General features: G+C 67.0%; 54 protein-coding genes and 1 tRNA gene. 26 read left to right on the top strand and 29 right to left on the bottom strand.

From position 1 onward, the window contains the following. The first annotated feature begins 14 nt into the window (after window positions 1-14). Together lpdA and QX128_RS22100 are read left to right on the top strand one after the other, a co-directional pair. Complete coding sequence (gene lpdA, locus QX128_RS22105; RefSeq protein ID WP_316238524.1) at window positions 15-1418, top strand: dihydrolipoyl dehydrogenase; 1404 nt, start codon at window positions 15-17, stop codon at window positions 1416-1418. Between the two features lie 130 nt (window positions 1419-1548). Next, the gene (locus QX128_RS22100) at window positions 1549-2088 is read left to right on the top strand and encodes a hypothetical protein (RefSeq protein WP_316180326.1); all 540 of its coding nucleotides are present in this window, start codon (window positions 1549-1551) and stop codon (window positions 2086-2088) included. 201 nt (window positions 2089-2289) lie between these two features. Here the strand turns inward: QX128_RS22100 and QX128_RS22095 are convergent, their stop codons facing one another. Next, window positions 2290-2880 (bottom strand): DUF4337 domain-containing protein, encoded by a 591-nt coding sequence (locus QX128_RS22095; protein WP_315800696.1) that lies wholly within the window; start codon window positions 2878-2880, stop codon window positions 2290-2292. Window positions 2881-2962: 82 nt separating this feature from the next. Next, window positions 2963-3865 carry a tyrosine recombinase XerC gene (locus tag QX128_RS22090; protein WP_410053174.1) on the bottom strand — a complete coding sequence of 301 codons (903 nt, stop codon included), beginning with the start codon at window positions 3863-3865 and terminating at the stop codon, window positions 2963-2965. A gap of 433 nt (window positions 3866-4298) precedes the next feature. On the opposite strand from QX128_RS22090, the gene QX128_RS22085 reads away from it, so the two are divergent. Then, window positions 4299-6509 carry a primosomal protein N' gene (locus tag QX128_RS22085; RefSeq protein WP_316238522.1) on the top strand — a complete coding sequence of 737 codons (2211 nt, stop codon included), beginning with the start codon at window positions 4299-4301 and terminating at the stop codon, window positions 6507-6509. 120 nt (window positions 6510-6629) lie between these two features. Here the strand turns inward: QX128_RS22085 and QX128_RS22080 are convergent, their stop codons facing one another. Together QX128_RS22080 and QX128_RS22075 are read right to left on the bottom strand one after the other, a co-directional pair. Further along, window positions 6630-7175, bottom strand: a complete 546-nt coding sequence (locus QX128_RS22080; RefSeq protein WP_316215523.1) for a septal ring lytic transglycosylase RlpA family protein — start codon at window positions 7173-7175, stop codon at window positions 6630-6632. Window positions 7176-7410: 235 nt separating this feature from the next. Continuing rightward, window positions 7411-7752, bottom strand: a complete 342-nt coding sequence (locus QX128_RS22075; RefSeq protein WP_316215524.1) for a hypothetical protein — start codon at window positions 7750-7752, stop codon at window positions 7411-7413. 77 nt (window positions 7753-7829) lie between these two features. On the opposite strand from QX128_RS22075, the gene QX128_RS22070 reads away from it, so the two are divergent. The 6 genes from QX128_RS22070 (at window position 7830) to QX128_RS22045 (ending at window position 14854) form a co-directional block, all read left to right on the top strand. Continuing rightward, entirely contained in the window at window positions 7830-8390 is a 561-nt protein-coding gene (locus QX128_RS22070; RefSeq protein ID WP_315800691.1) for a F0F1 ATP synthase subunit delta, read from the top strand. Further along, complete coding sequence (atpA, locus tag QX128_RS22065) at window positions 8390-9922, top strand: F0F1 ATP synthase subunit alpha (RefSeq protein ID WP_316238521.1); 1533 nt, start codon at window positions 8390-8392, stop codon at window positions 9920-9922. Before QX128_RS22070 ends, atpA begins: the two co-directional genes overlap by 1 nt. 155 nt (window positions 9923-10077) lie before the next feature. Further along, on the top strand, window positions 10078-10956 hold the full coding sequence (locus QX128_RS22060) for a F0F1 ATP synthase subunit gamma (protein WP_315800690.1): 879 nt from the start codon (window positions 10078-10080) through the stop codon (window positions 10954-10956). 96 nt (window positions 10957-11052) lie between these two features. After that, complete coding sequence (gene atpD, locus QX128_RS22055) at window positions 11053-12495, top strand: F0F1 ATP synthase subunit beta (protein WP_172112903.1); 1443 nt, start codon at window positions 11053-11055, stop codon at window positions 12493-12495. Between the two features lie 98 nt (window positions 12496-12593). Beyond that, a complete protein-coding gene (locus QX128_RS22050; RefSeq protein ID WP_315715938.1) occupies window positions 12594-13001 on the top strand; it encodes a F0F1 ATP synthase subunit epsilon in 408 nt (135 codons plus the stop codon). A 164-nt stretch (window positions 13002-13165) separates the two neighbouring features. Further along, the gene (locus tag QX128_RS22045; RefSeq protein WP_316180336.1) at window positions 13166-14854 is read left to right on the top strand and encodes an adenylate/guanylate cyclase domain-containing protein; all 1689 of its coding nucleotides are present in this window, start codon (window positions 13166-13168) and stop codon (window positions 14852-14854) included. A gap of 85 nt (window positions 14855-14939) precedes the next feature. Here QX128_RS22045 and QX128_RS22040 read toward each other — a convergent pair whose 3' ends face one another. From QX128_RS22040 to obgE, 11 genes are all read right to left on the bottom strand, one after another. Then, window positions 14940-15446: an RNA pyrophosphohydrolase gene (locus QX128_RS22040; RefSeq protein ID WP_316238520.1), complete on the bottom strand. Its 507-nt coding sequence runs from the start codon at window positions 15444-15446 to the stop codon at window positions 14940-14942. Window positions 15447-15587: 141 nt separating this feature from the next. Next, window positions 15588-16094, bottom strand: a complete 507-nt coding sequence (locus QX128_RS22035) for an RNA pyrophosphohydrolase (protein ID WP_316180339.1) — start codon at window positions 16092-16094, stop codon at window positions 15588-15590. Between the two features lie 88 nt (window positions 16095-16182). Next, a complete protein-coding gene (locus QX128_RS22030) occupies window positions 16183-17403 on the bottom strand; it encodes a divergent polysaccharide deacetylase family protein (RefSeq protein WP_316238519.1) in 1221 nt (406 codons plus the stop codon). A 182-nt stretch (window positions 17404-17585) separates the two neighbouring features. Beyond that, window positions 17586-18938: a S41 family peptidase gene (locus QX128_RS22025; RefSeq protein ID WP_315715943.1), complete on the bottom strand. Its 1353-nt coding sequence runs from the start codon at window positions 18936-18938 to the stop codon at window positions 17586-17588. Next, window positions 18935-20305, bottom strand: a complete 1371-nt coding sequence (locus QX128_RS22020; protein ID WP_316238518.1) for a murein hydrolase activator EnvC family protein — start codon at window positions 20303-20305, stop codon at window positions 18935-18937. The genes QX128_RS22025 and QX128_RS22020 overlap by 4 nt, the downstream gene beginning before the upstream one ends. Before the next feature lie 33 nt (window positions 20306-20338). Next, window positions 20339-20821, bottom strand: coding sequence for a 23S rRNA (pseudouridine(1915)-N(3))-methyltransferase RlmH (gene rlmH, locus QX128_RS22015; protein ID WP_315800684.1), 483 nt, complete (start codon window positions 20819-20821; stop codon window positions 20339-20341). Between the two features lie 56 nt (window positions 20822-20877). Next, window positions 20878-21234: a ribosome silencing factor gene (gene rsfS, locus QX128_RS22010; RefSeq protein WP_316180344.1), complete on the bottom strand. Its 357-nt coding sequence runs from the start codon at window positions 21232-21234 to the stop codon at window positions 20878-20880. A gap of 308 nt (window positions 21235-21542) precedes the next feature. Beyond that, a complete protein-coding gene (locus QX128_RS22005; RefSeq protein WP_315800924.1) occupies window positions 21543-22166 on the bottom strand; it encodes a nicotinate-nucleotide adenylyltransferase in 624 nt (207 codons plus the stop codon). 63 nt (window positions 22167-22229) lie between these two features. Beyond that, window positions 22230-23519 carry a glutamate-5-semialdehyde dehydrogenase gene (locus QX128_RS22000; protein ID WP_316238517.1) on the bottom strand — a complete coding sequence of 430 codons (1290 nt, stop codon included), beginning with the start codon at window positions 23517-23519 and terminating at the stop codon, window positions 22230-22232. A gap of 74 nt (window positions 23520-23593) precedes the next feature. Next, on the bottom strand, window positions 23594-24730 hold the full coding sequence (gene proB, locus QX128_RS21995) for a glutamate 5-kinase (RefSeq protein WP_316238615.1): 1137 nt from the start codon (window positions 24728-24730) through the stop codon (window positions 23594-23596). A gap of 317 nt (window positions 24731-25047) precedes the next feature. Further along, window positions 25048-26118, bottom strand: coding sequence for a GTPase ObgE (gene obgE, locus QX128_RS21990; RefSeq protein WP_315800681.1), 1071 nt, complete (start codon window positions 26116-26118; stop codon window positions 25048-25050). 201 nt (window positions 26119-26319) lie between these two features. Between obgE and QX128_RS21985 the strand changes: the two genes are divergently transcribed. Further along, a complete protein-coding gene (locus QX128_RS21985) occupies window positions 26320-27237 on the top strand; it encodes a DMT family transporter (protein WP_316180349.1) in 918 nt (305 codons plus the stop codon). Between the two features lie 162 nt (window positions 27238-27399). Here the strand turns inward: QX128_RS21985 and QX128_RS21980 are convergent, their stop codons facing one another. The 3 genes from QX128_RS21980 to rplU form a co-directional block, all read right to left on the bottom strand. Next, on the bottom strand, window positions 27400-27990 hold the full coding sequence (locus QX128_RS21980) for a GNAT family N-acetyltransferase (protein ID WP_316238516.1): 591 nt from the start codon (window positions 27988-27990) through the stop codon (window positions 27400-27402). Between the two features lie 142 nt (window positions 27991-28132). Continuing rightward, a complete protein-coding gene (rpmA, locus tag QX128_RS21975) occupies window positions 28133-28402 on the bottom strand; it encodes a 50S ribosomal protein L27 (RefSeq protein WP_315715952.1) in 270 nt (89 codons plus the stop codon). Between the two features lie 139 nt (window positions 28403-28541). Continuing rightward, window positions 28542-28925: a 50S ribosomal protein L21 gene (gene rplU / locus QX128_RS21970; RefSeq protein WP_035648644.1), complete on the bottom strand. Its 384-nt coding sequence runs from the start codon at window positions 28923-28925 to the stop codon at window positions 28542-28544. Between the two features lie 354 nt (window positions 28926-29279). On the opposite strand from rplU, the gene QX128_RS21965 reads away from it, so the two are divergent. The 3 genes from QX128_RS21965 to QX128_RS21955 all read left to right on the top strand — a co-directional run bounded on the left by QX128_RS21965 (window position 29280) and on the right by QX128_RS21955 (window position 31869). Then, entirely contained in the window at window positions 29280-30419 is a 1140-nt protein-coding gene (locus tag QX128_RS21965; RefSeq protein ID WP_316238515.1) for an ROK family protein, read from the top strand. Between the two features lie 473 nt (window positions 30420-30892). Then, entirely contained in the window at window positions 30893-31549 is a 657-nt protein-coding gene (locus QX128_RS21960) for an outer membrane protein (RefSeq protein WP_410053173.1), read from the top strand. A gap of 230 nt (window positions 31550-31779) precedes the next feature. Beyond that, window positions 31780-31869 (top strand) — tRNA-Ser (locus tag QX128_RS21955). Window positions 31870-31956: 87 nt separating this feature from the next. Here QX128_RS21955 and QX128_RS21950 read toward each other — a convergent pair. Both QX128_RS21950 and QX128_RS21945 read right to left on the bottom strand, forming a co-directional pair. Further along, window positions 31957-33132 carry a Gfo/Idh/MocA family oxidoreductase gene (locus QX128_RS21950; protein ID WP_316238513.1) on the bottom strand — a complete coding sequence of 392 codons (1176 nt, stop codon included), beginning with the start codon at window positions 33130-33132 and terminating at the stop codon, window positions 31957-31959. A gap of 11 nt (window positions 33133-33143) precedes the next feature. Next, window positions 33144-34199 (bottom strand): sugar phosphate isomerase/epimerase, encoded by a 1056-nt coding sequence (locus tag QX128_RS21945; RefSeq protein ID WP_315800675.1) that lies wholly within the window; start codon window positions 34197-34199, stop codon window positions 33144-33146. Between the two features lie 461 nt (window positions 34200-34660). On the opposite strand from QX128_RS21945, the gene QX128_RS21940 reads away from it, so the two are divergent. Further along, entirely contained in the window at window positions 34661-35419 is a 759-nt protein-coding gene (locus QX128_RS21940; protein ID WP_316180360.1) for a DUF2786 domain-containing protein, read from the top strand. Between the two features lie 47 nt (window positions 35420-35466). Here QX128_RS21940 and QX128_RS21935 read toward each other — a convergent pair whose 3' ends face one another. Next, window positions 35467-36075: a hypothetical protein gene (locus QX128_RS21935; RefSeq protein WP_316180363.1), complete on the bottom strand. Its 609-nt coding sequence runs from the start codon at window positions 36073-36075 to the stop codon at window positions 35467-35469. 191 nt (window positions 36076-36266) lie between these two features. Between QX128_RS21935 and QX128_RS21930 the strand changes: the two genes are divergently transcribed. Then, entirely contained in the window at window positions 36267-36602 is a 336-nt protein-coding gene (locus tag QX128_RS21930) for an MmcQ/YjbR family DNA-binding protein (RefSeq protein WP_316180365.1), read from the top strand. Window positions 36603-36643: 41 nt separating this feature from the next. On the opposite strand, the gene QX128_RS21925 is transcribed toward QX128_RS21930, so the two are convergent. Beyond that, window positions 36644-37678, bottom strand: coding sequence for a hypothetical protein (locus tag QX128_RS21925; RefSeq protein WP_316238512.1), 1035 nt, complete (start codon window positions 37676-37678; stop codon window positions 36644-36646). 523 nt (window positions 37679-38201) lie between these two features. Beyond that, window positions 38202-39188 (bottom strand): hypothetical protein, encoded by a 987-nt coding sequence (locus QX128_RS21920; protein ID WP_316238511.1) that lies wholly within the window; start codon window positions 39186-39188, stop codon window positions 38202-38204. Between QX128_RS21920 and QX128_RS21915 the strand changes: the two genes are divergently transcribed. From QX128_RS21915 to QX128_RS21900, 4 genes are all read left to right on the top strand, one after another. Further along, window positions 39159-39500 carry a hypothetical protein gene (locus QX128_RS21915; protein ID WP_316238510.1) on the top strand — a complete coding sequence of 114 codons (342 nt, stop codon included), beginning with the start codon at window positions 39159-39161 and terminating at the stop codon, window positions 39498-39500. The genes QX128_RS21920 and QX128_RS21915 overlap by 30 nt on opposite strands. A 105-nt stretch (window positions 39501-39605) precedes the next feature. After that, the gene (locus QX128_RS21910) at window positions 39606-40103 is read left to right on the top strand and encodes a YchJ family protein (RefSeq protein ID WP_315800671.1); all 498 of its coding nucleotides are present in this window, start codon (window positions 39606-39608) and stop codon (window positions 40101-40103) included. 398 nt (window positions 40104-40501) lie between these two features. Next, window positions 40502-42010 (top strand): bifunctional class I SAM-dependent methyltransferase/glycosyltransferase family 2 protein, encoded by a 1509-nt coding sequence (locus QX128_RS21905; RefSeq protein ID WP_315800670.1) that lies wholly within the window; start codon window positions 40502-40504, stop codon window positions 42008-42010. Window positions 42011-42143: 133 nt separating this feature from the next. Further along, window positions 42144-43733, top strand: a complete 1590-nt coding sequence (locus QX128_RS21900; RefSeq protein ID WP_316238509.1) for a hypothetical protein — start codon at window positions 42144-42146, stop codon at window positions 43731-43733. Here QX128_RS21900 and QX128_RS21895 read toward each other — a convergent pair. From QX128_RS21895 to QX128_RS21880, 4 genes are read right to left on the bottom strand one after another with little or no spacing between them, the layout of a single operon-like run. Further along, window positions 43673-44203, bottom strand: a complete 531-nt coding sequence (locus QX128_RS21895) for a DoxX family protein (RefSeq protein WP_409997873.1) — start codon at window positions 44201-44203, stop codon at window positions 43673-43675. The two genes, QX128_RS21900 and QX128_RS21895, sit on opposite strands and share 61 nt — an antisense overlap. Next, window positions 44203-44985, bottom strand: coding sequence for a DNA-binding domain-containing protein (locus tag QX128_RS21890; RefSeq protein WP_316238508.1), 783 nt, complete (start codon window positions 44983-44985; stop codon window positions 44203-44205). The genes QX128_RS21895 and QX128_RS21890 overlap by 1 nt, the downstream gene beginning before the upstream one ends. Continuing rightward, window positions 44972-45892, bottom strand: coding sequence for a DUF692 domain-containing protein (locus tag QX128_RS21885; RefSeq protein ID WP_316238507.1), 921 nt, complete (start codon window positions 45890-45892; stop codon window positions 44972-44974). Before QX128_RS21885 ends, QX128_RS21890 begins: the two co-directional genes overlap by 14 nt. 39 nt (window positions 45893-45931) lie before the next feature. Continuing rightward, a complete protein-coding gene (locus QX128_RS21880; RefSeq protein WP_315715966.1) occupies window positions 45932-46237 on the bottom strand; it encodes a DUF2282 domain-containing protein in 306 nt (101 codons plus the stop codon). 293 nt (window positions 46238-46530) lie between these two features. Here QX128_RS21880 and QX128_RS21875 point away from each other — a divergent pair, with 293 nt between their 5' ends. Next, entirely contained in the window at window positions 46531-48624 is a 2094-nt protein-coding gene (locus tag QX128_RS21875; protein ID WP_316238614.1) for an adenylate/guanylate cyclase domain-containing protein, read from the top strand. 15 nt (window positions 48625-48639) lie between these two features. On the opposite strand, the gene QX128_RS21870 is transcribed toward QX128_RS21875, so the two are convergent. After that, window positions 48640-49377: a GntR family transcriptional regulator gene (locus QX128_RS21870; protein WP_316238506.1), complete on the bottom strand. Its 738-nt coding sequence runs from the start codon at window positions 49375-49377 to the stop codon at window positions 48640-48642. Between the two features lie 197 nt (window positions 49378-49574). On the opposite strand from QX128_RS21870, the gene QX128_RS21865 reads away from it, so the two are divergent. The 5 genes from QX128_RS21865 to QX128_RS21845 are packed head-to-tail and all read left to right on the top strand — an operon-like array spanning window position 49575 to window position 54252. After that, window positions 49575-50609: an extracellular solute-binding protein gene (locus tag QX128_RS21865; RefSeq protein WP_316238505.1), complete on the top strand. Its 1035-nt coding sequence runs from the start codon at window positions 49575-49577 to the stop codon at window positions 50607-50609. Further along, window positions 50606-51676: an ABC transporter ATP-binding protein gene (locus QX128_RS21860; RefSeq protein ID WP_315800662.1), complete on the top strand. Its 1071-nt coding sequence runs from the start codon at window positions 50606-50608 to the stop codon at window positions 51674-51676. The genes QX128_RS21865 and QX128_RS21860 overlap by 4 nt, the downstream gene beginning before the upstream one ends. 2 nt (window positions 51677-51678) lie before the next feature. Continuing rightward, entirely contained in the window at window positions 51679-52545 is an 867-nt protein-coding gene (locus tag QX128_RS21855; protein WP_316238504.1) for an ABC transporter permease, read from the top strand. Beyond that, window positions 52542-53342, top strand: coding sequence for an ABC transporter permease (locus QX128_RS21850; RefSeq protein WP_316215541.1), 801 nt, complete (start codon window positions 52542-52544; stop codon window positions 53340-53342). Before QX128_RS21855 ends, QX128_RS21850 begins: the two co-directional genes overlap by 4 nt. 4 nt (window positions 53343-53346) lie before the next feature. Next, entirely contained in the window at window positions 53347-54252 is a 906-nt protein-coding gene (locus QX128_RS21845; protein WP_316238503.1) for a polysaccharide deacetylase family protein, read from the top strand. Between the two features lie 6 nt (window positions 54253-54258). Here the strand turns inward: QX128_RS21845 and QX128_RS21840 are convergent, their stop codons facing one another. Next, window positions 54259-54411 (bottom strand): hypothetical protein, encoded by a 153-nt coding sequence (locus QX128_RS21840; RefSeq protein WP_316238502.1) that lies wholly within the window; start codon window positions 54409-54411, stop codon window positions 54259-54261. Window positions 54412-54521: 110 nt separating this feature from the next. Between QX128_RS21840 and QX128_RS21835 the strand changes: the two genes are divergently transcribed. Further along, a complete protein-coding gene (locus QX128_RS21835) occupies window positions 54522-55337 on the top strand; it encodes an NAD-dependent protein deacetylase (protein WP_316238501.1) in 816 nt (271 codons plus the stop codon). Window positions 55338-55450 lie beyond the last annotated feature (113 nt).

Raw genomic sequence — 55450 nt, 5'->3', positions numbered from 1 at the left:
CGGAACATTCGACCATGGCTAACTACGATCTCGTCGTCATCGGCACCGGACCCGGTGGTTATGTCTGCGCCATCCGCGCGGCGCAGCTCGGCTTGAAGGTGGCCGTGGTCGAGAAGAACGCGACCCTCGGCGGCACCTGCCTCAATGTCGGCTGCATGCCATCGAAGGCGCTCCTGCACGCGTCTGAATTGTTCGAGGAGGCCGGGCACTCCTTCGCCAAGATGGGCATCAAGGTGCCGGCGCCGGAGATCGATCTGCCGGCGATGATGAACTTCAAGCAGCAGGGCATCGACGGCAACGTCAAGGGCGTCGAGTTCCTGATGAAGAAGAACAAGATCGACGTGCTCGTCGGCAAGGGCAAGATCCTCGGCACCGGCAAGCTGCAGGTCACCGGCAATGACGGTGCCGTGCAGACCGTCGAGACCAAGAACATCGTCATCGCCACCGGCTCGGACATCGCGCGGCTCAAGGGCATCGAGATCGACGAGAAGCGCATCGTGTCCTCGACCGGCGCGCTGTCGCTGGACAAGGTGCCGTCGAGCCTGCTCGTCGTCGGCGCCGGCGTGATCGGGCTCGAGCTTGGCTCGGTGTGGCGCCGGCTTGGCGCCAAGGTCACCGTGGTCGAATTCCTCGACCGCATCCTGCCCGGCATGGACGGCGAGATCGCAAAACAATTTCAGCGCATCCTCGAGAAGCAGGGCTTTGCGTTCAAGCTCGGCGCCAAGGTCACCGGCGTCGACACGTCGGGCGCGACGCTGTCGGCGACCATCGAGCCCGCAGCGGGCGGAGCCGCTGAAAAGATCGAAGCCGATGTCGTGCTGGTGGCGATCGGCCGCGTGCCCTACACCGAGGGACTCGGTCTGCAGGAAGCGGGCGTCATCATCGATAATCGCGGCCGCGTCCAGATCGATCATCATTTCGCGACCAGCGTGCCCGGCGTCTACGCCATCGGCGACGTCGTCGCGGGCCCGATGCTCGCGCACAAGGCCGAAGACGAGGGCGTCGCTGTCGCGGAGATTCTCGCGGGCCAGGCCGGCCACGTGAACTACGACGTCATTCCGGGCGTGGTCTACACCACGCCCGAAGTGGCCTCCGTCGGCAAGACCGAGGACGAGCTGAAGCAGGCCGGCGTCGCCTATACCGTCGGCAAGTTTCCGTTTACCGCGAACGGCCGTTCCAAGGTCAACCAGACCACTGACGGTTTCGTGAAGATCCTCGCCGATGCGAAGACCGATCGCGTGCTTGGCGCCCATATCATCGGCCGCGAGGCCGGGGAAATAATTCACGAGGCCGCCGTATTGATGGAGTTCGGTGGCTCTGCCGAGGATCTTGCGCGCACCTGCCACGCGCATCCAACGCGCTCGGAGGCCGTCAAGGAAGCCGCGCTTGCGGTGGGTAAGCGGGCCATCCATATGTGATGGACGCCCGGAGGCGCCTTAGGTGGGTGCGACAAAACGCCCCGCTTATGACGCTGAACCGAACGGCAAGGCGCGAGGTCCTATCGTCATAGCGGCCTCAACCCTCGGGGCCCGGCGGAGATGGAGTCCGATGCTGCGCCGCCTGCTTCAGCCGTTCTGGGTTCTGCTTGCGATCATCTTCCTGATCGAAGCTTGGTTGTGGGACCATCTCGAGCCGGTCGTGGCGCGCATCGTCGCCGCGATTCCGCTGCGGAGCTTGAAGCACTGGCTTGCCGCGCGGATCGAGACGCTGTCTCCGGCGCTGACCTTGATCGTCTTCGTCGTGCCGGTCGTGCTGCTGTTTCCGCTCAAGCTGCTCGGCATGTGGCTGCTGATGCACCATCAGTGGAAGCTCGCGCTGGCCACGATCGTGTCCGGCAAGATCGTCGGTGTCGGTGTCACCGCATTCATCTTCGACGTCACGCGCAGCAAGCTGCTGCAGATGGGCTGGTTCGCCTGGCTGTATGAGGCCGTGCTCACGCTGCGCAGCAAAGCCTCGGCCCTCGTCGAGCCGATCAAGCAGCGTGTCCGTGAGGTCGTCGGCGAGTTGCTTCGGGGCAATACCCGCGGCTGGTCGGCCCGCGTGGTTCGCCAGATCCTGCGCTTCCGCCGCAGCGTGCAGGCGCGCTGATCAAGAAGAGCCATTGGGCGGCATCATTCGCCTGCTCACCACCCGCGTCATTCCGGGGCAATCCTCCGTGTGCAGCCGCAAAGCGGCAGCGTGCCGGCGATTGAGCCCGGAATCTCGAGATTGTTGAGAATGAACGCAAGCCAAGCTCGAGATTCCGGGTTCAAGGCCTGTGGCCTTGCCCCGGAATGACGGCTTTCGTGGCTAATGCAGATGCAAGAGATGCGGCTGAAACAGGCCGAGCAGCGTCATGGCGATCCCGATCAGCGCGAGCCCACCGGAGGCCCAGGCCAGAACGATCATTCCCGTGATGATCGTCGCCGACGCCAGCACGATGCCGATCTGGAAAGCGGCTGACGCCAATTCGTAGTGGTGATATTTCGCCGTCGCCTCGTCGCGCTCGTGCTCGGCATGCTTGGCGCGCTCGGCCAATTGTTCGCTGCCTTCGCCGGTCTCCGGCTCCGAACGATAGCGCGCGGCATTCTTCTGCCAGTCATCGATCTGCTTCTGCAACGCCGCCTTGGCCGCCTCGTCCGGCAGCGCCGGCAGGTTCAGCTTGCCCTGCTCGGCCGCGGTCTGCACCACGGTGCGGCGCACGGTCTTGGCCTGGAAGAAGGCCCAGAGGTTGGATGCCTCGACGTTCTTGCTGATCGATTCGGTCTGCGCGCCCTTGCCGAGCGTTTCCGACAGCGCCAGGAACAGCGCGATGACGGCGATCAGCAGCGCGATCTTCTTGTTCTCGCCGGACGCATGCTCGGCGTGCTCCGCATGCTCCATGCTCTCATGTGCGCTCATCTGTTCCCCTCCGGATCAAGCGAGGGAGACGATTGCCGGAACCACGGTGGTCGCGCAAGGGAAACGATGTGACGGAACGGTGTCAGCGCCGCGGATGCGCCGACGCGTAGACCTGCAGCAGCCGTTCAGAATCGATGCCGGTATAGATCTGCGTGGTCGACAGCGAGGCGTGGCCGAGCAGCTCCTGGATCGCGCGCAGATCGCCGCCGCGCGACAGCAGGTGCGTGGCGAAGGAGTGGCGCAGCGCGTGCGGCGTGGCGCTGTCGGGCAGGCCGAGCGCGCCGCGCAGCCGCTCCATCGCGAGCTGAATGATGCGCGGGCTCAACGGACCGCCCTTGGCGCCGACGAACATCGGCCGAGCTCCCGGAAGCGGGTAGGGGCAGAGCCTGGCGTACTCGTCGATCAGCTGCAGCACGTTCTGCAGCACCGGCACCATGCGCGTCTTGTTGCCCTTGCCGGTCACGACCAGCACGTCGCCTTCGCCCGGCCGCGGCACCTCGCGGCGTTTCAATCCGAGCGCCTCTGAGATGCGCAGGCCGGAGCCATACAGCAGCGCCATGACCGCGGCGTCGCGCGCCAGAACCCAGGTCTCGCGGGTCTCGCCGGCACGCTCGTCGGCATCGGCGAGGCGCTTGGCGGCGTCCATCGGCAGCGGCTTCGGCAGGCTCTTGGCGATCTTTGGCGCGCGGATTCCCGAGAGGGCGCCGACCTTGCCTTTGCCCTCGCGCTCCAGGAAACGACCGAACGAGCGCAAGCCTGCCAGCGTCCGCATCAGGGAGCGTCCGGCGATGTCGTCGGCGCGCCGCATCGCCATGAAGGCCCGGATGTCGGCGGCTTCCAGCACCGCAAAGCGCGCCAATGTCACCGGCTCACCCCAATGGGTGCAGAGGAATTGCAGGCATTGCCGCAGGTCGCGGGCATAAGCCTCGACCGTCTTCGGGGACAGCCGGCGCTCGCTGCGCAGATGCGCCAGCCACTGCATCATCGCGCGCACCACGCCGTCATCGGCGCCGATCAGGTCGGAGAACTCCGGCGCATCGTCGGCATCCGTTTCAGGTGGTCGCGTCTGCTTTGCCATGCGTGCGTGCCCAGCGATGGGACGAGGTCCTGCGAGCTTGTCGGCCGCTGCGAATGCGGTCTGCGCCTCTCCCCGCCTGCGGGGGGAGGTCGGATTGCATCGTCAGATGCAATCCGGGTGAGGGGGTACAGGTCTCACGGCGAACACGTCCCGTGCGTCTGCCCCTCACCCCAGCCCTCTCCCCGCAAGAGTGGGGCGAGGGAGCGCAGCGGCGCTCGCGGCGAGAAGCTCGGTCTCAACCCGTCGGTTCATCTATATATATCGCATCCTCGTCCTTTACCGTTCGCTAACTTTGCCGGGCGGCTTTCGCTTCAGCCCGAGCAAGGCTATCTCCGCCCTCATGGACCGCCCGACCGATCTCTTTCCAGGTGCAGTCAGCACGGCCGGCGTGGTCGACGTGCTGGTTCCGGTCGCGCTCGACCACACTTATTCCTACCGCGTGCCGCGCGGCATGGCGCTGAAGCCCGGCGATGTCGTCGGCGTGCCGCTGGGGCCGCGCGAGGTGCTGGCGGTGGTGTGGGCGGAGAACGCCAATCCCGATCCGCGACTGCACAACAGGCTGAAGGACGTCAGCGAGAAGCTCGACGTGCCGCCGCTCAAGCCGGAGCTGCGGTCGCTGGTCGACTGGGTCGCCAATTACACGCTGTCGCCGCGCGGCATGGTGCTGCGGATGTGCCTTCGCATGGGCGAGCATCTCGGGCCGGAGCGCGTTCGCCTCGGCGTCCGGCTGGTCGGCGAGCCGCCAAAGCGGCTGACGCCAGCGCGGCGGCGGGTGATCGAGGCGGTGTCGGATGGCCTGCTGCACGGAAAGTCCGACCTCGTCCGCGAGATCGGCGTCTCCGGCAGCGTGATCGACGGCCTGGTCGACGAGGGGACGCTGACGGTCGAGGCGATGCCGCGGGCCTTGCCGCCGCCGACGCCGGACCCGTCCTTCGCCCAGCCCGAGTTCTTCGATGCACAGCTGGCCGGCGTCGAGGCGATGCGGGCGCTGGCTGCCAATGGCGGCTTTCAGGTCGCGCTGCTCGATGGCGTCACCGGCTCCGGCAAGACCGAGGTGTATTTCGAGGCGGTGGCCGAGACCGTCCGCCGCGGCCGGCAGTCGCTGATCCTGATGCCGGAGATCGCGCTGACCGGGCAGTTCCTCGACCGCTTCTCGCGCCGTTTCGGCGTGCGCCCGCTGGAATGGCATTCCGAGCTGACGCCGCGCACGCGCCAGCGCAATTGGGCGGCGATCGCCGCCGGCGAGGCGCCGGTCGTGGTCGGCGCGCGCTCGGCGCTGTTTCTGCCCTACGCCGATCTCGGCCTGATCGTCGTCGATGAGGAGCACGACCAGGCCTACAAGCAGGACGAGGGCGCGCACTACCACGCCCGCGACATGGCGGTGGTGCGCGGCCACATCGCCAAATTCCCGGTCGTGCTGGCGTCAGCGACGCCCTCGGTCGAGACCGAGGTCAATGCGCGCAAGGGCCGCTACCAGCGCGTCGCGCTGCCGTCGCGCTTCGGCGGCCAGCACATGCCGCACATCGAGGCGATCGATCTCAGGCGCGAGCCGCCGCCGCGCGGCCGCTACATCTCGCCGCGGCTGGCGGGCGAGATCCGCGCCGCGATCGAGCGCGGCGAGCAGGCGCTGCTGTTTCTCAATCGCCGCGGCTATGCGCCGCTGACCTTGTGCCGCGCCTGCGGCCACCGTTTTGCTTGCACCATCTGCGACGCTTGGCTGGTCGACCATCGTTTTCGCCAGCGCCTGGTCTGCCACCATTGCGGGTTCTCGATGGCCCGGCCGCCGGCCTGTCCGCATTGCGCCGCCGAGGAATCGTTGGTCGCGGTCGGCCCGGGCGTCGAGCGGCTGCAGGAGGAGGCGGCCGCGCTGTTTCCCGACGCGCGCAGCATGGTGCTGTCGAGCGACCTGATCACCTCGATCGAGACCATGCGCGCCGAACTCACGGAGATCGCGGAAGGCCGCGTCGACCTCATCATCGGCACCCAGCTCGTGGCCAAGGGCCACAACTTCCCTCGGCTCAATCTGGTCGGCGTGGTCGACGCCGATCTCGGCCTCGGCAACGGCGATCCGCGCGCCGCCGAGCGCACCTGGCAGCTCCTCAACCAGGTGATCGGCCGTGCCGGCCGCGAGCAGGGCAGGGGGAGGGGCTATCTGCAGACGCACCAGCCCGAGCATCCCGTCATGAAGGCGCTGATCGCCTGCGACCGCGAGGCCTTCTACACCAGCGAAATCGACGTTCGCGAGCGCACGGGTTACCCGCCGTTCGGCCGGCTGGCGAGCCTGATCATTTCGGCAGGGGACAGGCCGACCGCGGAGGGCTTCGCGCGCCGGCTGGTGGCGTCAGCGCCTTCAGAGGAGGGCGTGCTGCTGCTCGGACCGGCCGAGGCGCCGCTCGCCGTCATCAAGGGCCGCTACCGCTTCCGGCTGCTGCTCAAGTCGGCGCGCAATTTCGATCTGTCGGATTATCTGCGCCACTGGCTGGCGCATGCGGAGAAGCCCAGGGGCAATCTCAAGCTCGAGGTCGACGTCGACCCGCAGAGCTTCTTGTAGCACAAGGCACGCCATCACCGCCGTCATTGCGAGGAGCGAAGCGACGAAGCAATCCAGAGTCCCAAAGGAGCCCTGGATTGCTTCGCTGCGCTCGCAATGACGCGCGGATAGATCGGTGACTTACGACACCACCTCGGCCGTGACGCGGCCGACGCCGGCGCGGGTCAGGCCGATGGCGCGGGCGGCGCCCGTCGAAAGGTCGAGCACACGGCCGCGGATGAATGGGCCACGGTCGTTGACAGTGACGATGACGCTCTGGCCGCCATGAGTGACGCGCAGCTTGGTGCCGAACGGCAGCGAGCGGTGGGCGCAGGTCATGGCATTGGCGTTCATGCGCTGGCCGGATGCGGTGCGGCTGCCGGACTCGTTGCCGTAGTACGATGCCATGCCGGAGAAGGTGCGGCCCGTTCCGGACGACGGCGCGACCGATGCGTTGGCGTTCATCCAGGACGAGTTGTTCGACCAGCCGTTCGAAAACGAGTCTGCCGCGGGCTGGGCGGCCTGGCGCGCCATATGATGATGGTGGTGGCGCGCGTGGTGATGGTGGTGCCTGGACCGGGCCGAGGCTTCGGTGGCGCTGCCGCCGACGATCAGCGTCACGGCAACAGCGAGCGCGGTGCGCGAGCCGGCGATCTTGCCAGCCGAGAGGTTCTTCAGTTTCAGCATCTGGATCTGTCCCTCGAAACAGTATTGCTGCGTTCTGCAGCCAGTGGACCCCCGTCAGGTGTTGAGGCGCGCGCCGTTTGATGTCGCAATGAGGCACGAATGCGGCAGTAGAAATTGTTCCGCTCGGATCGGAATATCTTGGGACTGGTGATCTTCATCACCGAAAATTCCGTAATCCGCCCGTTTAACGCTTCATTAACTAATTAATACTTTCAAGTACTGTCGTGTTAAGTCGTCATTGAGGTTGTGAAGATGTTGCCAAGTAATTGATATCGATCCGGCCGATCGCCGCTGGAGCCGCCAAGGCGGCAGTCAAGGCCAAACGGACATAGCGGCCATGCAGCAACAGGCGGAACGAATACGCGGATCGTCGGTACTGGGTTCGGGGTGCACCGCCGGCGGCGATCGCGCCGCTTCCGGGTCCGTCCCGGGCTCCGACCGCAGCGCGGCAACAAGGTGCCGAATAGCGGGCCACCGCTTGTTGCGGCTGCGCGTACGCTATGTTAGCAAAGCGCCGCTTTTCGTGATCAAGCTGCTCTTGCGGCGATCGAAAATCAAAGTCCTGCTTGAATTCCAAGGGCTTAACTGGTTTGCGCCGCAGCGGCGCGCCGGTGTCCCTCTTGTGGGTTGGGCGCATATAAAAAGAGCACGTCTGTGGCTGCTGAAGATCCCTCCGTATCCGGTGTGTCCGGTCGTTACGCGACGGCCCTGTTTGAACTGGCCCGTGACGAAAAGTCCGTCGATGCGGTCAAGGCCGATCTCGACAAGTTCAATGCCCTTCTCGATGAGAGCGCCGACCTCAAGCGCCTGGTCCGCAGCCCGGTGTTCGGCGCGGACGTGCAGCTCAAGGCGCTCAATGCGGTGCTGGACAAGGCCGGCATCGCCGGCGTCGCCGCCAACGTGCTGCGTGTGCTGACCACCAACCGCCGCCTGTTCGCGGTCGCCGACGTGATCCGCGCCTTCAACGCGCTGGTCGCCAAGTATAAGGGAGAGGCCACGGCCGACGTCGTCGTCGCCGAGCCGCTCTCGGACAAGAATCTCGACGCCTTGAAGGCCTCACTGAAGACGGTGACCGGCAAGGACGTCGCGCTCAACGTGAAAGTCGATCCAGCGATTATCGGCGGGCTCGTCGTCAAGCTCGGCAGCCGCATGATCGATAGTTCGCTTCGCACCAAACTCAACTCGATCAAGCACGCGATGAAAGAGGCAGGCTGATGGACATCCGCGCCGCGGAAATTTCCGCGATCCTCAAAGACCAGATCAAGAATTTCGGGCAGGAAGCCGAAGTCACCGAAGTCGGACAGGTGCTGTCCGTCGGTGACGGTATCGCCCGCGTCTACGGTCTCGACAACGTCCAGGCCGGTGAGATGGTCGAGTTCGAGAACGGCACCCGCGGCATGGCGCTGAACCTCGAAACCGACAACGTCGGTATCGTCATCTTCGGCGCCGACCGCGAGATCAAGGAAGGCCAGACCGTCAAGCGCACCCGCGCCATCGTGGACGCGCCGGTCGGCAAGGGCCTGCTCGGCCGCGTCGTCGACGCGCTCGGCAACCCGATCGACGGCAAGGGCCCGATCCAGGCGACCGAGCGTAAGCGCGTCGACGTCAAGGCTCCGGGCATCATTCCGCGCAAGTCGGTCAACGAGCCGATGGCCACCGGCCTGAAGGCGATCGACGCCCTGATCCCGGTCGGCCGCGGCCAGCGCGAGCTGATCATCGGCGACCGCCAGACCGGCAAGACCGCGATCGCGCTCGACACCATCCTGAACCAGAAGCCGCTGAACGTCGCTGGTGCTCCCGAGGGCCAGAAGCTGTACTGCGTCTACGTCGCCATCGGACAGAAGCGCTCGACCGTCGCCCAGTTCGTCAAGGTGCTCGAAGAGCAGGGCGCGCTGGAATACTCGATCGTCGTTGCCGCGACCGCCTCCGATCCGGCCCCGATGCAGTATCTCGCGCCGTTCACCGGCTGCACGATGGGCGAGTACTTCCGCGACAACGGCATGCACGCCGTCATCATCTATGACGATCTGTCCAAGCAGGCCGTCGCCTATCGCCAGATGTCGCTGCTGCTGCGCCGCCCGCCGGGCCGCGAAGCCTATCCGGGCGACGTGTTCTACCTGCACTCCCGCCTGCTGGAGCGCGCTGCGAAGCTCGGCAAGGACCATGGTCTGGGCTCGCTGACCGCGCTGCCGGTCATCGAGACGCAGGCCAACGACGTGTCGGCCTACATTCCGACCAACGTCATCTCGATCACCGACGGCCAGATCTTCCTGGAGACCGATTTGTTCTTCCAGGGCATTCGTCCTGCGGTGAACGTCGGTCTGTCGGTGTCGCGCGTCGGCTCCTCGGCGCAGACCAAGGCGATGAAGAAGGTCGCCGGCAAGATCAAGGGCGAGCTGGCGCAGTACCGCGAGATGGCCGCGTTCGCGCAGTTCGGCTCCGACCTCGACGCCTCGACCCAGCGCCTGCTGAACCGTGGTTCGCGCCTGACCGAGCTCCTGAAGCAGCCGCAGTTCTCGCCGCTGAAGATGGAAGAGCAGGTCTGCGTGATCTGGGCCGGCACCAACGGCTATCTCGACGCGCTTCCGCTCGGCAAGGTGCGCGCCTTCGAGGACGGCCTCCTGTCGCTGCTGCGCGGCAAGAATGCCGACCTCCTGAACGCGATCCGCGACAGCAAGGATCTGTCCGACGACAGCGCCGCCAAGCTGAAGGCGGTGGTCGAAGGCTTCGCCAAGACCTTCGCCTGATCGCTAGAGGTCGTGGCCGGCTCCGGCCGGCCATCCACGCCTTCGGGGTGGACAACGTGACATCTCATGCCCAGCATCAGGCCGGGCATGACCAATCTCAGGGTTGAGCGGTCGGGTCTCCAGGGGATCGGCCGCCGGGGTGAGCTAGACGAACAATGGCGTCACTGAAAGACATGCGGGTCCGCATCGCCTCGACCAAGGCGACGCAGAAGATCACCAAGGCCATGCAGATGGTCGCCGCCTCCAAGCTGCGCCGCGCGCAGCAGGCGGCCGAAGCGGCGCGTCCCTATGCCGAGAAGATGGACGCCGTGATCTCCAACATCGCGAGCGCCACCATCGCCTCCGCCGGCGGCCCGAGCCTGCTCGCGGGCACCGGGCGCGACCAGGTGCATCTGCTGCTGGTCTGCACCGGCGAGCGCGGCCTGTCCGGCGCGTTCAACTCCTCGATCGTGCGTCTGGCGCGCGAGCGTGCGCTAGCCCTGATGAACCAGGGCAAGGAAGTGAAATTCTTCTGCGTCGGCCGCAAGGGCTACGAGCAACTGCGCCGTCAGTTCGACAAGCAGATCGTCGAGCACATGGATCTGCGCTCGGTTCGCCAGATCGGTTTTGCCAATGCCGACGAGATCGCCAAGAAGGTGATCGCCCGCTTCGAGGCCGGCGAGTTCGACGTCTGCACGCTGTTCTATTCGCGCTTCCGCTCGGTGATCGCGCAGATCCCGACGGCACAGCAGATCATTCCGCTGGTGGTCGAGGCGCGGCCTGCCAATGCTGCGCCGCTGGCGCCTTACGAATACGAGCCGGAGGAGGACGAGATCCTCGCCGGGCTGCTGCCGCGCAATCTCGCCGTGCAGATCTTCCGCGCGCTGCTCGAAAACAACGCCTCGTTCTACGGTGCGCAGATGTCGGCGATGGACAATGCCACGCGCAACGCCGGCGAGATGATCCGCAAGCAGACGCTGATCTACAACCGCACGCGTCAGGCGATGATCACCAAGGAACTGATCGAAATCATTTCGGGCGCCGAGGCGGTCTAGCCAGATCGCGTCGCGCCTCTTTGAAGCGCAACCCAGGAACATATCCCGGTCGAGCCGACCGTGGTTTCGTATACGGATCGTAAGGAGAGACACTCAATGGCTACCGCAGCCAACCAGATCGGTCGCATCACCCAGGTCATCGGCGCCGTCGTCGACGTGCAGTTCGAAGGTCACCTGCCGGCCATTCTCAATTCGCTCGAAACCAAGAACGCCGGCAACCGCCTTGTGCTCGAGGTCGCCCAGCATCTCGGTGAATCCACCGTCCGCACGATCGCGATGGACACCACCGAAGGTCTGGTGCGCGGCCAGGAGGTGACCGACACCGGCTCGCCGATCCGGGTGCCGGTCGGCGAGGGCACGCTCGGCCGCATCATGAACGTGATCGGCGAGCCGATCGACGAAGCCGGCCCCGTCAAGGCGGAAGGCCTGCGCCCGATCCACGCGGACGCGCCGAGCTACACCGACCAGTCGACGGAAGCTGAAATTCTCGTCACCGGCATCAAGGTCGTCGACCTCCTGGCGCCCTATGCCAAGGGCGGCAAGATCGGCCTGTTCGGCGGCGCCGGCGTCGGCAAGACCGTGCTGATCCAGGAGCTGATCAACAACGTCGCCAAGGCGCACGGCGGTTACTCGGTGTTCGCCGGCGTCGGCGAGCGTACGCGAGAGGGCAACGACCTCTATCACGAGTTCATCGAGTCCAAGGTCAACGCCGATCCGCACAATCCGGATCCGAGCGTCAAGTCGAAGTGCGCGCTGGTGTTCGGTCAGATGAACGAGCCGCCCGGCGCCCGCGCCCGCGTCGGCCTGACCGGCCTCACCGTCGCCGAGCACTTCCGCGACCAGGGCCAGGACGTGCTGTTCTTCGTCGACAACATCTTCCGCTTCACGCAGGCGGGCTCGGAAGTGTCGGCGCTGCTCGGCCGTATCCCGTCGGCGGTGGGTTATCAGCCGACGCTCGCCACCGACATGGGCGCGCTGCAGGAGCGTATCACCACCACCAACAAGGGCTCGATCACCTCGGTGCAGGCGATCTACGTGCCGGCCGACGACTTGACCGACCCGGCGCCGGCGACGTCGTTCGCGCACTTGGACGCGACCACCGTGCTCAACCGCGCGATCTCGGAAAAGGGCATCTACCCGGCGGTGGACCCGCTCGACTCCACGTCGCGCATGCTGTCCCCGCTGGTCGTCGGCGAGGAGCACTATCAAACCGCGCGCATGGTCCAGCAGATCCTCCAGCGCTACAAGTCGCTGCAGGACATCATCGCCATCCTGGGCATGGACGAGCTCTCGGAAGAGGACAAGCTGACGGTGGCCCGCGCCCGCAAGATCGAGCGCTTCCTGTCGCAGCCGTTCCACGTCGCCGAAATCTTCACGGGATCGCCGGGCAAGTTCGTCGACCTCGCCGACACCATCAAGGGCTTCAAGGGCCTGTGTGAAGGCAAGTACGACCACCTGCCGGAGGCCGCCTTCTACATGGTCGGCAACATCGACGAGGCGGTCGAGAAGGGCAAGAAGCTGGCGGCGGAAGCCGCCTAAGGGCGAATGGCGAATAGGGAGTAGCGAATAGGGTTATCCGCTGCTCCCTTCTCCATTCACTACTCGCCATTCGCTATTCGCTACTCGCAGGTTTCCTCATGGCTACTTTCCATTTCGATCTCGTCTCGCCGGAAAAGATCGCCTTCTCGGGTGAGGTCGACCAGGTCGACGTTCCCGGCCAGGAGGGTGATTTCGGCGTGCTCGCGGGCCACGCGCCGTTCGTGGCGACGCTGCGGCCGGGCATCCTGACAGTGACATCAGGCGGATCGCAGCAGAAGATCATCGTGCTCGGCGGTCTTGCCGAGATCTCGGACAAAGGTCTGACGGTTCTCGCCGACGTCGCCACGTCGCTGAAGGAGCTCGACCAGACCGCCTTCGCGGCCGAGATCGCCGGCATGGAATCCAAGCTGAACGAGAAGCAGGGCAACGAGCTCGATCGCGCGATCGAGCGGCTCGATCACTTCAAGACGATCCAGCAGCAGCTCAATACGACCGCGCTGCATTGATCCAACCGCACGACGTATGAATGAACGTTCATGGCCGGGCTCTGCCCGGCCATTTTCGTTTGGGGCTCGAACGTCGTGCGCCGGTCGATGACTACTTCAAGGGGCCGGTTGCATGCTCACCGATCTGACGGCATGCTCCCGGCCGATCCAGCGGGCGCGGTGACATGGCAGGACAGATCGTCTTGAAACGCAAGATCGCGGCGATTTTCGCCGCCGATATCGCCGGCTATTCGCGCCTGGTCGCGGAGGATGAAGAAGAAACGCTACGGCGACTGGCGGCCTATCGCGAGGTCGTTGACGACTTCATCGCGCGCGCCGGCGGCCGCATCTTCAACACCGCCGGCGATGCGGTGCTCGCGGAATTCCCCAGCGCGGTCGAAGCGGTGCGTTGCGCGATCGACATCCAGGAGAGCCTGCGCACGCGCAACATGGCCTATCCGCCGAGCCGGCAGATGAGCTATCGCATCGGCATCACCATCGGCGACGTCGTCGAGCGCGACGGCGATCTGCTCGGCGACGGCGTCAACATTGCAGCGCGCCTCGAGGGCCTCGCCGACGTCGGCGGCATCTGCATCTCGCGCGCCGTCCATGAGCAGGTTGCCAACAAGCTGTCGGTGCAGTTCGCCGACATGGGCGCGCGGGAGGTCAAGAACATCCCCACCCCGGTGCACGCCTTTCGCGTGGCGATGCGCCGCGAGGACGGCACCTACGCGCCGCCGGAAGAAAAGAAAGCCGCCCGCGGCGGCGGGCTCCGCATGATCTGGCGAATTACGGCCGCCCTGGTTGCGCTCGGCGCGGTCGGGGTCGGGACCGAGCTCTACCTGGATTATCGCGATCCGCATCCCGCGCAGCGCGATGCCGCCAAGGCGGCGGCGGAAGCGTTGGCCCGGCTGTCGGCCACGCCGGCTTCGCCGTCCTCGGTCCCGTCTTCATCTCCATCCCCCGCGCCGACGCAGTCATCCGTCGCCATGCAGCCGGCCGACTCGCCGCAGCCGCAACAGTCGCCCTCGCCTTCATCCTCTGTCGCTGCCGAGAAGTTTGCACCTGAAGCCGTGCCGTTCGTGAGCGAGCGGACTCGCATTGCGCTGGCGCGCGACTACGTGCCGGCGCCCGAGCACAAGGCGTTCGCGACCACGATCAACGGCGTCAGCGCCTACGTCACCGGGCAGGCGAGCGACGACGCGGCGAAGTCGGCCGCGCTGGAGCAGTGCCAGCAGCGCGCGGACAACGCGAACGGACCGCGCAAATGCGAGCTCTACGCCGTTGGTGACAATGTCGTCTACGTGCACAGCAAGCCGCCGTTGCCGCCGCAGCCCTGGGTGCGCCACGACCCGCTGACCGAACGCGCCTTCAGCGCGGCCGAGATGCCGCTGGTGCGTGATACCGGCCGCGCCCGGCTCGAAGCGAACTACGGGACGGCGCGACGGACCAAGGCGATCGCGCTCGGGCCCGGTGGCCAGTTCTTCTACAGCGTCGGCGGCGACCTCGTCGACGACGTGGTTCGGCGCAATCTGGAAGCCTGCGGCGCTCAGGCGGGAACCGCCTGCATCATCGTTGCGCTCGACGATGCCTTCGTGGTGCCGATACCGACCGTGATGAAAGCCACCGGCTTCTTCCACGCGGCCATCCATCAGGCGATCGCCCCGGAGGCGCGCGAGGAGGTGGCGCGGCGCCTTGAGGCCGCGACGTCGGGCTGGAATGCAGTCGCGGTCGGAACGGCCGGCCACCCCGGCTTCAGCCTCAATGGCGACCGTGAGGAGACGGCGATCGGCGGCGCGCTGGCCGACTGCGCCACGCGCGACAGCGACTGCCGGGTGATTGCGATCGGGCCGTTCACGGTCGAGGACAATTGAGCCGGCGAACTCTCTCGACATCTCTGTTCCGAGGCGCGCTGAGCGCGAGATCGGAATGACGCAGAGCCTCACTCTTCGACGTGGATCAGTCGCCAGCTTCGGTGAGATGCGCAAAGGCCTCCGCCACCGCACGATAGACCTCGCGGCGGAACGGCACCACCAAGTCCGGCACGCGCGCGAGCTGCTCCCAGCGCCAGGCGTCGAACTCGGCCGGCTGGCCGTTGCGCGGCGTCACCGGATCGATGTCGGCCTCCCGGCCGGTGAAGCGCATCGCGAACCACTTCTGGCGCTGGCCGCGAAAGCGCGCGAGCCGGTGGTTGGGATCCTCGAACGGCGGAAATTCGTAGGTCAGCCAGTCGCTCTCGCCGAGAATATCAGCGTCCCGAATCCCGGTCTCCTCCCACAGCTCGCGCCGCGCCGCCGCCTGCAGATCCTCGCCGGGATCGACGCCGCCCTGCGGCATTTGCCATTCGAGGCCGGGAAGGACGATCTCCGGTCCGTCGTCGCGGAATCGGCGCCCCAGGAACACGAGCCCTTCGGCATTGAGCAGGGCGATCCCGACGTTCGGACGATAGGGTCTGGTCTCGGTCATCCTCGAATCCATGAGCTGTCGTTCGCATAGCAGCGCACCATGACGGCATCGTCGCGACGCACCTGCAGAGATTCCCTGCAGCCCGTGCGCAGATGCGGACTAGCGGCTGTCGGGTATCGCGTCGAGGGCGCGGATCGTGATTCAATCGCCGGCGAGCGGAGCGAATTCCTGGACAACGCGCTCATAGACCGGTCGCTTGAACGGCACGATCAGCCCCGGCAGGTTCTTCATCGGCTCCCAGCGCCAGCTGACGAATTCCGCCTTGTGGTGGCCGCCGCCGGGCCGCTCGACGTCGATCTCGGCATCGGATCCGGTGAAGCGCAGCGCGAACCATTTCTGGCGCTGGCCGCGATAGCGCCCCTTCCAGGCGCGGCCCGCGACCGTGCGCGGAATGTCGTAGGTCAGCCAGTCGCCGACCTCGGCCAGCTTCTCGACGGAGCGCACGCTGGTCTCTTCATACAGCTCGCGCTTGGCCGCCTCCCAGGCATCCTCGCCGGGATCGACGCCGCCCTGCGGCATCTGCCAGACATGGGTGTCGTCGACATGCTCGATCCCGCCGGCGCGGCGACCGATGAAAACCAGCCCCTCCGAATTGATCAGCATAATGCCGACGCAGGTGCGGTAAGGCAGGTCCTCGTAGCGCGTCATTCCGGTCTCGGCCTTCCTGCGGGGACCCTGCGCCTCGCTGCGCAGGCCTCACGCTGTCACGTCGCCAGTCGGGCCGGCGCACGTTCGTTCAGTTCGATTTTGATTTCAGCATCGCGGTTGTCAATGGCACCAGCAGAATGCCCTTGCGGTCGAACCCCTTGATCCAGGTGGCGATGCGGTCGATCGAGACTGGCAGCGCCGAGGCGGTCCCGACAGCGACGCCACGTTCCTTGGCCAGGCTTTCGAGCTTGGCGAGCGCATTGTCGATCTCGACCGGGGTCGGCACCGCGTCGATGGTGACGTCGCCCTTCGCGAACGGCATCGCGAGCCCCGTGGCGAGTGACGCCGCCACGCTGCGCGGGGCTGCGCCATCGTCGAACAGGGCCAGGCCGCGCTTGGCGGCCTCGTTCACGATCGGCTGCATCGCCGCTTCCGTTGCGACGAAGCGCGCACCCATGAAGTTGCCGATGCCGACGTAACCCTGCAGCCGGCTCATGTGCCAGAACAACCGGTCGATGTTCTGGTCCGGTCCGAGTGTGGCGAGCAGCGTCTGCGGACCCGGATCGTTATCGGGATAGTCGTAGGGCTCCATCGGGACCTGCAGCAGGATCTCGTGGCGCTGCGCCCGGGCGCGCTCGGCGAGTTTGGTCGGATCGGAGCCATAGGGCGTGAAGGCCAGGGTGACCGCGGGCGGCAGCTTCATGATCGCGTCCGCCGTCTTGGCGGCGCCGACGCCGAGACCGCCGATCACGATCGCGACGGCCGGCATGCGCGCCGCCTTGGCGCGGTCGGCCTCGGCCGCATAGGCGGTGAACGGCTTCAGCCCGTCGGCCATCACTGGGATCATGCCGTAGCGCGACTTCTCCAGCAGCCGCGGGTCGACGCCGGGCATCTGGCTCGCAGCCGGCGTGGCCGATCCAGGCTCTGCCGTCTCGCCACCGGCACCGATCGCGACCTCCTGGCGGGCGCCGCTGGAGCCGTCGATGATGGTGACCGTCTTGCGCTCGCCGCCCTCCTGCTTGGCCGCGGGGGCCGCGCCGTGGTCGGCCTTTGCGTCTGGCTTGCCATCCGGCTTGGCGGTAGCCTTGTCGTCGGCGGGCTTTGCGCCCTCGTTGATCGCGACGCGGGCGACCGGCTCGCCACCGAGTGGATTGTCGTTGAACATCGCAAAGCCGGCAAACGCGACCAGGAACAGCCCCAGCAGCATCGCAAGGGCCTGCAGGGCCGTGAAGGGAAGCCGAACGCGGCGCCTGCGACGCTTTTCCGTCTGTCCGAGCGGGGCGCTCAGTTCGTCGGCCGTCTCTGTCATCGAAATTCCCGAATCAATCGGGTCGACGATACCACGGCAGGGATTCGGACGCAGGGCCAGTGTCCGAAAGCCCGTAGATCGGCGGAGCCGCAAACGAGAAGCCGTCCAAAAAACAAAGGGCGGCCTGGAGGCCGCCCTTCAAACCCACTTCGCGTCTGTCGGCTGCCGCTCCGGCGGCGGCCTCAGTTCGCCGCCTTGGCCGGCTTGTCGGCCGCGGCCTTTTCGGTCGGCGCCGGGGTGTTGGCGCTGTTCTTGATGCCATGGAGCAGGTCGGCAGCCATTTTGAGCGCCTTGTCGTCCTTGGTGTCCGGCGGCACGTAGGACTGCGAGCCGGTCTTCTCGTCGCCGTCGTTCTTGAGATGGCCGCGCAGCGACGCCTCGCCCTTGGTGTCGGTGCGCGATTTCAGCTCATCCGGCACGTCCTGCAGCACCTCGATGTCGGGCACGATGCCCTTGGCCTGGATCGATTTGCCCGACGGCGTGTAGTAGCGCGCGGTGGTCAGCCGCAGCGCGCCGTTGCCGGCGCCGAGCGGGATGATGGTCTGCACCGAGCCCTTGCCGAACGAGCGGGTGCCGACCAGCGTCGCGCGCTTGTGGTCCTGCAGCGCGCCGGCCACGATCTCCGACGCCGACGCCGAGCCGCCATTGATCAGCACGATGACCGGCTTGCCCTTGGTGAGGTCGCCGGCATGTGCCGCGCGGCGCTGCGTCTCCTCGGCATTGCGGCCGCGGGTCGAGACGATCTCGCCGCGCTCCAGGAACGCGTCGGAGACGGTGACCGCCTCCTCGAGCAGGCCGCCCGGGTTGTTGCGCAGGTCGATGATGTAGCCCTTCAGCTTGTCGCCGATCTGGTTCTGCAGGTCGGCGATGCTCTTCTTCAGGCCCTCGGTGGTCTGCTCGTTGAAGGTGGTGATGCGGATATAGGCGATGTCGTCGCTCTCGGTGCGCGAGCGCACCGAACGGACGCGGATGTTGTCGCGGGTCAGCGTCACGTCCAGCGGATTGTCGGCGCCCTTGCGCACGACCTTCAGCTTGATCTTGGTGCCGACCGGGCCGCGCATCTTCTCGACCGCCTGGTTGAGGGTCAGGCCCTGCACGGCTTCGTCGTCGAGATTGGTGATGATGTCGTTGGCCTGGATGCCTGCCTTCGAGGCCGGCGTATCGTCGATCGGCGACACCACCTTGATCAGGCCGTCTTCCATCGTCACCTCGATGCCGAGGCCGCCGAACTCGCCGCGGGTCTGCACCTGCATGTCGCGGAAGCTCTTCGCATCCATGTAGCTCGAATGCGGATCGAGGCCCGAGAGCATGCCGCTGATCGCGGACTCGACCAGCTTCGAATCGTCGGGCTTCTCGACATAATCGCTGCGCACCCGCTCGAACACGTCGCCGAACAGGTTGAGCTGGCGATAGGTATCGGCGGTCGCGGCGCGCGCCGTCGATCCCATCAACACCGCGCGCGGTTGCGAGACGAACAGGGTCAATGCCGCACCGGTGGCCGCGCTCAGGAGAATTACCGAAGTCTTACGCATCATCCGCGTACCTTTTCGCCTTCATTTGCGGCCCACCATGGGCCTGGATCGATTGGAGTGCCGTCCTTACGGAACTCGACATAGAGCACTGGTTGACTCGCGTTGGTAGCGAGAATGGAGGCAACCTGGGAGCTGTTACCCATGATCGCGACCGGCTCTCCCGTCTGAACAAACTGCCCGATGTTGACGGAAATGCGCTCCATCCCGGCGATCAGGACATGATACCCGCCACCGGCGTTGAGGATCAAGAGTTGTCCGTAGCTACGGAAGGGACCCGCATACACAACCCAGCCATCACACGGGGTTGTGACCTGAGCCCCTGGCCGGGTTGCCAAAGAAATGCCTTTATCCGAGCCGCCGGCACCGTCCGATGCGCCAAATTCGCGGATCTTGGTGCCGTTGACCGGAAACGCCAGCATGCCCTTGGTCGAGGCGAACGCGATCGCGGGCGCCTTGCGGCCTGGGTTGCGCAGCGCATTCGCGTCCGGCTTGCTGTTGACCGGCACCCCCTGCAGGCTCGCCGTCGAGGCAGCCTTGGCCGCGCTCTTGAGGTCCAGCTCCATCGTCGTGATCAGCCCCTGCAGCGAGTCGATCTGCTGGGCCAGCACGGCGGCGCGCGCGCTTTCGGCTTCCATGTCCTTCTCGGCCGAGCTCTGCTTGCGCTGGCGTTCCTCCACCAGGGCCGCGAGACGGGTCTGATCGGTGCGCAGCCTGTCGCGGTCGCCGGCGAGCTTGTCGCGTTCGCTGGCGATCGTCTTGCGGATGGCGACGAGCTCGCCGAGATCGGTCGAGAGCTTTTCGGCTCGGCTTCGCATCTCGGGGATCACCGAGCCCAGCAGCATCGCGGTCCGCAGGGATTGCAGCGCATCCTCGGGACGGACGAGCAGGGCCGGCGGGGTGCGGCGGCCGGCGCGCTGCAGTGCGGCAAGAACCTCGATGATCTCGGTCCGACGCGTTTCCAGCGACGTCCGCAGATCCTGCTCGCGGCCGTCGAGCCCGCGCAGCCGCGTTTCGGCCTCGCCGACGCGTACTTCGACGCTCCGCACCTGCGCCGCGACGTCGATCAGTTGCTGGTTGAGCTTGCCGCGATCCTCGCCGAGCGCGGCGATGTCGGCCTTCAGCCGCTCCTGGGCCTCAGCGGCGGCCTTCTGGGCCGCGCGGGCGGCCTCGAGCTCCTGTTCGCGCTGCTTCAACTGCTCCGGGGTGGCCGGCGTCGGTGATGCCGTACCAGGGATGGAGGGCCGGAGTCCGCTCTGCGCCAGCGCCGGACATCCGGAGAACACCACAACGAGCGCGATGAGCGACGCACGGCAGGACTGGCCGCCGCGGACAGGTCTTGGGGAGCAGGAGAGGGGCCGCGCAGCGAACATCGAGGTCCTTATTGTGCTCCCATCGTCCCTTGTTCAAGCGCGGTGATAGGGGTGACCGGCAAGGATCGTAGCAGTACGGTAAATCTGCTCGAGCAGCAGGACGCGGACGATCTGGTGCGGCCAGGTGGCGGCGCCAAACGCAACCCCGAGCTTGGCTCTGCGCCGCAAATCGGGCGAAAGTCCGTCGGCGCCGCCGATTGCGAAGACGGCAGCCGGAATGCCTTCGTCCCGCCAGCGCCCAAGATAACCCGCAAAGGTTGTGCTGTCGACGTTCCGGCCACGCTCGTCGAGGCAGACGAGCACGGACTTGTCCGGGACCGCCGCCGATATCGCGGCGGCCTCCTCGGTCATGCGTGTCGCCGCATCGCGCGCGCGGCTTTCCGGGATTTCATGGATGTCGAGGCCGCGAAAGCCGAGCTTTCGGCCGATGTCGTCGAAACGCTCGCGGTAGCGCTCCGCGAGCTCCCGCTCGGGACCCTGCTTCAACCGGCCGATGGCGACCACGATCAGGCGCATGCGCACGGACTAGCACGTGCGCGCCACGATTCGCATCCGCCGCGGCGTGGGTCCGCCTAGACCGCCTTGGCCGGGTTCGGCCCTTGAGTCCACAATCGCTCGAGATTGTAGAACTCGCGAACCTCGGGTCGGAACACGTGCACGATCACGTCGCCGGAATCGATCAGCACCCAATCGCAATTGGGTAGGCCCTCGATGTGGAGTTTCTTGGTGCCGGCTTCCTTCAGGCCCTTGGCGACGTTTTCCGCGATCGACCCGACGTGCCGGTTCGAGCGGCCCGTGGTGATGACCATGTAGTCGGAATAGGCCGATTTGCCGTGAAGATCGATCGTGATCGTCTCCTCCGCCTTCATGTCTTCGAGGCGGGAGAGGATCGTGCGCAGGGTCTTGTCGGCGTCGGGTTGCGCCTGCAAGGCCGCATCTTGGGTCGACGTCTTACGCGCTGACTTGGCTGTCGCCGACTTGGTAGTCGTTGCCTTCGTCTTGGGTAAGGCCGACTGGGACAATACAGATGTGGTCAGGGACCATTCCTTTCACTGTATCGCAGGCCGAATCCAACCCGGCCTGCTGACCATACTAGGCATGTGGGGTTAATGGTTTCAACAATCCAGTACCCCGGTCGTCCGGCCCGACAGCGTCGACGCCGTCCCGCTTCGGACCGTAGCGGGGACGGAAAGTTCCATGCATATCCGATGCCGCGTGATGGCGAACGCGTGGCCATTCAGAACGACTTCCAACTGCCGTCCGGGTTCCTCAGCCCCGTCGAGGACAGGCTGAGCTTCAGGCCGGTGAGGTAGACCCAGGCTGGAGCGGCGCGGTCGGCCAGACGGCTGGCTTGCGCTTCCGGTATACGATACCGCGCCAGGGCGCGTGCGGCGGGCGCGTTCAGGGCGCGGAAGCTGCGGGGCGGACGATCGACCACAGCCATCGGCACCTGGGCCGCGATGTGCTGCCACTTCTGCCAGCGATGGAACTGCGCGAGATTGTCGGCGCCCATGATCCACACGAAGCGCAGGCGGGAGGCACGCCGGCGCAGATAATCGATCGTGTCGGCAGTGTAGCGGGTGCCGATGACGGATTCGAGACAGCTGATCTCGATGCGGGGATCGGCGGCGACCTTGCGCGCCGCTTCGGCGCGTTCGGCCAGCGCATGCAGCCCGCCATTGTTCTTGAGCGGATTCCCCGGCGTGACCAGCCACCAGACACGGTCGAGCTGCAGCCGCTTCAGCGCGAACAGGCTGATCGCGCGGTGCGCCTGGTGCGGCGGATTGAACGAGCCGCCGAGCAGGCCGATGCGCATGCCGTCACTGTAGGGCGGCAGCGCCTGGCGGATCGCAAGGCGCATGGCTGTGGTGTCGGTCACGGCTGCTCCCTGCTGCTCGTGCGACTCAACCACAAGATGCGGCCGTCATGGCCGCGTCTGCCCGGTGCCGTGGATCCGGTATTTGAAGCTGGTGAGCTGCTCGACGCCGACTGGGCCGCGCGCATGGAATTTACCGGTGGCGATGCCGATCTCGGCGCCAAAACCAAATTCGCCGCCGTCGGCGAACTGGGTCGAGGCGTTGTGCAGCACGATCGCCGAGTCGACCTCGTTGAGGAACTTGTCGGCGGCCGCATTGTCGTCGGTGACGATCGCATCGGTATGATGCGAGCCATGCGCGTGGATGTGAGCGATCGCGCCATCGACGCCGTCGACGACCCTCGCGGCGATGATGGCGTCGAGATATTCGGTGTCCCAATCCTCGTTGCTGGCCGGCTTCACCCGCGCATCGGCCGCGCGCACGGCATCGTCGCCACGCACCTCGCAGCCGGCGCCGATCAGCAGGTCGACCAGCGGCTTGATCTTGTCCTGCGAGGCGCGATCGATCAGCAAGGTCTCGGCCGCGCCGCACACGCCGGTGCGGCGCATCTTGGCGTTCAGCACGATCGACTTGGCCATCTCCAGGTCGGCGGCGCCATCGACATAGACGTGGTTCACGCCTTCGAGATGCGCGAACACCGGCACGCGCGCCTCGGCCTCGACGCGCGCGACCAGGCTCTTGCCGCCACGCGGCACGATCACGTCGACACCGCCGTTCAGGCCCGACAGCAGCAGCCCGACGGCCGCGCGGTCGCGCGTCGGCACCAGCGTGATCGCGGCCTCCGGCAGGCCCGCCTCGCGCAGGCCCTCCACCAGGCATTCATGGATGGCGCGGCAGGAGCGGAACGAGTCCGAGCCGCCGCGCAGGATCACGGCATTGCCGGACTTCAGGCAGAGCACGCCGGCGTCGGCCGCGACGTTGGGGCGGCTCTCGAAGATCACGGCGATCACGCCAAGCGGCACCCGCACGCGTTCGATGGTCATGCCGTTCGGCCGCTGCCAGCTCTCGGTGACCACGCCGACCGGATCGGCGACGCCACGTACCACGGCGATGCCGTCGGCCATCGCGGCGACGCGGGCCGGGGTCAATGTCAGGCGATCAAGGAAGGACGAGGTCATGCCGGCCGCCTTGGCGTCGGCGACGTCCTCGGCATTGGCGGCGATGATGGCGTCGGCGCGGGCGCGGATCCGCCGCTCCATCGCCTCCAGCGCGCGGTTCTTCTGCTCGGCCGGCGCCAGCGACAGCACACGCGCCGCCGCACGGGCGCGCTTGGCGAGATCGTTCATCAGCTGGGGCAGATCGGCGCTGCCGTCGATAGCCTTGAGAGGCGCGGTCATGGGCGGTTCAACCTTGAATTAAGGCTCTCCAGTAGCACGGAAAGCGGCCATTTGCGAACGTCGGCGGCGGGGCTCTAGGCCGGCCCCACGCCCGCCGGGCCGATCACCAGATCGTCGCGATGGATCATCTCCGCTCGTCCCGACACGCCGAGAATGATTGCGACATCAGGCGAGGAGCGGCCCTTGATGCGCTCGGCGTCATCGGCGTCGTAGGCGATGAGGCCGCGGCCGATCTCGTGGGTGTCGGGCCCGCGCACCACCACCGCGTCGCCGCGGGCAAACTGTCCCTCGACCTTGATCACGCCGGCCGGCAGCAGGCTCTTGCCGGCGCGCAGGGCGTTGACCGCACCGGCGTCGATCGTCAACGTGCCCTTCGGCTCCAGCGAGCCGGCGATCCAGCGTTTTCGCGAGGTGACCGGATTGGCCGGCGTCAGGAACCAGGTGCAGCGGCCGCCATTGGCGATCGCCGCCAGCGGATGCTCGATCTTGCCGGAGGCGATCAGCATGTGGGTGCCGCCGGTGGTCGCGATCTTCGCGGCCTCGATCTTGGTCTTCATGCCGCCGCGGGACAGTTCGGATGCCGCGCTGCCGGCCATCGCCTCGATGTCGGCGGTGATGCTCTCGACCACGGGGATCAGCCGGGCGTTGGGATCCTGCGCGGGCGGCGCGGTGTAGAGGCCGTCGATGTCCGACAGCAGCACCAGCAGGTCGGCGCTGGCCATGGTGGCGACGCGGGCGGCGAGACGGTCATTGTCCCCGTAGCGGATTTCGGCGGTGGCGACCGTATCGTTCTCGTTGATGACAGGCACCGCGCGCCATTCCAGCAGTTTTGCGATCGTCGAGCGCGCGTTGAGATAGCGGCGGCGCTCCTCGGTGTCCTGCAGGGTCACCAGGATCTGGCCGGCGCCGATGCCATGGGCGCCGAGCACCTCCGACCAGATCCGCGCCAGCGCGATCTGGCCGACCGCGGCCGCCGCCTGGCTCTCCTCCAGCTTCAATGGTCCCCGCGGCAGCTTCAGCCGGCTGCGGCCGAGCGCGATCGAGCCCGACGACACCACCAGCAGCTCGCAGCCGCGGCCATGCAGCCGGGCGATGTCGGTGGCCAGCGCCGTCAGCCAGGAGGCGCGGACTTCGCCGGCCTCGGAATCGACCAGCAGCGACGAGCCGACCTTGACGACGATGCGGCGGAAATTTTCGAGACGGGGTGCCATGGTGAATTCGGTCAAGTCAGCTGCCATGGGCGGACTCTCAAGATCGAGTGGAGCTGGCGCCACGAAAGGTGGTGCGCTCCCCTCCCTTTTGCGGGGAGGGGTCGGGGGTGGGGGTCCACACGGCAAGACCGCCGCCGGGGCACCCCCCTCCCCAACCCTCCCCCACAAGGGGGGAGGGAGTGCACCGATCTCTAGGCGATCGCTTGCAAACAACCTTGAGCGAATGCCGGTCGGCAGTCCTTCAGAGGTAAGATACGAATTTGGTGCTGCGACATATGCGCCGGGCTCAGTCCGCAGCGCAAGGTTCGGTTCGAGCCTCAGCCCTGCGGTGGCACCGGGGCCGCCCACGGCTCCTCGGTCGCAGCATTCTCGACCGCGTTCTTGGCCTTGTTGGAGACCGGCGACTCCCCAACGACGTCGGCGAGCTTGCGCAGGGCTTCCTTGACGCCTTCGCCCGTGGCGCCGGAGATCAGCAGCGGCGTCTTCTTGGCGGCGCGCTTCAGCCGGTCTCTCTGCTTCTTCAGCTCGTCCGGGTCGACCGCGTCGATCTTGTTCAGCGCGACGATCTCGATCTTGTCGGTCAGCTCGCCGCCATAGGCCTCGAGCTCGTGCCGCACGGTCTTGTAGGCCTTGCCGGCGTGCTCGCAGGTGGCATCGACCAGATGCAGCAGCACACGGCAGCGCTCGACATGGCCGAGGAAACGGTCGCCGAGGCCCGCGCCCTCATGCGCGCCCTCGATCAGGCCGGGAATGTCGGCCAGCACGAATTCGCGGCCGTCGGAATTCACGACGCCGAGCTGCGGATGCAGGGTGGTGAACGGATAATCGGCGATCTTCGGCTTGGCGGCCGAGACCTTGGACAGGAAGGTCGACTTGCCGGCATTCGGCAGCCCGACCAGGCCGGCATCGGCGATCAGCTTCATGCGCAGCCAGATCCAGCGCTCCTCGCCGGGCTGGCCGGGATTGGCGTTGCGCGGCGCCCGGTTGGTCGGCGACTTGAAGTGCGCGTTGCCGAAGCCGCCATTGCCGCCCTCGGCCAGCACGAACCGTTCGCCGACCGCGGTAAAGTCGTGGATCAGCGTCTCGCGGTCCTCGTCGAAGATCTGGGTGCCGACGGGAACCTTGAGCACCACGGACTTGCCGCCGGCGCCATGGCGGTCCTTGCCCATGCCGTTCTCGCCCTTCTGGGCCTTGAAATGCTGCTGGTAGCGGTAGTCGATCAGGGTGTTGAGTCCATCGACAGCCTCGATGATCACGTCGCCGCCGCGGCCGCCATTGCCGCCGTTCGGCCCACCGAACTCGATGAACTTCTCGCGCCGGAACGCAACGCAACCGTTGCCGCCGTCGCCGGAGCGCACATAGACCTTGGCTTCATCGAGGAATTTCATGATGCGCCCTACGTAGGCGAGGCGGGTCCCCACGGCAACCGCGGAATGGGTTTAATTCGGCCCGAAGCCTTAATTTCGAGCGGTAAAGCCGCGCTGCGCACGACTTGGACAAGCGTTGCGCAGGGGTTGCGGCAGGGCTGCGTCACGCTTTCGGCGGAAGGGCTGGAGCCACCGCGGTCGGGCTGATAAGGCAGCCTCGTCATGAGCGTGCTGTCCCGAATCTCCACCGCCAACGATGAGCGCTCGGCGCGGCTCGCCGGCATCGGCCTGATGCTGCTGTCGATCGCGATGTTCTCGTTCGGCGATGCCTTGGGCAAGTTCCTGGTCTCGACCTATGCCGTCGGCCAGCTGCTGTGGCTGCGCGCCTGTGCGGCCCTGCTCTTGCTCGCACCGTTCATCTGGCGCAACCGCGCCGCGTTCCTGCAGCTCGAGCGTCCCTGGCTGCAGCTGGTGCGCGTGATCCTGTCGACGTTGGAGGTGGCGGCGTTCTTCCTCGCCACCGTCTATCTGCCGCTCGCCGACGTCATCACCTACTATCTCGCCGGCCCCATCTTCGTCACCGCGCTGTCTGCGCTGGTGCTGCGCGAGCATGTCGGCTGGCGGCGCTGGACCGCGATCCTGATCGGCTTCTGCGGCGTGCTGATCGCGCTGCGGCCCTCGGCGCAGACCTTCAGCCTGCCGGCCTTGATCGCGCTCGGCGGCAGTCTGTCGTTCGCGGTGCTGATGCTGATCACGCGTTCGCTGCGCGCGACGCCCGACATCGTGATGGCGTCGTCGCAGTTCGTCGGCACCTTCCTGCTCGGCGCCGCGATGTCCTCGTTCGGCTGGGTGACGCCGACACCCGGCAGCCTGGTGCTGTTCGCCGCCGCCGGTCTCATCTCGGTGACCGCTCTCTTCTGCGTCAACCGCTCGCTGAAGCTGGCCCCGGCTTCGGTCGTCGTGCCTTATCAGTACACGATGATCGTCTGGGCCGTGCTGTTCGGCTTCGTCGTTTTTGGCGACGTGCCCCATCCCGCGACCATCATCGGCGCCATCATCATCATCGGCGCGGGGCTGTACATCTACTTGCGCGAACGCAGCCTGGGGCAGGGACAGGGTGCGGTGAATCCCCCGGTGTAGCGGCGTTCACCGCCGTCGTCCCGGCCTCGAGCCGGGACCCAGACTCCGTGCGGCCTGTGGTGGAGAAGGCTGTGGCTCCAGCGTGATCCCACCACCGATTTCGGTGGCTATGGGTCCCGGCTCGATGCCGGGACGACACGAGTGATGGAGCGGTCGCCTCGGCTAAATCCGCCGCCCCGCATTGGCCCAGGCTTTCAGCGACGACCAGACCCCACGGGTCAGGCGGAAGGCGTCGATGGGCGCCGAGGAGCCGATCACCTCGAAGCGGTGCAGCTCGACGCCGGTCCATTGGAAGCCGCACTTTTCGAGGATGTTGCGCGAGGCTGGGTTGCTGACGCGGGCGTGCCCGATCAGCACATTGTCCTCGCTCGTCTCGAAGAAATGGTCGATCGCGGCGCGCGCGGCTTCGGTGCCGAAGCCGCGGCCCCAATGCGCAACGCCGAGCCAGTAGCCGAGCTCGGCGCGGCCTGTTGCTGGTCGATTGATCCCGACCATCCCGATCGGCGTGTCGAGGTGCTCGATCAGGAAGGCGGTCTCACCCGTCTGCTCCAGCCCGCGAACGAAGCGAGCGGCATCGACCTCCGAATAGGGATGCGGCAGGCGGCGGGTATTCTCGGCGATAAAACGGTCGTCGGCGAGCCGGGCGATGGCTGTCACGTCCGCGAGCACCGGCGCCCGCAGCGTCAGCCGGGGGGTCTCGAGGACGCAAGGTCTCGCCTCGCGCAAGGTGGGGGTGGTGATGTCCTGCAGCATGTCGGGCTCCATCGACGCTTCGGGATCAGTTTCGGATCAGCGAAAATGAAAAGGGGAGGCCGGTTGTCCCGCCTCCCCTGGAGCCATCTGGCGCTCCGCCGGTTCATCAGGACCCGGCGGACGCGTATCGTTCCACCGTATTCTATTCAGCAGCCTCGGCGGCTACCGGACGCACCGAAATGAACGTGCGGTTGGCGCGGGCATGGAATTCGACGACGCCGTCGATTTTCGCGAAGATCGTGTGATCCGTGCCCATGCCGACGTTGAGGCCGGGATGCCAGGTCGTGCCGCGCTGACGCGCAATGATGTTGCCGGGAATCACGCGCTCGCCGCCGAACGCCTTGATGCCGAGGCGCTTGCCCTTGGAGTCGCGTCCGTTGCGGGATGAACCGCCTGCCTTTTTGTGAGCCATCGCTCGTCTCCGATCTCTTGCGATCACCTTTAGCGCGATTCCGCTAAGGGATCATTCACATTTGCAACCTGCGCGGACAAAAATTCCACGCGCGATGAGGATCAAGCCGGTGCGGCGCGCGAGACGCGCGCCGGCACGCTTACTCCGCGGCGTCGGCCGCCGGGGCTTCCGCCTTGGCCTTCTTCGGGCGTGGGCCCTTGGTCGGCTTGGCGTTGTCGGTCAGGATCTCCGAGACGCGGATCAGGGTCAGCTCGTCACGGTAGCCGCGCTTGCGGCGGGAATTCTTGCGGCGACGCTTCTTGAACGCGATGACCTTGGGGCCGCGCTTATGGTCCAGCACCTCGACGGCCACGGACGCGCCGGCCACCGCAGGGATGCCCAGCACCGGCGTATCGCCGCCGACCACCAGCACCTCGTTCAGCTGCACGATCGTCCCGGGCTCACCGTCGATCTTGCCAATCTCGAGCACATCATCCGGGGCGACGCGGTATTGCTTGCCGCCGGTTTTGATGACTGCGAACATCGTTCTCATCCTTCGTGTTCGATCCCGGCCTCAGAGCGCGATGGCCCCGGGTCGGCTTCTTGTTCAGTCGTTATGGTTCATGGAGTCCGGCCCGATCGGGGCCGGCAGTTACGCCCGAGGCTTTGACGCCTCCGAAAAGAGCGCAACGACAAACGGCGCAGGAACGCCCGCGCCGGTCGATCGGGCGCTTATAGCGGGGTGAGCCGGCGAGTCAAGGTGAATGGACGGTTGCCGGCCGGACGGATGCCCGGCCCCCCCCCCCGGCCGCTATTCGCTCGACCCGGCGCACCGGACCCGCAACCAACTGTTCCCTCCGCCGTTGTTCGAGCCCAACGTACAACAGGGCAGGATCACATGGCCGACGACGTCATGACCACCACGGGCATCGCCCGCCACGGCGCCGCGCGGCTGCCGTCGGTCGAGATCGACAGCTTCAACATCGAGCTCAAGGACGAGGACGGCTTCCTCGGCGACCGCGCCTCCAAGGGCGCCTTCCGCAAGATCCTGGAGCGCTGGCGCAAGCCGTTGCGCAAGTCCGGCAAGGACCCGTTCGGCGACGAGGACAGCGAGACCATCAGCAAGAAGACGCTGGACGCGATCCTGGTCGGCGACGACACCGAGGCCTCGGCCGTGGTGCATTCGGCGATCGAGGAGTTCGCCCAGGAGCTTGCCCATGTCACCCGCCGCTTCCTGCGCACCAAGGCCTGGGCCAAGACCGAATGCATCGTGGTCGGCGGCGGTTTTCGCGATTCCCGGCTCGGCGAGCTGGCGATCGCGCGCACCGAGATCATCCTCAAGGACGAGGGCTTTGGCGTCGAGCTGGAGCCGATCCGCTATCATCCCGACGATGCCGGCCTGATCGGCGCACTGCATCTGGCGCCGTCGTGGATCTTCGAGGCCCATGACAGCATCCTCGCCGTCGACATCGGCGGCACCAACATCCGCTGCGGCGTCGTCGAGACCGCCTGGAAGAAGTCGCCGGATCTGTCGAAAGCGTCGGTGTGGAAGTCCGATCTCTGGCGCCATGCCGATGACGAGCCCACGCGGGAAGGTGCGGTCAAGCGGCTCGCCAAGATGCTGAAGGGGCTGATCGAGGAGGCTGACACCGAGGGCCTCAAGCTTGCGCCTTTCATCGGCATCGCCTGTCCCGGCGTCATCAACGAGGACGGCTCGATCGAAAAGGGCGCGCAGAACCTGCCGGGCAATTGGGAGAGCAGCAAGTTCAACCTGCCGGCCAGCCTGGTCGAGGCGATCCCGATGATCGGCGACCACGACACCGCGGTGCTGATGCACAATGACGGCGTCGTGCAGGGGCTCTCCGAGGTGCCGTTCATGCAGGAGTTCGAGCGCTGGGGCGTGCTGACCATCGGCACCGGCCTGGGCAATGCCCGCTTCACCAACCGCCGCAAGGAGAACGGCCGCAAGGACAAGGACGACAAGGCCAAGGAGGACAAGGCCGACGACAAGAAGGCGGCCAAGAAGAAGAAGGATTGAGCATTGACGCGGCCGCACCGTGGCTGCCAGGGCCTGACGGGAGGGCAATGTTGCGCTGCAGCAGGGGTGTCTCCCCGCGCCAGGACGTGCGGAAAACCGCCGTACAACCAGTCGGATGGGATGGAACCCGGTAACCTTGACTGGTTAGGTTAAGGAACGGTTCGCATTGCGATGCACGCGCAGATGGCCCAGGGTCGCCGGTGTCGCTCAGGCCGGCCGGATTGACCCCCGTCTCTTCCGTCGGTTTCCCCAAGATGTAGCGACACGGGACCGCCGGTATGTGTCAGCGTACGGCGGTCCCACCTTTGTCCCTGACCTCCCGTCGCCGGCCGCCGCGCCGACCGCAGGCAGAAATCGCCACCGATATCACGAAGATCTATTTACAAACCGACTAGTCGGTTTATAAATCAATGTCCCAAATGCGGTGGGATTTTGACGGCGCAATCTCGCGCCGGATGGAGTGTGAGGACATGATGATCGGACGCGCGAGATACGGGATGGCCGCCATGGCGCTGGCGGCGCTGGGCTGCGGCGGGGCGGAGGCGGCGGACCTGGCGGCGACTTCCTACAAGGCGCCGGCCTATGCGGCCGCACCGGCGCCGTTCTCCTGGACCGGCTTCTATGCCGGCGCCAATGTCGGCGGCGCCTTCACCGGAAACGACTCCTTCACGAACGCCGCCGGCGGCAATGGCGGCAAGCTGTCCGGCGTGATCGGCGGCGGGCAGGCCGGCTACAACTACCAGATCTCGCCGATGTTCGTGGTCGGCATCGAGAACGATCTCGAATTCACCGGCCTCTCGCGCAAGGGCGACGTCGTCGATCCGGCCGTCAGCATGCCCTGGCTCACCTCCGGCCGCGCGCGCGCCGGCATCGCGGTGCTCGACCAGCGCCTGTGGCTGTATGGTACGGCGGGTCTTGCGGCGGGCGAGTTGAAGGACGGGCCGATCCACAAGATGAAGATGGGCTGGACCGCGGGCGCTGGCGCCGAATGGGCGTTCCAGCCGAAATGGTCGGCGAAGCTCGAATATCTCTACACAGATCTCAAGCACGACGACCTGCCGGACTGGCGGGCGGCCAAGATCCACTCCGTGCGGGTCGGCTTGAACTACCATTTCGACCTGTTCCGCTGACGGGCGCTGCGCAGACCATCGGGTTCGACGGCCCGCGTCAGTCTGGGGCCGTCGGAGCGCGGGGCGAGCGGTGCAGCCGTTCAGCCGCCGCGTGCGGTCCGCTTCCCCGAGCGGACCGCAATGGCGCGCCTGCGCGAGCCCCCGGAAAATTTCGACCGGCTGCCTTGTCACTCCCCGCATCGTGCCCTAGAACGGCGCCCGACCCGGGGGCTCGCCCCTGATTTGCGCCTGGAGAGGTGGCAGAGTGGTTGAATGCACCGCACTCGAAATGCGGCATAGGTGCAAGCCTATCGGGGGTTCGAATCCCTCCCTCTCCGCCAGCAAAACGTTCGCAGATGTCCGTTGCAGTCTTCCGGCTGGCGTTCGAGCGCCTATAACGCCAGAAGCTTCGGGACGGCGTGTCGGCGTCAACTCATCCGGATCCACGCGCCCTTGGCGGCCGATGATCTGACGGCTGCATCGATGAACTTCACGCCGGCCAGGCCGTCCTCGATGGTCGGGAAGAGCACATCGCGATCCGGCTTCTCGCCGACCCTGGCCGCGCGGATGGCGTGGGCGGCCTCGGCGTAGATGGTGGCAAAGCCTTCGAGATAGCCCTCGGGGTGGCCGGAGGGCAGTCGGGTGACACGCGCGGCCGCGCCGAGCGTGCCCGCCCCGCCGCGGGTCAGAAGCTGCTTGGGGCGTCCATAGGGCGTGAACCAGAGCTGGTTTGGATTCTCCTGCACCCATTCGAGGCCGCCCTTGCTGCCGGAGACGCGCAAGGTCAGGCCGTTCTCATGACCGACCGCCACTTGGCTCGCCCACAGCATGCCCCTCGCGCCGCCTTTCCATCTGAGGAGGATCTGAACGTCGTCGTCGAGACGACGCCCCGGGACGAAGGTCGACAGCTGCGCGAGCAGCTCATCGAGCTCGAGCCCGCTGACGAAGCAGGCGAGGTTGTAGGCGTGCGTCCCGATGTCGCCGATGCAGCCGCCCGGGCCGGAGCGGGCGGGGTCGGTGCGCCACGCCGCCTGCTTGTGATCGCTCTGCTCCAGCCGCTCGGTCAGCCAGTCCTGGAGATATTCGGCGTGCACCAGCCTGATGTCGCCGAGCTCGCCGCTCGCGACCATCGCCCGCGCCTGCCGCACCATCGGATAGCCGGTGTAGTTGTGCGTCACCACGAACACCTTGCCCGTCGATCGGACTAGGGCCGCCAGCTCTTCGGCCTCGGCCAAGGTCGTCGTCAGCGGCTTGTCGCAGATCACATGGATGCCGGCCTGAAGGAAGGCTTTCGCAACCGGGGCGTGCACGTGGTTCGGCGTGACGATCGCGACCGCCTCGATGCCGTCAGTGCGCGCCGCTTCGGCCCTGGCCATCTCTTCGAACGAGCCGTAGGCGCGATCGTCGGCAAGCCCGATCTCCTTGGCCGAGGCCTTGGCGCGGGTGGAATCGGATGCGAGCGCGCCGGCCACCAGCTCGAACTGGTCGTCGATGCGTGCGGCGATGCGGTGGACGGCGCCGATGAAGGCCCCTTGTCCGCCGCCGACCATTCCCAGCCGGATGCGCGCATGGCGACCGGCTTCATGGCTTGCGTCGATGGCCATCTGTTCCTCCCTCAGGACAGGCCCAGCATCTTGCGGTTCGCCATGTCGTCCGCGCCGGAGCCGGCGAAATCATCAAAGGCCTTCTCTGTGACCTCGATGATATGGCTCCTGATGAACTCGGCGCCCTCGCGCGCACCCTGTTCGGGATGCTTGATGGCGCACTCCCATTCCAGCACGGCCCAGCTGCCATAACCGTATTGCGTCAGCTTCGAGAAGATCGCGCCGAAATCGACCTGGCCGTCGCCGAGCGAGCGGAAGCGGCCGGCCCGATCGGCCCAGCTCTGGAATCCGCCATAGACGCCCTGGCGTCCGGTCGGATTGAACTCGGCGTCCTTGACGTGAAACGCCTTGATGCGCTCGTGATAGATATCGATGTAGGCGAGATAATCGAGCTGCTGCAGAACGAAGTGCGAGGGATCGTACAGCAGATTGGCGCGCTTGTGATTGCCCACCCGCTGCAGGAACATCTCGTAGGAGACGCCGTCGTGCAGGTCCTCGCCAGGATGGATCTCATAGGCGAGATCGACCCCATGTTCCTCCGCATGGTCGAGGATGGGGCGCCAGCGCCGCGCGAGTTCGTCGAACGCAGCTTCGACGAGTCCAGGTGGACGCTGCGGCCATGGATAGATGTAGGGCCACGCCAAGGCGCCGGAAAACGTCGCATGCGCGGTGAGCCCGAGCCGCCGTGAAGCCTGGATCGCCCGCTTGACCTGATCTATGGCCCAATCGGTCCGCGCTTGCGGATTGCCGCGAACCTCGGGCGCCGCGAACCCGTCGAAGGCCGCATCATAGGCCGGGTGAACGGCAACGAGCTGGCCTTGGAGATGCGTCGAGAGCTCGGTGATCGCCAATCCGTGGCGCGCCGCAATGCCCTTCACCTCGTCGGCATAGTCCTGCGACTCGGACGCCCTATGGAGGTCGAAGAGCCGGCCGTCCCAACTGGGGATCTGAACCCCCTCATAGCCGAGCGAGGCCGCCCATCCGCAAATCGAATCCAGCGAATTGAAAGGCGCAGTATCTCCGGCGAACTGGGCGAGAAAGATGGCGGGACCCTTGATCTGCTTCATCGCATGCTCCCTTCTCCCCGTGGATGCGCCCGTGCACGCTCTCCGATAGTGCCATCGCACCGGCGCATCCGCCACGCTGGAACCACTCTGCGTTTCACCACCAGTCTCAATTTGCTGCGTCGGACGCTCGCGCTGCGCGCACTGCAATCCCGGCCGTAACGCCGGTCCTCGGCATCCCCCCGCCAGGCTTTTCAAGGCGCGAGGCCCGTGAGATACAGTCGATGAGTGCTGTCTGCGAATGTCCCCGGTTGCTCCATCTGCCAATGACGAGCCAAGTCGATTGCGGTCCTCCAACGGCTCACCAGCACCATGAATGACGCCTGCGATGTCACTGGCCTGGGACGCACGACGCTTTGCGCATTGATGAGAACGAGGGATCACACGACGTCGGTCGTCGGCGTCTGTGGTGGGTGCTCGTGTCCACGGCGCAATCCTGCCGCGCCTTCTTTGGAGCCTGACCGGTGAGCCAGACATTCGATCGTCCCGCCGCTGATCCTGTCGCCCTCGACAGGCTCAAGGCCCGCATCCAGGCGTTGCGCGCGAAAACCATCGCCAATGGCTGCACCGAGGACGAGGCGCTGTCCGCGGCCGCCAAGGTCGCTGAACTGCTCGATCGCCACGACCTGTCGCTGTCCGACCTCGAGCTGCGGGCGTCGGCGTGCGAGCGCAAGGTCTACGAAACCCATCGCAAGAAGCGCATTCCGCTGGACGACTGCATCGGCGCGATCGCGCATTTCTGCGATTGCCGGGTCTGGCGCGAGAAGAACCCGGCCGGCGAAGCGAGCTACGTGTTCTTCGGTCTCCCGGCGGATGTCGAGGTTGCGCATTATCTGGCGGAATTGATCGACAACGCCGTGCGCGCCGAGCTCGGCCGCTACAAGACCTCGGCCGAGTACCGCCGGTTCCGGCATCAGGACCGGCATCTCGCCAATGCCTCCTTCGCCCTCGGCATGGTGGTGTCGATCGCCGACCGCCTCGCGGCAATGAAGGCGAGCCGCGATCAGGCCAACGAAACCACCGGCCGCGGCCTGGTCGTGCTCAAGACCTCGGTGGTCGATGCCGAGTTCGACAAGCTCGACCTGAAGCTGCGGTCGGCGCGCAGCACGAGCCGGATGGTGTCGACGGCCGCCTATGAGGCCGGAGGTGCCGCCGGCACCACGCTCGCGATCAGTCCGGGCGTGAGCGGCGCCCCGCAACGGAATCGACCGAACGGGAACTGAACTCAGTCCCCAACGGTCGTTGCCTTGTCGCTGTTGCGGGCTTGCCCTCAGCTCTTCGCGCCCGGCCCCTTCAACGCATTCCAGGCCGCCTGATTGGCCTGATCGAACGCCTTGCGGGATTCGCTCAGGGCGGCACTGAGCACCGACCAGGACTCGCTGCCGGTCTGTTTCAGCTTCTCGAGATGAGCGCCGGCCGCCGACGCGTCGGATTTGAGCTGCTTCAGCACGGCGTCGAGATCGGTGGTGCCGGCCGTCGTCACCTTGGTCGCGGCCTCGCGAAACCTGTCGGCCGACTCGCGCCAAGCCTTGGCCTGGGCGGCGGCAATGTCCTTGAAGGTCGCCTGCTGCTGCGCGGCCTGCCTGCCGGCCGCTTCGAAATAGGCACTCATCTGCGCCTCGAATCCGGCCCAGTGCGCGTCCAGTTCCGTCTTCGCGCTGGCCAGCGCGGCTTCGCCGGCCTCGGCTTGCGTCTTGAGCAGGGCCTCGAGATCGCTGCGGCGCTTCTTCAGGTCCGCCATGATCTCGTCGGTCTTCACTTTGGATGCTGCTTCGGCCTCGGCTGCCTTGACGCCGAGCGACTCCAGCGCTGCATCCATCTCATGGAGGCGCTCCCTGGCCCAGTTCAAGTAAACCTGCATCGTGCTCTGTGCCGCCATGTCTTGCTCTCCTTTGATCGCATCCTGCGACAAGCCATATAGAAACGATGGCGTTTAGTTTTGACGTGCATCAAGGGCTTGGGGTGGCGGTCTTCACGTTCGCGTGCAGGGCGGCGGGGACACCGCATGGCGGACCGCGCTGGCCGGTGCTAGTCATATCCTTCGAATACGATCGCAAGAGGCGCGTCGAGATGACCGGTGACGAATTTCGCAGCCTCGCTCTGTCGTTCGCCGGAGCGACCGAGGCGCCTCACTTCGATCGCACCGCGTTCAAGCTGCACCGGACCTTCGCGACCCTCGCCGCCGATGGCGCATCCGCCAATGTCCTGCTCTCGCCCGACGAGCAGGAGCACCATGCCGGCCTGCAGCCCGGCGTGTTTCGCCGGGTCCCCAACAAATGGGGTGATCAGGGCTGGACCACCGTGTCGCTCGCCGACGTCGACGCCGCTCGCCTGCGCAGCGTGCTCGAGAGCGCGTGGCGCGCCGCGCATCGTCCGCCGCGTTCACGCGGCCGCAGCAGGCGCTGAGCCGACCCCGGCGAAACAATCGCCGGCGGCGACAAGAACTCTCACACCCTTCGCCCGACCATCAGCAGGATGCCGCCGATCTGCGGCAGGAGCGCCAGCAGGATCAGGCGGAGCATGACGAAGTCGTCGGCGGAGGGCTTCACCACGCCGCGCGACACCCACGCCACCAGCTTGATCGCGGCCTCGGTCTGCGGATCGGCGGTCTGGCTGACCGTGGACATCGCCGCGTCCAGCGCCAGCCGGCGCTCGGCAACGGCGGCCTCGCGCTCGCGGCAGAACTTGCCGACGCCGCCCTTGCACTCGCGGTCGCGCGCGGTCATGGCGTCGGCGAGCGCGGTCTGCGCCGCCTGCACCGCGGGCGTCACGCGCGAGGCGCGCGCCAAGGTGACGTCGCTGATGTTGGTGGAGGCGAAGCCGATGCTGGCGGTGACCGCGAACACGAAGGTCATCAGCCACACCGCCCAGCCGGTCAGTGCCGAGGCGCGGTGGCGCGCCTGCCACAGCCGAGCGGCGCAGGTCGGCATCACCAGCGCGACGAGGTCGGCGGTCACGCCGACAGCAAGGAACATATAGCCCGCGGTGCTGTTCGAGCCGAGCGAGTGGGCGAACCAGCCGTTCATGGCCATGCCGACCGCGGCCAGCGCCAGTGCGGCCAGTTGCAGCAGGACCGAAGAGGCGGTGATGCCAGCGCGCGCGGGCTTCGCCGGCGTGATCGGCGCGGCGGCCTGCACGACCTCGGCCTCGGTCGCGGCCGACGCTTCGCGCGGCGGTATCGTGGCCGGCGGCGCTGCGGCCGGGATCGCCGCGGCGGCCGCGCTGGCAGCCGCCCCCGTGCGGGACGCCTCGGCAACGGCCGGGGCTTTCGCCGGCTCGTTCACGTAGTCCAGGAAGTCCGGCATGATCAGCGTCTCGGACGCGAGCATCTCGTCGTCGAGCGCCGCCATCTTGGCTTTCTCGGCCTTGTCGGCTCGGGGCCGCGGGCGTGGCTTGACGACCTTGGCGCGCTTCGGACGCGGCTTGGCCGTCTTCGGCTCTCGCCAGGGAATGATGGATGCGACTACGGACTCATCAGCCATCGGGGCTGCTCCAATCGGTGGTGATGGGCGCGACGCTGCGTTTGCACGCAGCGCTGACCGCGCCGGCATCGGGTGCACGTCTGATGGGGAATCGGGCAGCGGCCCGCCTCGAAGCGGGCCTTCGTTCTTGCGGCCGGGCTGGCGTCGCGCGAAGAAATCGTTGGCGTCTCCCGCGCCCTGGTCCGCCGATGATGCGGAGGGCTTGCGGTCACAAGCGCCACGTAATGAGGCGGCGCCCGGAAGGTTCTGGTCCGCGCGGGGCCGGGCCGGTCAGCCGTGCGCCCAACACCCATGTTCTAAACCAATGGTTAACACGGATTCGCCGGTTTCGAAACCGCGCCGCGCGTGTAGCGGCAGTGGCAGTGGTGAACGATGGCGACCTGCGTCTTTGGAGTCACAACCGCCGCGTGAGCGGCGTTGGGAGATCAGGCTGACGCGCAAGTCGCCGAGCAGGACGTGCGATAGTCGAACGTCGCTCGTCGAAGCGAGACCGATCGCGGCGTGCCAGGGCGAGGAGGACTGACTAGCGCGGTACCAGCATCGGCGTGCTGCTGCTTACCGAGAAGCGCCGATTGGCGGTGGTCAGCACCAGCACCAGGCCGGGAATGTCGAAGCTCACCGCGACGCCATCCACATCCTTGAAGTGCGGCAACGGGATTTGCCGAACCGTATCGCCCCGGCTGATCTGGTACAGGCCGTCATGCCCCATCGCGAGCAGATCTTCGCCCGTCTGCTGCAACCCGAAGAAGGCTGTCGTGGTCGTCCACATGATCCGGTCTGGTCCGCCGGGAGTCGTCGCGGGATGCGCCTGGATCTCGTGGGTGTAGAGCGGGCGGACGGCGTTGTCGCACACTTCCACCATGCGCCCATGCGAACTCATGTGGATCAAGCCGATCGCGACGGCGATGCAGTCCGGTCTCCATGGAATGATCGCTATGCCGTTGACCGGATCGCACGCCGGATTCAGGTTGCCGCCGCACAGGTCGCCGTCGACATCCTCGATCTCGGATAGGATGCCGGTCAGCCGATCGATCCGCTTCAGTCCGCCGCCCCACTCGCCCACGCTATAGCCGACGAAGATGTGCTTCGAGGTGACGAGGACGGCGCCGACTGGCCAGGCCTTCAACGGCGTCGTTGGCCGGAATTCGGGCCGATACAGATAGGTGAGCGGAAACGGGAATGGCGTCTTGGGCCGCTGCTGGTCCAACGGCTGCGATGGATCGAACATGTGAGAGGACGTGACGGAGGACGGCCAGCTCAGCGCCGTCTCGGTTTGGATTCCGTCCGCCAGATTGATCATCCGCTTCACCGTCAGCAGCGTGGTCGTATCGCCGGCGGCAATTGCGGTGACGAAGTCCTCGCCGCGCGTTACGATCTCACCGGTCGTCTCCCAATCGTTGCCTCGCCATCCGCGCAAAGTCCATCGCGCGTTCGGTGTCCATTGCGTGCAGGAGTCTCCTGGGCAGGTCACGATCGCCGCATGTCCGTGCTGTACGAACAGCTCGATCACGCGGTCCGGTGTTGCCACGTCGATCCATTCACCGGCTTCCGTCATGCTCCAGAGCTGCCCGTCACTGCCGAGCAGCCACAGCCGGTCCTCGGCAAAGACAGCCCGCAGGATGCGCGAGTCCAGAACGGTGCCGCCACCGTACTTGAAGCCGCCGGCAGACGCGGACTGCGTTGGCACGGCGGCAACGGCGAGCAGCGCAAGAAGTGCCGCGGCGACGACGGCAAGTCGGGCGGAGATGATGATCAAGGCGCGACACACCTCGGGTGTTCGGGTCGACGAGCGCCGATTGATACGATCAATTCACGGCCGTGAAAAGCCGCGATGCCATGCCGCAAACCCCGCGGGCCACGTCGGCGCGGCGCACGCCAAAGCCGTCCGCCGTTTTCATGGCTCGGCATCGATGCTAAGCGTCACCTCATGCCATGTCCCTGCGGATCACAGCTTCCCTTCGACCGCTGTTGCGGTCCCTATCTGCTTGGCGACGCGATGCCGCCCACCGCCGAGGCGCTGATGCGCTCGCGCTACACGGCCTATACGCGCGGCGACATCGGCTACATCGAAGCGACGCTCGCGTCCGACAGGCGTGCTGCGTTCGACCCTGTCGCGGCGAAGAATTGGGCGACGCGCGCGACCTGGCTCGGCCTGCGCATCGTCTCGTCGGTCCGCGGCCAGCCCGGCGACGCCGATGGCGTCGTCAGCTTCATCGCCAGCTATCGCGAAGACGGCAAGATCATCGAGCACCACGAGGTCTCACAGTTTCGCCGCGACGACGACGGCGCCTGGCGCTTCGTCGAGGGTGACGCGCGCGCCGCCGTCACGGAGCCGAAGCGGGCGGCTGCCACCGCGAAGGTCGGCCGCAATGATCCATGCCCGTGCGGTAGCGGCAAGAAATACAAGTTCTGCTGCGGGCGGTGAGCGCGGCGGCATGTCTCGATCGCGGTGCATCGCTGTGTTGATAGGAGGGGGGAGCCGCGACTGCGGACTCGTCAGGTGCTTCCGTGCCCCCGCGCAGGCCGGCGCGCCGGCGCTCCAGCCGCTGGCGCCGGCGCCAATCTCGCGACGACGGTCCCGCGTCGCCGGTCTTCCCGCGCCCGCTTAGTTGCGAGCGCGAATGAGAAGCAAAGATCGGACGCATGCGGCGCGAACGATCGCGCGGGCCTCATTGTGGCCGGCGGATGTCTGCTCGTTTCCGTCGCGCGTCAGAGCCGGGGCGTCACGATGCCAACAGAGCGGAGGACTTCTCTGCCACCGCCTTGACTCCGCCCAACCGGGCTGGCCTAGAAGGACGTAGTTCCTAGCGGGGGTGGTATCAGGTGGCGGAGTTGGACGAGGCGGTCCGGCAGGACGAACGCGAGCGGCCGCAGGTTGCCGCAACCCTGTCGCCGGCAACGAAGGCGCTGTCGCCGCGCAAGGCGGCCATCCTCGACCATGCCAACCAATTCGCCGATGCGCGCGCCGGCTGGCGCGACAAGGCGGCGTTCTTCCATGGCGAGGACGCGTGCTATCTGCGCTTCCTGATTCCGCCGGGCAGCCGCGTGCTGGAGATCGGCTGCGGCCTCGGCGATACGCTGGCCTCGCTCGCGCCCTCCTACGGCGTCGGCATCGACTTCAGCGAAAAGCAGATCGCGATCGCGCGCAGCCGGCATCCTGAGCTGACCTTCATTCTGGGCGACGCGGAGGATCCGGCCACGCTCGCCGCCGCCACCGGCCCTTTCGATGTCATCCTGGTGCTCGACACGATCGGCTCACTCGACGACTGCCAGCAGTTCATCGAGCAGTTGCACCCGCTGTGCACGCGCGAGACGCGACTCGTCATCGGCTACTTCTCGCACCTCTGGTATCCGCTGCTGAAGGCTGCGGAAGCACTGGGCCTGCGGATGCCGCAGCCGGAGCAGAACGTGCTGTCGCCGGCCGACCTGCGCAGCCTGGCGCACCTGGCCGATTTCGACCCGGTCAAATCGGAGCAGCGCGTGCTGTCGCCGCTGCGGCTGTACGGCCTCGGCCGCTTCGCCAACCGCTTCCTCAGCGTGCTGCCGGGCCTGCGCGCGCTGTCGCTGCGGCACTATCTGGTGTCGCGCTCGATGCGCTGCGTGAGCGATGACGTTCGCTCGGCCACGGTGGTGATTCCCGCGCGCAACGAGCGCGGCAACATCGAGCCGGCGGTCCGTCGCATCGCCGCATTCTGCAACGACATCGAGATCATCTTCATCGAGGGCCACAGCCAGGACGGCACTTATGAGGAGATGGAGCGGGTGCGCGCGGCGTTCCCCGGCCACGACATCAAGCTGATGCGCCAGCCCGGCAAGGGCAAGGCCGACGCGGTGTTCACCGCGTTCGACGCCGCGCGCGGCGACGTGCTGATGATCCTCGATGCCGACCTCACCATGCCGCCGGAGCAATTGCCGAAATTCTTCGAGGCGCTGCGTTCCGGCAAGGGCGAGTTCATCAACGGCTCGCGCCTGGTCTATCCGATGGACGAGGGCGCGATGCGCTTCCTCAACCTCATCGCCAACAAGACCTTCTCCTACCTGTTCTCGTGGCTCCTGAATCAGCGCTACACCGATACGCTCTGCGGCACCAAGGTGCTCCGCCGCAGCGACTATGTCAGGCTCAAGGCCGGCAAGGCCTATTTCGGCGATTTCGATCCGTTCGGCGATTTCGACCTGATCTTCGGCGCCTCGAAGCTGAACCTGAAATCGATCGACCTGCCGATCCGCTACGCCGCGCGCAGCTATGGCGAAACCCAGATCTCCCGCTTTCGCCACGGCTGGATGCTGCTGAAGATGGTCGTGTTCGCGTTCTTCAAGATCAAGGCGATCTGAGGATGGCGTGCGCGCGCGGACCACGCCTGCGAGGTGGCGCCGATGCGCTTCATTGGAGTTCCCGCCGGAGCTGCTTGTGATCCGCGGTGACGGCCCTTCCCAAGATGCCGGCCAGAACTGTGCGACAAAGGACATGCCGCGCCGCGACGCGCTCGACCGCCTCACCCCGTTCGGCTGGCGCGGCGGCGTTGCGGTCGCGCTGCTGCTCTCGCTCGTGTCGTTCCTGACCGCCGGCTATTTCACCGTCTATTGGCGCAATGCCGACATGGACTTCATGGTGATCTACAACGCGCTCGCCATGAACGACGGCGGCGCGCAGGTGTTCTTCGACCACCCGGCCTATCTCACCATCCTCTCGGTCGAGACCTGGTTCGCGCTGCTGCACCGGCTCGGCCTGCTCGATGCCTGGACGTTGTCGGCGATCCCCGCCGACCGCGCCGCTTTCGACGCGGCGATGACCAGCGCCGTCCATGCCGGACGCGTCGCCGCGCTGCTGACGGCCGCCGGCATCATCCTCGCCTTTGCCTGGGCCGCGCGCCGGCTGGTGTCCGATTGGCGCATCGCCATGCTCGCCGTCACCGCCTTCGCCTTCTCCGGCGGCGTGCAGATGCATCTGCGCATCCTGCGCAGCGAGATGATCGCGGCGTCGTTCTGCATCCTCGCGCTGATGATCCTGATCGCTGTGGCGCGCCGCGCCAGCCTGGCGCGGCCGCTCGCCGTCGGACTCGCCGCGCTGCTCTGCATGCTCGGCCTGGAGAACAAGGTGCATGCGATCCTGCTGATCGCCGCCATTCCTGTGCTGGTGTTGCCGTTCGGGACGGCGGCGAGCGCAAGCGTGGCGTTCTGGCAAAGCTCGCGCGCGTGGGCGGCCGTCATGGTTGCAGCCGTGGCGGCAATCGTCGCCGCGATCGCCGCCTGGCCGCTGATCGCCGCCGGCTTCGATCCTGTCAATGCAACGGCTGCCGGGCTCAAGCCGATGCTGTTCGGCCGCTTCGGCATCTATCAGTTCGCGCTGCTCGGCGTGGTCGCGGCCTGCATGGTCGGCTTCGCGTGGCGGTGGCGGGTGAGCGCGGCCGAGACTGTCGCGGCACTGCTGGCGGCGGTGGCCGGCACAAGCCTCGGCGTGCTGGCACTGAAGCTGAGCTACGACATCAACGATGTCGTGGTCGTGCTCAATCCTCTCGAGAAGATGATCACCTATGTCGACGCGCCCGAGGCCGCCGGCAGCCTCGCCGGGGCAGTCGGTCTGCTGCTATCGGGGGTGCTGGGGGTCATCCGGCGCTACACCTTCGTGCTGCAATCGTCGGCCCGCCCCGCGGTGTTCCTGACCTGGCTGGTCATCCCCGGCATCGTCATCGCCTGGCGCCGCGGTGAGCGGCAGGCGGCCATCCAGGCCGTCCTCCTGATGCTGGCGGCCATCGGCATCGACACGCTCGGCGTCCGCCGCGGGCTGAAGGTCGAGTACTTCGTCTTCACCGATCCCCTGATCATCATCGCCGGCATGGTCCTGCTCGATCGTCTGTCGGACCTGCGCTTCTCCCGCTTCGCCTATCCGATCGGCGCGGCGCTGCTCGCGCTCCATGTCGGCATCAGCCAGGCCGAGCCGGTCAAGATGGCGCTCAAGCGCAGGGGGCCCGAGGAGGTCTGCGAGTGGCGCGGCTACTACATGCCACGGCTGGCGCTGCCCTGGTGCGCGCCGCCGAACAGCCCGCCGAGAACGTGATCGAGCGAGATCTTTCCGCCGCCATGGGCGATGAGGCCCAGCGCCATCGCCGCCCAGGTCAGATGGATCGGCCAGCCGTCGGGCACTGTGAGCTCGACGATGCACGTCATGAACAGCAGGCCGAGCGCCGCGAAGCGGGTGCCGAGGCCGAGAATGAGCAGGACGGGGAAGCCGACCTCGCCGCAGCCCGACAGGAACGCCATCACCGTCGGCATGGGAAAGTGATATGGCCCGCCGGGTAGATGCAGCATGAACTCGTCGCTGAACAGGGTCACGGCGGTGTCGCTCAGCCTGAGAAAGCCGTCCCATTTGAGAATGCCCGAGCGCCAGAACGGCACGGCGAGCGCAATGCGAGTGACGAGCTGGACCAGGGTGAGCGGGGTCGCGCTCTGCAGCAGCCGCACGGCCTGGCCGACGAGGGAAGGCAACGACAGCGTCGGGGTCGGCGCCATGGAGTGGTCCGTCGTCATCATGCGTCCTCGAAAGTGATGTCCGTGAAGGCGCCGGCCTCGATCAGGCCGGCTACGTTGGCGGCGAGATCGAACTCCGGCGCGGCCTCGAACGCGGCTTCCGCAGCGACGTCGAGCGGCTGCCGCGCGACTAGCAGGCTCGCGAAGATCGCGCCGCCTCGTGGCAGGTGACGCACGACGACGTCGAGCGCGGGCCGCGTGATCAGCGCGTCCTCCGGAACCGAGCCATCAATGCGCGGCACCGGGGCATCGCCGCGGTTGGCCGAGAAGATCGTGACCGCCGCGAAATCCGAGCGCACGATGCGGGTGGCGGGATGAGCGGCGAAGCGCAGCATGGGCAGCCGCTCGGGCGGCACCGTCGCCAGCGTGGCGCCGTCGAGCGGCGCGGCGTCTGCCGCGTGATAGGCGTCGAGCCAGGCCCGCTCGATCTGTGCGACGTCCGTCAGGAACGGCATCGTTCGGGCGTGCTCGTACGCTGCAATGAAGGCGGGGAAGTCGCGTCCATAGTCAAAGAGCAGCGGCGACGCCGGCGGCGTTTCGCGCACATGCGCCCGCGCCATCGCGCGGAAGAAGTCGGGGCCGGTGATGCGCTGCACCGCCGGATAGATCGCGATGAGCGACTCGATCAGGCTGACCGTGACGTTGTTGCGGTAGACGTTGAACCGACGCCCGGCCGCCTTGGCCAGCGGACCCCTGACGGCGACAGGCGTCGCGCGATCCGGCGTCAGCAGCGCCGCGGCGAACTGGGCGGCGTAGTCGGAAACCTGCTCAGGCTGCGGCATCGCGCACCTCCTGCGAGCAGCCGGGAGCGTGGTCATCGAGAATCGTCTGCGCGGCCGTGGCCTCTGCCTTCAGCACCGGCCAGTCCGGAATGTTGCTGTCCCATTCGATCAGCGTCGGCGTCGGACCGTTGCGCGCGATCACGCTGGCGAACAGGGCCCACACATCGTAGGCGACGGGGCCGTCATGGCTGTCGATCAGCAGCGGCTCACCTTCATCGTCGGCCTGCACGGCGTGACCGGCGAGATGAATCTCGCCGACAGCGGCGAGCGGAAAGTCGGCCAGATAGTCCTGTGGCGAGAAGCCATGATTGATCGCGGAGACGAACACGTTGTTGAGGTCGAGCAGGAGCCCGCAGCCGGTGCGGCGGACGATGGCGCGGATGAAGTCGGTCTCGCTCATCGTCGAGTCGTGGAAGGCGACGTAGGTCGACGGATTTTCCAGCAGGATCGGCCGGCGAATCGCGGCCTGCACCTCGTCGATATGGTCGCAGACCCGTGCCAACGTGGCGGTCGTGTAGGGCAACGGCAGCAAGTCGTTGAAGAACGTCGTATCGTGCGTCGACCATGCCAGATGCTCGGAGACGAGGCTTGGCTGATAGCGGGCGACGAGCTTGCGGAAGCGCGCGAGGTGGTCGCGATCGAGCCGCTGCGGGCCGCCGATCGACGTGCAGACGCCATGGATCGACAGCGGATGATCCCTGCGGATCGCCTCGAGCTGACGATGCGGCGGCCCGCCGGCGCCCATGTAGTTCTCGGCATGGACCTCGAAGAAGCCGCGCTGCGGCGCCTCGGCCAGGATGGCGGTCAGGTGCGACGGCTTGAAGCTGGTCCCGGCGACGCCGCCGAGAGGTGGCGGAAAGCGAAGCGGCATGGTGGGGCACGGTGCAGGGGGGGCATCGGTGCTCATGCTGCGTCTCCGCTTTCCGCTTGGGGTGAACGAGAGCGATCAGATCGGCTTCAGCGAGCCCTTGCGGCCGCCGGGCACGTCGATGCTGGTGCAGGTGCCGCCCTGGACGAATTTCCACGCGTTGCCCTGGAAGTCGATCGTGGAGGTGCCCTGGCAGGTCGTGCCGGGACCGGCGGCGCAATCGTTCTGGCCCTTCAGGGCAACGCCGAAGCATTTCTCCTTCTTGGCGGCCATTGCGGCTTCCGCTTCGGCCTTGGTCAGTGGCCCGGCCATTGCGAGGCTTGCGAGCGCGGTGCTGACGGCGCCGGCGAGCGCCAGCGTGGTGACGGTTCTCTTGGCGGACATGACAATTCCTCTCGGTGTTCTGCGTCGCTCGCTTGGCGACGCGCATCTCTCCTTCGCCCGCAGCCACGAGAATGTTACGCGGCGATTCCGCTCACGACCCTGTGAGCGGTCTTGCGTGCTTCGGAGCTGCGTCCAATCGAACGCAGGCGGGTTCGAAGTGCCAATGCTTTGCAGGCATCATCGACTTAGCCAGCCGGCATTGGTGGCGCACGTCATGAGAGCGCAGTCTGGCGGCTCCCCGTCGGGCGCAGCCCCGCGCGCCGATCGGTCCGATCGGAGATCGACCTGCGATGATGGCGAGCGAAAACAGCCGAGTGCCGCGCCGAGACGCCGCCGGCGAGCGGTTGACCGTCAGCATCCGCTTCGCCGTGTCGGCGCTGGTGCTGACCGCGATCCTGCTGACGGCGCTGGCCTCGAGCCTGTTGTGGTGGCGCACCTCGGAGGCGATCAGCCGTCAGCTCGCCAGCACCATCAATGCGCAGATCGCGAGCGCCGTGCGCAAGGAGGTGAGCGCGATCGTCAGCGAGGCGCGCGCGGCGCACACCGCCATCCGCACGCTGTTCCTGCAGAACGTGCTCGACACCCGCGAGGCGGACAAGCGCGAATTCGTGTTCCTGTCGCAGCTGCAGTCGCAGGCGACGATCTCATCAGCGGCGTTCGGCTGGCCCGACGGCTCGTTCTTCGCCGCCCACAAGCTCGGCGACCGGCGCCTGGAGATGATGGAGATCTCACTGACCGATCATCCCGGCCAGCGCCGCGTCGATGAATACGATGTCGTGCCCGGCGATATCGAGTTCGCGGCGCGCCGCTTCGAGCCGACCCGTTTCAAGGTCGCCGACCAGCCCTGGTTCAAGGAGAGCCTCGCCGCGGACGAGCCGCGCTGGTTCAGCGTCGACGTGCATCCCGGCGGTGACCGTCCCGCGATCGCGCTGGCGGGGCCTATCGATGTCTATCAGGAGCGGCAGGGCGTGCTCGCCATCATCATCGAGCACGCGCGCATCTCGCGCTTTCTCGCCCAGCTCCAGGTCGGCCGCACTGGCAGCGCCTTCATCCTGGCGCATGACGGCGGCGTGGTCGCTGCGCCCGACGAGACCGCCGACGAGGTCAATGCCGGGCAGGGCCGCCAGCCGCTGCTGCCGGTCGCGCAGCAGGCGATGCGGTCCTCGCCCGCAGGCGACGAGGCCTGGCGCGGCCGCGTGCAATCGGGCGGCGGCGCCTTCGAGGTCGCGCGCACGGCGCTGCCGTTTCCCGGCTGGTCGCTGGTCACGGTGATTCCGGAAGCGGAATTTCTCGGTCCGGTCGACGCAGCGCTGCGGCGCGTGATCGTCGGTCTCGGCATCGGCGCCGTGCTCGCGGCGCTGGTTTCCGCCGCGCTGGCGCGTGCCGTGATCGCCGCGCCGCTCGGGCGCGTGGTGGCCGAACTGCGTCACGTCGAGGCCTTCGCGCTCGAGCAGGTGCGCCGCCATCCGTCGCGGCTGCGCGAGATCGCGAGTCTGTCCGGCGCCATCGCCGAGATGGCCGGCGGCCTGTCGTCGTTCCGCAAGTTCATTCCCGCCGATCTCGTCCGGCAATTGCTGCGACAGGGCGTCGATGCCAGGCCGGGCGGTCATGTCCAGGAGCTCAGCGTCATGTTCATCGACATCGCCGGCTTCACCGGCCTGTCGGAGCGCATGGGCGACCGCGTCGTGCCGCTGCTGTCGCGCCATCTCGATCTGATCTCGACCGTCATCGTCGATCACGGCGGCACGATCGACAAGTTCATCGGCGATGCCGTGATGGCGTTCTGGGGCGCGCCGGCCGCGCAGCCGGATCATGCGGGTCTGTGCTGCCGCGCCGCGCTGGCATGCCGGGACGCGGTCGCGGCCAGCGGCCTGTGCGACGATGACGGCCGGCCGCTCGCGATCCGCATCGGTATCAACTCCGGTCCCATGCTGGTCGGCAACATCGGCTCCGAACTGCGGCTCAACTATACGGTGATCGGCGATGCCGTGAACGTCGCGAGCCGACTCGAGGGCGCCAACAAGGTCTACGGCACGGACATCCTGATCGGCGAGGGCACCGCGCGGCTGGCGGGCGAGGCGTTTCTCACCCGCGAGATCGACCGCATCGCCGTCTATGGCCGCGAGGAGGGCCTGCGCGTCCACGAACTGGTCGGGCTTGCGGGGAATGACGCAACGCATGACATGCGCTGGATCGCGCACTATGCGCGCGGTCTTCGGAACTATCGCGCGCAGGACTTCGCAGCGGCGATCGCGGCTTTCGAAGCCGTCCTCGCGCTCAAGCCGGGCGATCGCGCCGCCGAGGTCATGATCGCGCGCTGCAGGCCGCTGGCAGGCACGTGGCCGGATCGTCATTGGCACCCGGTGACGGCGCTGCCGACGAAGTAGCGGTTGCCGGCCCGACTAGGCCGAGCGCCGCTTGCCGCGCAGCGGCCGTCGTCCGGCAAACACCGCGGCGAGATCCTGGGTGGGCGTCGTCGCGTCCTCGTCGAGCCGCAGCCGGCCCTCGACATGCAGGAAGTGCTCGCGCGACACCGCGATCGCGCGCATCAGGTCGCGGTCGCGCAGCGCCGCGACGATCGCGCCGTGCTCGTCGACCGCGCAGATCGACTGCGCCGCCGGCTCGTACACCGACACCATCACCGAGGAGCGGCTGAGCAGATCGCCGAGCATGCGCGACAGCTCGGGATTGCCGATGGAGTCGACGAGATGGACGTGGAAGGCGCCAGACAGCCGCACCGAGGTCGCGCGATCGCCGCGCTGTGCCGCCGCGCGCTCCTCCGCCAGATGCGCATCGAGCCGGGCGAGCAGGAGATCATCGACCCGCAGCACCAGCTGGCTGAGCACGCCGGCCTCGAGGACGCGATGCGCCTCATAGACTCGCCTGACATCATCGAGCGTCGGCCGCGGCACCCGTGCGCCACGGTTCGGGATCATCTCCAGCCGCCGCTCGGCGCCGAGCCGGTGCAAAACTTTTCGGATGCGCTCGCGCGACACGCCGAAGATGTCAGCCAGCGGCGTCTCGGCGAGCTTGATACCGGCCTTGAGCTTGCCTTCCAGCAGCGCACGCAGGATGGCCTGATACACCGCCTCGTCCTCGGCGGGATTGGCCTTTCCGATTCGCTGCGCTCGCATCGCCATGGCGAACTGCTAGGCCCAAAGGCGCGGCACGTCACCTCCAAAAAATGTGCACATTCTGCCCGTGGCCGGGCATGGTGCGGATCGAGAGATAGCCCAGAACGCTGATCTCATTGCTGAATCAAGAAATGTGCACATTTGGCACGGCGCTTGCTGATCTCGGGTGACACGCCACGCGACAGCTCACACGGGATCCTCTCATGCACCCCTTCTCCCGCCGCAGCCTCCTGAAGACCGGTGCGGCCTTCGCCGCCACCTTCGCCGCGCCCGCTTTGGTGCGCGCCGCCCCGAAAGAGATCGTGATCGGCGGCCCCGCCGGCGCCGCCAAATATTTCAGCTCCGACCTGTTTCCGGTGCTGGAGAAGAAGCTCGACTGCAAGGTGCTCTATGAGGGCACCAACTCGCTGACCAATCTGCAGAAGATGCAGGCCGACAAGGCAAGCCCGAAGATCTCGGTGGTGATCATGGACGATCCGGTGATGCTGCCGGCCGCGGCCGAGGGGCTGATCACCAAGATGTCGTCCTCGGCGATCCCCAATCTCGGCAAGCTCGTCGGCGATGCCGTGCACCAGGACGGCATGTGGGCCAACTATCAGAAGCCGTGGGCCGGCATCGCCTATTCCACCAGGCGCATGAAGACGGCACCTGGCAGCTGGGCCGAGCTGTGGGATGCGAAATACGATTCCAAGATCGTCGTGCCGTCGCTGTCCAACACCGAAGGGTTCTGGACCTTGCTCGCCGCCGCGCATCTCGAGACCGGCAAGCCCTACAAGGAGGCGCAGTACGAGATCGACGCCGGCTTCAAGAAGATCAAGACCCTGAAGGCCAACCTGCTGAACGTCTATACCAATGCCCCGCAAGCCATCAATCTGCTGGAGCAGGGCGAGGCCTGGATGATCGGCGGCCAGTTCTCGGCCTACACCTTGATCCGCAAGGCCGACGGCTCGCCGGTCGACCTCGCGATCCCGAAGGATGGCGGCTTCTCGATGCCGTCGGGCATCGCCAAGGTGACCGGCGCGCCGGCCGGCGATCTCGCCGACGCCGTGATCGACTTCTACCTCAGCCCAGAGGGGCAGAGCATCCTCGCCAAGACGGCCTTCATCGCACCGACCAACCAGGCCACGCCGCTGCCTTCAGGCTATCCCGATCCCGCGACATTGTTCGCGCCCGACTGGGCCTTCATCGCCAAGAACCGCGCCGGCTGGGTCGATCGCTGGAGCAAGGAGATGACATGACCGGCGCGCCGCATCTCGTCATCAGCGGGGTCTCCAAGCGGTTTGGCGCCGCGACCGTGCTCGATCGCGTCGATCTCACGATCCGCCGCGGCGAGCTGGTAACCCTGCTCGGCCCGTCCGGCTGCGGCAAGACCACCTTGCTGCGCGCGATCGCCGGCCTTGCACCGCCCGACGCCGGGACGATCGCGCTCGCGGGGCGCGACGTCACCCATGTGCCGCCGCACCGGCGCAATGTCGGCGTCGTGTTCCAGAGCTATGCGCTGTTTCCGCATCTCACCGTTGCCGGCAATGTCGCCTTCGGCCTGAAGGTGCGCGGCACGCCCAAGGCCGAGATCGATCGTGCGGTGGAGCGCGCGCTGTCGCTGGTCAAGCTCGGCCATCTCGGCAGCCGCCGCATCTCGGCGCTGTCGGGCGGCCAGCAGCAGCGCGTCGCGCTGGCGCGCGCCATCGCGGTCGAGCCGGATGTGCTGCTGTTCGACGAAGCGCTGTCGGCGCTCGACCGCAAGCTGCGCGAGGAGATGCAGGTCGAGCTGCGCCGGCTGCTGCAGGAGGTCAAGGCAACCGCGATCTTCGTCACCCACGACCAGGACGAGGCGCTGACCATGTCGGACCGCGTCGCGGTCATGAACAAGGGCCGCATCGAGCAGCTCGCCGAGCCGCGCGAGCTTTATGCCCGGCCGGCCAGCCTGTTCGCGCTCAACTTCGTAGGGCTGTCGACGCGCATCGCCGGCCAGGTGGTCGGCGCGCAGGACGGCACGGTGGAAGTCGTCACGCCGGTCGGCCGTCTGTCGGCGCGCGGCGCGTTCCAGCCCGGGGCCTCGGTGATCGTGGTGACGCGGCCGGAGCAGCTGCGGCTCGGCGTTGGAGAGGGCGCCAACTCCGCGGCCGGCCGCGTTCGGTCGGTCGTGTTCCAGGGCTCGCGGACCCTCGTGGACGTCGATGCCGGCGCCGGCGCGAGCCTGCTCGCCGAGCTGTCGGGGCGCGAGGCCGAGGTGCCGCGCGTGCACGACGAGGTCCGCTTCGCGTGGCCCGTCGCCGAAACCTTCGCCTTCGCCGCCGAGACCTGACCATGACCGACGCCGTGCTGACCGCGCCCATCGTCAAGACCGCGCCGGATCGCGAGCGGCTCGCGGCGTTCGGCTTCGTCGCGCCATCGCTGCTGACAACGGCACTGGTGTTCGTGCTGCCGCTGGCGCTGCTGCTCGGCGTCAGCGTGCTCGACGCCAACGGCGGCATCACGCCGGCGAACTACACGAGGCTGCTCGGTACGCCTTATTATCTCGGAATCATCTGGAATTCGCTGCGGCTCGGCCTGCTGACGACGCTGATCGCATTTCTCATCTCCTATCCCGCGGCCTTCGCGCTGGCCCGCGCACGTGGGCCGCTGCGCTCGATCCTGCTGGCCACGCTGTTCCTGCCGCTCGCCGCCTCGGTCATCGTCAAGGCCTTCGCCTGGACCATCCTGTTGCGCAGCGACGGCCTCATCAACACGGTGCTGATCGCAATGGGGATCATCGAGGATCCGATCCGCACGATCTTCACCCAGACCGCGCTGATCGTCGGTGCCGTCAACATCTTCCTGCCGTTCATGGTGCTGCCGATCTACGCCGTCGTGGCGCAGCTCGACGGCCGCTACGCTGAAGCCGCGGCCACGCTCGGCGCCTCGCCGCTGGTCGTGTTCTTTCGCGTCATCCTGCCGCTGACCCTGCCGGGCATCATCGCCGGCGTGGCGCTGGTGTTCTCGCTGTCGGTGTCGGCCTACGTCGTGCCGACGCTGCTCATCGGCGAGAAATATCCGACCCTCGCCACCACCATCGCCAAGGCCTATCTGCTGGCGCGCGAGCCCGGCTTCGGCGCGGCCGCCGGCGTCGTGTTGTTGGCGATCGCAATCATCGTCGTCGCGCTCAGTGCGATGCTGTCCCGGGAGCCGAAATGATGTCGCGCCTCGCCATCATCATCTGCTGGGTGCTCGCGATCGGCCTCGCACTGTTCCTGCTGCTGCCGCTGGTCGTGATCGCCGCCGCCTCGTTCTCGCCGACACCGGTGTTCGATCTGCCGCTGTCGGGCGCGTCGCTGCGCTGGTATGGCCGCATCGGCCGGCTCGACGGCTTCTGGCCGTCGCTGGTCCTGTCGCTGCAGATCGCTGTGCTGTCGACCGCGCTGTCGATGGTCGCCGGCACGCTCGCCGCCATCGCGATCGCTCGTGGAAAACTGCCGGGTGCGACCGCGCTCGGAACGCTGCTGGTGTCGCCGCTGATGATGCCCGGCCTCGTGCTCGGCATCGCGCTGCTGCAATATTTCCGCATGGTCGGCTTCACCGCGACCTGGAGCGCGCTGCTGGTGGCCCATCTCGTGGTGACGCTGCCCTACGTGGCGCGCACCATGATTGCCGGCTTGTCGCGGTTCGACTTCACCCTGATCGAGGCGGCGCGCACGCTCGGCTGCACCTATGCCGGCAGCGTGATCAGGGTGATGGTGCCGGCTTTGGCGCCGTCGTTCCTGATCGCAGGGCTGTTCAGCCTGCTCGCCTCGTTCGACAACTATCCGGTCTCGATCTTCCTCACCGACGTGCGTTCGAAAACCCTGCCGATCCGCATGCTGCAATATATCGAGGAGGCGCCCGATCCGACCTTGGCTGCGCTCTCCACCCTCATTCTCGCCGGCACGCTCGTGCTGCTGCTGATCAGCGATCGCCTGGTCGGCCTGCACCGCATGGCCGGAACCGCGGATTGACACGATGACCTCACAGCCCGCCTTCCGCCGCGATCTCACCGGCTATGCCGGCAGGCCGCCGCATCCGCGTTGGCCCCACGACGCCCGCGTCGCGGTGTCGCTGGTCGTGAATTTCGAGGAGGGCTCTGAATTCTCGGTGTGCGACGGCGATACGAGCAACGAGGCGATCTACGAGGTCGTGCACCGGCTCGACGGCCCCGACCCCTGCATCGACAGCCATTTCGAATACGGCACGCGCGCGGCCTGGTGGCGCCTGATGGATCTGTTCGACGCGCACGGCGTCAAGGTCACCGTCAGCGCCTGCGGCCGCGCGGTGGAGCGCTCGCCGCAGCTCGCCCGCGATGCCGTGGCGCGCGGGCATGAGGTCTCGGCGCATGGCTGGCGCTGGCAGAGCCACGCCGGCATGGGCGAGACCGAGGAGCGCCGCGTGATCGCGCGCACGGTGGAGACGATCCAGCGCGTCGCCGGCCAGCCCCCGCTCGGCTGGCACACGCGCTCGGCGAGCTCGCCGAACACGCGGCGGCTGCTGGTCGAGCAGGGCGGCTTCCTCTACGACAGCGATGCCTACAACGACGACCTGCCATATTACGTCGATGTCTGCGGCCGGCCGCATCTGGTGCTGCCCTACGCCTTCGACAGCAACGACATGCAGTTCTTCAACGGCTCGCGTTTCCGCGGCGGCGATTTCGCCGACTACGTCATCGACGCCTTTGACTGGCTGGTGCGCGAGGGCGCGAGCGCGCCAAAGATGCTGTCGATCGGGCTGCATCTGCGCATGATCGGCCGCCCCGGCCGGATCGGCGCGCTCGACCGCATCCTGGAGCACATCACCGGCAGCGGCGCGGCGTGGATCGCGCCGCGCGCCGACATCGCCCGGCACTGGCTGGCGACGGTGCCGCCGCCCGCCTGAGCTGCGTCAATCGTCGTTGGCGATGTCGTCGTCGGTCAGCGGCACCTCGATCGTGCCGCCCTCGCCGGTGGCGATGTCGCGCTCGTCGTCCATGTCAGCGTCGTCGGCCGGCCCGTCGAGCGGCCAGAGTCCGCGATCATGCCCGTTGCGTGGTGTCATGGCTGGTCCTCCCACGGGATAAGGCCGGGAGCGCGCAATGGTTCAGACCGAGAGCGCCGCGTTGCGGCGCTCTGGCGCGGTCCGCCACGGCCACCTACATCTGCGAGATCATGGTCGATCCCGCCGCGCTGAAATCCTTCCTCGACAGCCACCGCCGCATCGTCGTGCTGACCGGCGCCGGCTGCAGCACCAATTCCGGCATTCCCGATTACCGCGACGGCGACGGGCAATGGAAGCGCACGCCGCCGGTGACCTACCAGGCCTTCGTCGGCAGCGACGAGACGCGCCGCCGCTATTGGGCGCGCAGCATGGTCGGCTGGCGCCGCTTCGGCCGCGCCCAGCCGAACGGCGCGCATCATGCGCTGGCGCGGCTGGAGGCGCAGGGCCGCTGCGCGCTGCTGGTGACCCAGAATGTCGACCGCCTGCACCAGGCCGCCGGGACCAGCAATGTCATCGACCTGCACGGCCGGCTCGACCGCGTCCGTTGCATGGGATGCGGCGCCATGCTGTCGCGGGCCGACTTCCAGGACGAACTGGCCCGCGCCAATCCGCACTGGCTGGCGCATGACGCCGCCGATGCGCCCGACGGCGATGCCGATCTCGACGGCGTCGATTTCGCCACGTTCACGGTGCCCGGGTGCCGGGCCTGCGGCGGCATCCTCAAGCCCGACGTCGTGTTCTTCGGCGAAACAGTCCCGCGCGAGGTCGTCGCGACCGCGCGCGAGCATGTCGAGCAGGCCGACGCCATGCTCGTCGTCGGCACCTCGCTCATGGTCTATTCCGGCTTCCGCTTCGTCCGCGCCGCCGCCGACCGCAACATCCCCATCGCCGCCGTCAATCTCGGCCGCACCCGCGCGGATGATCTCTTGTCGCTGAAGGTCGAAGCGCCCTGCGACGCGGCGCTGGCGTTCCTGCTGCAGGACTAGGGTGGGCCACCCTCTCTCCGCCGTCATGGCCGGGCCTGACCCACGGCTGTCCGGTTCAGACAGACTGGACATGGTGCATGGCGTGGATTCTTCTGCGGTCTTGAGCATCGCCA

It is taken from the genome of Bradyrhizobium sp. SZCCHNR1015 (assembly GCF_032489875.1).
Lineage (GTDB): Bacteria > Pseudomonadota > Alphaproteobacteria > Rhizobiales > Xanthobacteraceae > Bradyrhizobium.
This window is presented reverse-complemented; position numbering and strand designations above follow the sequence as displayed.

Excerpts from the sequence above, each read along its gene's own strand:
- lpdA (WP_316238524.1), top strand. The coding sequence starts at position 15 with ATGGCTAACTACGATCTCGTCGTCATCGGCACCGGACCCGGTGGTTAT.
- QX128_RS22100 (WP_316180326.1), top strand. The coding sequence starts at position 1,549 with ATGCTGCGCCGCCTGCTTCAGCCGTTCTGGGTTCTGCTTGCGATCATC.
- QX128_RS22095 (WP_315800696.1), bottom strand. The coding sequence starts at position 2,880 with ATGAGCGCACATGAGAGCATGGAGCATGCGGAGCACGCCGAGCATGCG.
- QX128_RS22090 (WP_410053174.1), bottom strand. The coding sequence starts at position 3,865 with ATGATGCAGTGGCTGGCGCATCTGCGCAGCGAGCGCCGGCTGTCCCCG.
- QX128_RS22085 (WP_316238522.1), top strand. The coding sequence starts at position 4,299 with ATGGACCGCCCGACCGATCTCTTTCCAGGTGCAGTCAGCACGGCCGGC.
- QX128_RS22080 (WP_316215523.1), bottom strand. The coding sequence starts at position 7,175 with ATGCTGAAACTGAAGAACCTCTCGGCTGGCAAGATCGCCGGCTCGCGC.
- atpA (WP_316238521.1), top strand. The coding sequence starts at position 8,390 with ATGGACATCCGCGCCGCGGAAATTTCCGCGATCCTCAAAGACCAGATC.
- QX128_RS22060 (WP_315800690.1), top strand. The coding sequence starts at position 10,078 with ATGGCGTCACTGAAAGACATGCGGGTCCGCATCGCCTCGACCAAGGCG.
- atpD (WP_172112903.1), top strand. The coding sequence starts at position 11,053 with ATGGCTACCGCAGCCAACCAGATCGGTCGCATCACCCAGGTCATCGGC.
- QX128_RS22050 (WP_315715938.1), top strand. The coding sequence starts at position 12,594 with ATGGCTACTTTCCATTTCGATCTCGTCTCGCCGGAAAAGATCGCCTTC.
- QX128_RS22045 (WP_316180336.1), top strand. The coding sequence starts at position 13,166 with ATGGCAGGACAGATCGTCTTGAAACGCAAGATCGCGGCGATTTTCGCC.
- QX128_RS22040 (WP_316238520.1), bottom strand. The coding sequence starts at position 15,446 with ATGACCGAGACCAGACCCTATCGTCCGAACGTCGGGATCGCCCTGCTC.
- QX128_RS22035 (WP_316180339.1), bottom strand. The coding sequence starts at position 16,094 with ATGACGCGCTACGAGGACCTGCCTTACCGCACCTGCGTCGGCATTATG.
- QX128_RS22030 (WP_316238519.1), bottom strand. The coding sequence starts at position 17,403 with ATGACAGAGACGGCCGACGAACTGAGCGCCCCGCTCGGACAGACGGAA.
- QX128_RS22025 (WP_315715943.1), bottom strand. The coding sequence starts at position 18,938 with ATGATGCGTAAGACTTCGGTAATTCTCCTGAGCGCGGCCACCGGTGCG.
- QX128_RS22020 (WP_316238518.1), bottom strand. The coding sequence starts at position 20,305 with ATGTTCGCTGCGCGGCCCCTCTCCTGCTCCCCAAGACCTGTCCGCGGC.
- rlmH (WP_315800684.1), bottom strand. The coding sequence starts at position 20,821 with ATGCGCCTGATCGTGGTCGCCATCGGCCGGTTGAAGCAGGGTCCCGAG.
- QX128_RS22005 (WP_315800924.1), bottom strand. The coding sequence starts at position 22,166 with ATGCGCCTTGCGATCCGCCAGGCGCTGCCGCCCTACAGTGACGGCATG.
- QX128_RS22000 (WP_316238517.1), bottom strand. The coding sequence starts at position 23,519 with ATGACCGCGCCTCTCAAGGCTATCGACGGCAGCGCCGATCTGCCCCAG.
- proB (WP_316238615.1), bottom strand. The coding sequence starts at position 24,730 with ATGGCACCCCGTCTCGAAAATTTCCGCCGCATCGTCGTCAAGGTCGGC.
- obgE (WP_315800681.1), bottom strand. The coding sequence starts at position 26,118 with ATGAAATTCCTCGATGAAGCCAAGGTCTATGTGCGCTCCGGCGACGGC.
- QX128_RS21985 (WP_316180349.1), top strand. The coding sequence starts at position 26,320 with ATGAGCGTGCTGTCCCGAATCTCCACCGCCAACGATGAGCGCTCGGCG.
- QX128_RS21980 (WP_316238516.1), bottom strand. The coding sequence starts at position 27,990 with ATGCTGCAGGACATCACCACCCCCACCTTGCGCGAGGCGAGACCTTGC.
- rpmA (WP_315715952.1), bottom strand. The coding sequence starts at position 28,402 with ATGGCTCACAAAAAGGCAGGCGGTTCATCCCGCAACGGACGCGACTCC.
- rplU (WP_035648644.1), bottom strand. The coding sequence starts at position 28,925 with ATGTTCGCAGTCATCAAAACCGGCGGCAAGCAATACCGCGTCGCCCCG.
- QX128_RS21965 (WP_316238515.1), top strand. The coding sequence starts at position 29,280 with ATGGCCGACGACGTCATGACCACCACGGGCATCGCCCGCCACGGCGCC.
- QX128_RS21960 (WP_410053173.1), top strand. The coding sequence starts at position 30,893 with ATGATCGGACGCGCGAGATACGGGATGGCCGCCATGGCGCTGGCGGCG.
- QX128_RS21950 (WP_316238513.1), bottom strand. The coding sequence starts at position 33,132 with ATGGCCATCGACGCAAGCCATGAAGCCGGTCGCCATGCGCGCATCCGG.
- QX128_RS21945 (WP_315800675.1), bottom strand. The coding sequence starts at position 34,199 with ATGAAGCAGATCAAGGGTCCCGCCATCTTTCTCGCCCAGTTCGCCGGA.
- QX128_RS21935 (WP_316180363.1), bottom strand. The coding sequence starts at position 36,075 with ATGGCGGCACAGAGCACGATGCAGGTTTACTTGAACTGGGCCAGGGAG.
- QX128_RS21930 (WP_316180365.1), top strand. The coding sequence starts at position 36,267 with ATGACCGGTGACGAATTTCGCAGCCTCGCTCTGTCGTTCGCCGGAGCG.
- QX128_RS21925 (WP_316238512.1), bottom strand. The coding sequence starts at position 37,678 with ATGGCTGATGAGTCCGTAGTCGCATCCATCATTCCCTGGCGAGAGCCG.
- QX128_RS21915 (WP_316238510.1), top strand. The coding sequence starts at position 39,159 with ATGTCCGTGCTGTACGAACAGCTCGATCACGCGGTCCGGTGTTGCCAC.
- QX128_RS21910 (WP_315800671.1), top strand. The coding sequence starts at position 39,606 with ATGCCATGTCCCTGCGGATCACAGCTTCCCTTCGACCGCTGTTGCGGT.
- QX128_RS21900 (WP_316238509.1), top strand. The coding sequence starts at position 42,144 with ATGCCGCGCCGCGACGCGCTCGACCGCCTCACCCCGTTCGGCTGGCGC.
- QX128_RS21895 (WP_409997873.1), bottom strand. The coding sequence starts at position 44,203 with ATGACGACGGACCACTCCATGGCGCCGACCCCGACGCTGTCGTTGCCT.
- QX128_RS21890 (WP_316238508.1), bottom strand. The coding sequence starts at position 44,985 with ATGCCGCAGCCTGAGCAGGTTTCCGACTACGCCGCCCAGTTCGCCGCG.
- QX128_RS21885 (WP_316238507.1), bottom strand. The coding sequence starts at position 45,892 with ATGAGCACCGATGCCCCCCCTGCACCGTGCCCCACCATGCCGCTTCGC.
- QX128_RS21880 (WP_315715966.1), bottom strand. The coding sequence starts at position 46,237 with ATGTCCGCCAAGAGAACCGTCACCACGCTGGCGCTCGCCGGCGCCGTC.
- QX128_RS21875 (WP_316238614.1), top strand. The coding sequence starts at position 46,531 with ATGGCGAGCGAAAACAGCCGAGTGCCGCGCCGAGACGCCGCCGGCGAG.
- QX128_RS21870 (WP_316238506.1), bottom strand. The coding sequence starts at position 49,377 with ATGGCGATGCGAGCGCAGCGAATCGGAAAGGCCAATCCCGCCGAGGAC.
- QX128_RS21865 (WP_316238505.1), top strand. The coding sequence starts at position 49,575 with ATGCACCCCTTCTCCCGCCGCAGCCTCCTGAAGACCGGTGCGGCCTTC.
- QX128_RS21860 (WP_315800662.1), top strand. The coding sequence starts at position 50,606 with ATGACCGGCGCGCCGCATCTCGTCATCAGCGGGGTCTCCAAGCGGTTT.
- QX128_RS21855 (WP_316238504.1), top strand. The coding sequence starts at position 51,679 with ATGACCGACGCCGTGCTGACCGCGCCCATCGTCAAGACCGCGCCGGAT.
- QX128_RS21850 (WP_316215541.1), top strand. The coding sequence starts at position 52,542 with ATGATGTCGCGCCTCGCCATCATCATCTGCTGGGTGCTCGCGATCGGC.
- QX128_RS21845 (WP_316238503.1), top strand. The coding sequence starts at position 53,347 with ATGACCTCACAGCCCGCCTTCCGCCGCGATCTCACCGGCTATGCCGGC.
- QX128_RS21840 (WP_316238502.1), bottom strand. The coding sequence starts at position 54,411 with ATGACACCACGCAACGGGCATGATCGCGGACTCTGGCCGCTCGACGGG.
- QX128_RS21835 (WP_316238501.1), top strand. The coding sequence starts at position 54,522 with ATGGTCGATCCCGCCGCGCTGAAATCCTTCCTCGACAGCCACCGCCGC.